This window comes from Paenibacillus sp. FSL R5-0908 (assembly GCF_038006245.1).
Lineage (GTDB): Bacteria > Bacillota > Bacilli > Paenibacillales > Paenibacillaceae > Paenibacillus_AQ > Paenibacillus_AQ odorifer.
The window spans coordinates 633,884-691,554 of sequence record NZ_JBBOUV010000001.1 but is presented as its reverse complement, the minus strand read 5'-3'; the positions used below and the strand labels follow the sequence as shown (position 1 = coordinate 691,554).

Here is a 57,671-nt window from a genome sequence, read left to right as displayed (position 1 = left end):
AACTTCATCGCGATGCCTCCCACCTGTTGATCCACCTTCGGCGACATCACTTCAAAGAATGCAGGACCTCCAAAATTCTGAAGTAAAACAGAGGGGTCTCCCGAGATACAATAGCCCATAGCACGCGCCCAAGTCTCTGGATCACTGTAAGTGGCGTAGAGTGGATGATCGGCAAATATAATCAGCCCGCAAGCTGGCGTCAGCAATACCATGTTCAGAAAAATAAACCCAATCTTCCCAAGCCCACTCGCCATACGATGTTCCGGCAGCGGATTAATCAGTGTCCACCACATTAAAGCAGAGGTCAGGAACAAAACAATGTAATAAATACGATGAACAGTAAAATGCAGCATCACATAATCATGAATAACAGGAATATGGTACAAGGAAAAAAGTCCATTAAACAATAGAGCAGCTACTACCGGATGAGCTAAAAAAGATAACCGCCGAAGCGGATTCACCTTTAGTATCCTGCGCCAGATAAAATCTGGAATTCCAAGCATAATCAGCGGCACCGCTACCAGATAAGACAAGGCCATACTGACCATGTGGAAGGAAAACATCATATGCCCTAAGAGGCTAATGGGTCCTCCTTGTGCCAGATAAAGGGCAAGCATCCCACAGACAAATAACGCTCTACGCCAAAATGGCACCGTTATTGAATCGGCATAACGCCCAGCAATCGGACCAATCCACACAAAATAACCTGCTGTCAGCAGCAGCATTACCGCTAGAAAAAGCGGACTCCATAGTTCAGCAAAGCTAAAGTATTCTAATCCCAGCATAATCCCAACCTCCTAGCGCAGGAATTCTTATATCTAAACATCAAAAAGAGGGGGCATCGCAGCCCACCTCTTTTATTATTGTCCGTTAGTTCCACCAAACCCAATACAGCGACATAACAATACAGGTCCCAGCGATAAAGAAGCCGCCCAGCATAAAGATAATCGGCAGAAGATGCCCTTTATCTTTTAGATGCATCCAGAAGCCCATCTGCACAATAACCTGAAGAACAGCCATTACCAGCAGCAAAATAATCGCAAAGGTTGCATTTACGCCCCCAGCCGCAACAGCAGCGAAAGCAATCAATGTTAAGACAATGGAGAAAATAAAGACAACAATATGTTTCTGTGGTCCTTCATGCCGATGACGTTGCTTATACCCGCCGCTATCTGGCATATGCTGATCCGTCGTCATAGTGCCTAGCCCACCTTTCCGAGTAGGTATACAACCGTAAAGATGAAGACCCATACCACATCGATAAAATGCCAGTACATGGCTGACACATACACTTTTGGTGCAGTAACTACCGTTAACCCCTTGCGGGCGAGCTGCCCAATCAAGATGGAGATCCAAGCGATCCCGAAGGCTACGTGTGCACCATGAAATCCTACCAGTGTGTAGAATGCCGAGCTGAATGCACTTGTGGTCATTCCGAATTCTTCGTGTCTTACATATTGAGTAAACTCATAGATCTCCAAAACCAGAAAACCTAAACCTAAAACTACAGTAACTAACAGCCAATTCCGTAGCAGTGCCGGCCGATTTCTGTGCATCGCCTGAATAGCGAATACACTCGTCAGACTGCTTACCAGCAGGATGAATGTTGCAGCGGCTACAAGCGGCAGGTGAAATAGTTCATTCGCCGAAGGCCCCTCATTCGTCTGATTACGCAGTGCGAGGAAAGTTGCGAACAACGTGCCGAACAATACCGCTTCGCCGCCTAGAAACAACCAAAAGGCAAGAACCTTGTTGCGTCCTTCGAGCGTAGCTTTTTCCGGCTCGTGCGGAAAGGTATCCTTAGAAGCTTCTGCATGTGCCGTTGTCATGTCCGCTCACTTCCTTCCAGCTCTTCAGGTTCAATATGCCATCCGTGATCATCATACAGCGAACGCATCAGCATGGATCCAAATGTAATAATAAGACCGATGGCTGTAACGATATAATTATTAAACAGGAAGCTCATAAAAGCATTGCCGAATTCATCACGGCTAAACATAAAGCCAAGCCCAGCGATAAAAATTCCGATAGACATCGTAAACGGTAAAATCGTTGCCGACGGCATATGAATTGAGCCCACAGGCTCTGCTGGTGTCATGCCTTTATTCCCTGCTACTTTTTCTTTCCAGAAGGCATCAATCCCCCGAATAAGAGGTGTTTGCTTGAAGTTATATTCTGGCGGCGGTGAAGGAATGGTCCATTCCAATGTACGTCCATCCTCCCACGGATCATTGCCTGCATCCGCCGGTTTTCTGGAAGTCAGGAAAATGTTCACCAAGAAAATAATCATACCGACGCCCATAAGTCCTGCACCAATGGTACTGACTAGATTTAGCAAATCAAATTGCTGATTTGGCAAATAAGTGAACACACGGCGCTGCATCCCCATAAGCCCAAGGAAATGCTGTACAAAGAAGGTCAGATGGAATCCGATGATAAACGTCCAGAAAGTCCACTTGCCCAGCGTCTCACTCAGCATCCGTCCGAACATTTTGGGCCACCAGTAGTGCAGACCTGCGAACAGGCCAAGCACCAATCCACCTACAATAACATAGTGGAAATGCGCTACAACAAAATACGTATCATGGAACTGAAAGTCAGCAGGTGCGGACGCCAGCATCACTCCAGTTACTCCCCCCATAGTAAATGTAGGAATAAATCCTACTGCGAACAGGTTAGGGGTTGTGAAACGTACTTGCCCGCCCCACATCGTAAACAACCAGTTAAAAATTTTAATCCCGGTCGGAACCGCAATTAACATCGTTGATACGGAGAACAACGCGTTAGCTACAGGTCCAAGTCCAGTTGTGAACATGTGGTGAGCCCAAACCATAAAGCCTAAAAAGGCGATCAAGATGGTTGCAAACACCATGGAGCTATATCCGAACAGTCTTTTACGCGAAAAGGTTGGGATGACCTCGGAAATAATCCCGAAGGCAGGCAGAATGAGAATGTAAACTTCCGGGTGACCAAATATCCAGAAGATATGTTGCCATAGCACTGGACTTCCTCCGGCTCCGACTTCGAAGAAATTGGCTCCTAGAATCCTGTCGAATGTCAGCAGTACTAAACCTACTGTTATTGCTGGAAAAGCAAACAAAATAATGGCGGAAGTGATAAATGTGGTCCAGGCGAACATCGGCATCCGCATATAGGTCATTCCCGGCGCACGCATCGTAATGATCGTGGCTAGAAAGTTAATCCCCCCGATGAGGGTCCCTAATCCGGCAATTTGCAAGCCGATCGTATAGAAGTCTACACCGTGTGTAGTGCTGTATGTACTCGTAGATAGTGGGGTGTAGGCGGTCCACCCGGCATCAGGAGCACCACCCATAACCCAGCTAAGATTCAGTAGAATCCCGCCGAACAGGAAGGTCCAGAAACCAAGTGCATTTAGAAAAGGAAAGGCTACGTCACGTGCACCGATCTGTAGCGGAATGACGGCATTCATGAGTGCGAAGATGACTGGCATGACGCCGAGGAAGATCATCGTCGTACCATGCATGGTTATGAGTTCATTAAACGTTTGTGCATCCAAAAAGTTATTCATCGGCTTGATGAGCTGCCAACGAATCAAAAGCGCTTCAATTCCCCCGATACCAAAAAATAATCCTCCGGCCCATAGGTACAAAATCGCGATTTTTTTGTGATCGACGGTTGTTAGCCAATCCATAAGTCCTGTATGGCGCTTCACACTGTGGCCGTGCCCCAGAGGCTTGGATGAATTCAAGGTATGCGCTGCTTGAGCCAAAGTTCGTCCCCCCTTTTCGAAAGTTCCGCCCGCCTTTAGGCTAAGGCATTAGTCCAGCTTATAGTTGGCCAGATACTCTGCAATGCCATCAATCTCAGCATCACTCAGGCCCAGATCTTTGGGGTTAGGCATCAGATTGCCTGGTTTTACAGATTGCGGATCGTGCAGCCAGGTTTTGAGATTCTCTTCAATCGGCGCACCATCTTCCCTCGTGTCGTCGTTGAGCAGAATTCCAGCAATCGATTCCCGAGAACCAATTCCAGTTAAGTTAGGCGCATTATTAATCCCTTGATCACCTACAGCGTGGCAAGTCAGACATGCCGCTTTGAACTTCTCAGCTAAAGCAGGATCCTCTGGCAGCACAGCTACAGGTGCTTTCATAGAATCAATCCACTTTTGAAACTCTTGTTCACTAACTGATTTCACCTTAAATTCCATCAATCCATGAGAAGGTCCACATAGCTCCGCACATTTCCCACGGTAAACGCCTTCATTAGGCGCACTAAAGCTAAAGCGGTTAATCGTTCCAGCTGGATTGGTATCGATTTTACCGGAAAGAGAAGGGACCCAGAAGGAGTGCAGCACATCTTTAGTTTCCAGTTCAAAGGCGATATCTTTGCCCACCGGAATAATCAGGTCCTGCGCTGTAGTTACCTTATAGTCGGTATACTCAAACTCCCACCAGTATTGGTGGCCGGTTACTTTAACCTTGATCGCATTCTTGTCATTGGAATGATCATCTCCAGCGGCAAACACTGCTTTCACCGTTGGCACGGCCAGTACTACAACAAGGATAAGCGGAATGACTGTCCAGAGAATCTCAAGTTTAATGCTGCCCTCAACCTGCTCAGGGATTTCATTCTGACCCGGTCTTCTGCGGAAGCGGATCAGTACATAAGCTGCAATCGTAAAGACAATCAGCAACACCACGATCATAATGCTGATCGACAGCTCCATTAATCCGTAAGATCTGTCTGCTGCAGGTCCCTGTGGTCTGAGCACTGACAAGTCCTCACGACCGCACCCGGCAAGAAAGAGTCCAAACATAGCGGTCATGGGAAGGAGTCGCTTTACAGCCTGCCACGTTTTCATCATTGATCTACCCCGCTTTTCCCGATTTCGTAGATTCCTGTTTTTTTCTGTCAATTATAACAATCACTATTAATATAAGTTTAAGGGAAAGTTTTGTCAATCGTTCACAACTAGTTCACATTGTAATTTTCGACACAATAAACCCTTGTCCCATCTGGATTTTCTAGCATTTTATGAAAACGCAAACAAATAAAAAATAATAAAGAAAGCGCATTCAATTTAAAATGTGTCTATTAATTCATTTGACTATTCTATGAGGAAGACTTTTCCTTATTCGTAAATGGGCATACAAAAAAAACCGATTCCAGCAACAAAAGTTGCTCGGGCACGGTTTATAAGAATCCTCGTGGATGTTATTACTCAAAATGATGTCTAAAGTTAAGCAAGTGACAAACGTATCTGTTAGCTAGGAGACGGATGAATTCATCCGTACCAACTCGTGTTCCACGACCATGGTCAGTTCTTCTTCATAGCCTCCTGTAATCCGATACTTTCGGACGTACTCCTTTACGAATTTCTTGGGATCTTTGGGCCGGAAAATGCGTGTCATTTCCCGTAGACTTTCCTTGACTTCGTTATGACCTTTACTTGCCATGATCAGTTCCCTCCCAAAACATTGAAAATGAATGCTCCGTTGTAGAGAATGCATGATGAAAAGTACGCCGTAACCTCGAATGCAAGTGAAGTATCCATTACACATACGTGGCTTGCACTATCCGTCAAAACGTGGAATCTAAAGCTAAATCTAGCCTTTGAAACACCGCCTTGCCGGTGAAGCAGGTTCGTCGTGATTTGGGCTGAGAGTAAGGACGCCTGATGAACGATAGCTCCTTGACACTTTTATTACCCGAAGAGCCACTTACTGAATCACTCCTTTCGGGCCTTATCGTTATATTGTATCATATTCCGGATTAACTTCCACCTTTCCTTGTAAAATGTACTATTTGGAAAATATTATTTTTCACCGCTGTCTTCGTATGTCAGATGTCTCAAAACTGGTTAAAATAAAATAACCTAAACAGCAAGGTAAACTGCATTTACCAACAAATGAGAAGGAGATCGTTATGGCCCAGCCTGTAATTCCCCTAATGACTACCGCAGCGCCAGAAGACACCGATACACGCCTGGAGGGTCTTGAACAAGCCCATCAAGCTATCCTAAAAGAATACCCCAAGATGCATAGCATGCTTATTGTGCGTCATGGAAAACTCATCTTCGAACGTTATTATAACGACCATCATGCTGGAGCATTAAATGATCTCCGTTCTGCCACCAAAAGTTTTGTCAGCGTTCTTACGGGAATCGCTATCGGCCGTGGAGAGATGCCTGATCTCCATATTTCTGTGTCCGAGGTTCTTCGCAAGTATATTCCATACCTTCACTCCCCACATCTCTCAAAGATCACACTCCGTCATCTTCTTACCATGACTTCCGGTTTTAGCTGGATCACAGGGAAGAAGCTCGGTGAACCGCTCGTTCGGAACCTCCATCGCAGCCGCCGCTGGGGCTCCTTTGGCCTTAGCTTGAACATTATTCCAGAACAAATCGGCCAGTTCCAATATCGAAGCATCGACTCACATCTAATCTCGATAATGATTAGTGAATCTACAGGTCTTGATGCATTTTCTTATGCAGCACAGCATTTATTCACTCCACTGCGAATGGCTAATACCGCTTGGTTACCTAGCCCCGAAGGACATAGCATGGGTCATATTGGTTTACATCTAACCTCTCGGGATATGGCTAAATTCGGAATCTGCCTGCTGAATAATGGAGTGTTTGCAGAGCAGCAAATCATCCCAGAACATTGGTTGCAGGATGCACTTACCGCTCAAACTAAGGGATATCCAGCGTTTGGTGATTACGGATATCAGTTTTGGATCGGTACGATGAGCGGTCAGCCCTACAAGCTCGCCCACGGTCATGGCGGGCAGCAGATTCTGCTCTTCCCCAATCTGGATACTGTCGTGGTCTTTACAGCAGAGAGCAAGACAAATAACTGGAAGAACCCACGCAAGCTGCTTGAAAAGTATGTTCTCCCTTCAATGAGCTAAACATACTTTTTCCTGACAAGTCATAGGCTTGTAAGGAAGAAGGATTAGAACAATCAAGCTCCTTCTTCTCCAAGCAGAAGGAGAGTGAGCCCATTGTCCCCTTTTAAATCATCCACCGGATTGCCCGATAATATAGCGGGCGCGTTGTGTTACTTTTTCCCTTTTCTCGGCGGCGTCATCTTTCTCGCATTGGAGAAACGCAGCCGCTTTGTGCTGTTCCATTCGCTGCAATCACTGATTACCTTCGGGGTACTGATGATCCTCCACGTTCTAACCGGATTGGTCCCATTCCTTGGTCCCTTGATGAGTGCCCTCGTCTCTCTTTGCAGCTTTGGGGTGTGGCTGCTAATGATTTACCATGCCTTAAGTGGCAGGTGGTACAAACTCCCTTGGGCGGGTGATATCGCAGAAAGTCAGATTCGCCATCTGTAATCCCCCAAAAAGCAGCCCCTCTCATCGCTGAAAAGTATTCCCTTTTGCCCATCCACTCCTTACAATGTAGAAAGGGCATCAATGGAATTCTACAGGCTGGAGGAAATCATATGTATCTATTTATCATAAACCCGCGTTCCGGCGGGGGAGCAGGCGGCCGGACCTGGCATACTGTAGAGGCGCTCATGAAGGAACGTTCGCTGCCTTTCATGTCCTTGTTTACGCACAGCGTAGAGGGTGCAGAAGCCCTTGTTTTAAATACACTAAAGCATCGCGAGGATTGGAAAGCCGTGATTGTAATCGGCGGTGACGGCACGCTCCACAGCATTTTGGGTGCACTTTGCGGCAAAGATATCCCCATGGGCGTAATTCCTGCCGGCTCCGGCAACGACACCGCCCGGGGGTTCGGCATTCCACTTTCAATAGAAGCCGCGCTGGAGGCTGCCCTTAGCGAGCGGTATATCGAAGCAGACCTGCTTTCAGGAGCAAACGGACTGACCGTAACAGCCGTTGCCAATGGCTTTGATGCTCAAGTGGCCGAGAATGTGAATGCCAGCCGTTACAAACGGCTGTGCAATGCCATTGGAGCAGGCCAGCTGGCGTATATCATCGGCATATTGCATACGCTGATGACGTTCAAGCCCTGCCGGGTAAGCGTAGTCTGCGACGGTACGGAGCACGCCTTCGAGAAGGCATGGCTGGTCTCGATCTGCAACCTGCCCAGCTACGGCGGCGGGCTTTTGATCTGCCCGCAGGCAAAGGCCGATGACGGCCAGCTTGACGTCTGCGTCGTGCATGGGTGCAGCCGCGGGCAGTTGCTGCGGTTGTTCCCCACGGTACTGAAGGGCAAGCATGTGGCGTTGCCCTTCGTGTCTATGCTGCGCGGACGTAGCGTAGCCGTAGGCTTTGCCGAGGCCCGGCCTGCGATCGGCGACGGCGAGAGCCTCGGCAAAGGGCCGCTGGCCGTTCGCTGCGAGCCGGGGGCGCTGCGGGTGCTATCGCCGCTGGCGGCGGACAGCGTACAGCTGCCCGTCGATACTGCAGCGGCTTGCGGCAGCAACGGGTAACCTGACCCGTGCATACCATACACACAAAAAACAGCAAGCGACTGGTTCATTACCAGTTCGCTTGCTGTTTTGTATATCCTATAGCTTTTGTTTGAGCATTCATTCCAAAAGCCTCAAACAAGAGGCTCTTCCTCGTCTTCCACGAAAGTGACTCTTCCGTCCTCCAGTGAAGCAATACGCACAAGTGATTCTACGCGATATCCCGCTTCCTGCAGCAGCCGATTCCCTGGCTGGAACGCTTTTTCAATCACAATGCCAATTCCAACCACACTTCCGCCCGCCTGCTCAACAATACGGGCAAGTCCGAAGGCGGCTTCACCATTCGCCAAGAAATCATCAACAATCAGCACCCGTTCTCCGGGAGCAATGAATTTCTTCGAAACGGTAATTTCATTCGTTTCTTTCTTCGTGAAGGAGTATACCTTCTCCACGTAAATGTCTTCTGTCAGCGTCAGCGATTTCTGCTTACGGGCAAAAATCAACGGAACCTCCAGCTCTAATGCTGTCATAATCCCCGGAGCGATTCCCGAGGATTCTATAGTCAGCACCTTCGTAATTTCTTCGCCAGCGAACCGGCGGATAAACTCACGGCCAACCTCGCGCATCAGGAAGGGGTCCATCTGATGATTCAGAAAAGAATCCACCTTGAGCACTCCTTGCCCGAGTACAATACCTTCTTTCAACACTTTTTGTCTCAACAGCTCCATAGTGCTCCTCCTTCTCCCATCATTGAATCCATTCTCCCCACATTACAGACCTGTCGGCTTCTGAGGCAATAAATTTCCAACGATCGATTTTAAATTATGATCATCCTTGCTCTTTTCCTGACCGTTATCATAACCCGTAATTCGAATCTCCAAGAAATCTCCCGGATTTACCGGTTTAAAAATCAATTTTTCGCGATCTTCCAGTCTCACGTTAAAATTCATGTCCTTAAACATTTCGACTAATTCTGCTTCTCCAGGAGATGCTCCCTTATCCAGAAACAACAGTCCACGCAATTTCTTAGGACCATCATTGTGCACCACTTCAAAATGAACGATACATTCCATGCTTCTCACCTCCCTATGATAATAACTACTGCGCCTGTTCTTCCCCATCATCGCCTTGATCATACATAACATATTTGCTATGAATTTTGCTGTAACGTTCTCCATAACGCTCTACTAATTCTGCGCCCATATCCTGCTCCAGCTCAAACAAGACCATTTCCTGTGTGAAATGATTCAACAGCAGCTCCACTAACACCGGGTGCTCGGTTACCACTGCTTGCGCGGATCCATCATCATAACGCATCCCCAGCATACACCAGCTCCGGTCAATCACAAATGAGAACTTCCGTCCATCCGCCCGCTGCGAATCTTTTCCGAATGACGGCCATACCGGGTAAGAGGCAGCAGCAGCATTTCCACCGTCAAAAGCCCATAAAAGCCTAACGCCACGCAGTTCGGCCTGTTCAAGTTCACTCCGTAGAAGCGAAGCTTCCTCGCGCCACATATCCACTACAATCTCCTGCTCTGCCATGTTAAGCTGGCGAATCAGCGCCCCCATTACATTGCGGTCGCCCTCTACATTATAAAAAGAAGGACTAACAGGCCCCCCGCGAGGCATCTCACTTTCCATATAAGCCAGCGAAGCTTGAACTCTTCCCGAGATCATCGTCGCAAGCTCCTCCGGATTGAGAACACTATACCGCGCAGGCTCTCCTTCACCACATCGTACATATCCCTGCTGTGTTAGGCGCTGAAGCGCCGCATACACATTTGATCTTGAAACTCCGAGCTGTTTGGCAACCTCATAGCCAGAAGCCTGACCTTTAGTCGCAAGCTCGACCATGATTTTGGACTCCATCTCCGTGAAGCCCAGATTGCGCAGATGCAGCAGCAGCTGTTCCATCTTGTTGTCCCCCTAAGCCCTAAGCTGACTGATATCTGTACTATATTTGCTCCGATCCACAACGCGGGCACCATAAGGAGCCCTTTGGCAATTCATTCCGACAGATTTGACACTTAATCATATCACGAACACCACTGTCCTGGGTGACTGCGGACTCCTCCTGATGTTCATTCGCATTCCAATCGCGGATGCGACGATCCAGCTCAAGCTGTCTTTGTCTTTCCCGTTCCAGCTGATCAGCATGTCTGCGATCCCGTTCAATGTCATGTTCGTTCACCGCATACTCCTCTAATGGCAGCTCATCATCCTCAGAAGGCAGGATCTCAGAATACACCACATTTTGCGGATGAAGCTTCATTGCAATCTCCTTCTCTTCATCCGTTAGCTCATCCGCACCATAGTATTGATCCTCATCCTCTTCGTCCTCATCCACAGTTTTGACGAATACCGGCGGTGACGGAATCTTTCTTGAAGTGGTTAGCTCCTCCAGCTTACTTCCACACTTTGGACAAAAGTTTGCATCGAGCGCCACAACATTGCCGCAAGAACATAACCGTTCATTTTTCAGTTCAGCAATTCTTGCGCGTTGGACTTCAATTTTTTCCTGAAGCTTGGAACAGGTCCGTGCCAGTTCTACCATTTTGCCTTCAGCTACAGACATATCCTTAGAGCGATACCCTTCATAAAAAAGCCTGCCCATTTTCGTGAATTCCACTTCCATCTCACGTTCAATATCGGAAATAAGCCCGTTCAGCTTGCCGATCTCAACAGAGCTTTGTGCTTTTTCGGTAACCCGGCTCGCACTATCTTTGATTCGTTTCATAAAACTCATTACAGTTCCTCCCTCTCCAGCGATACGTGTTTCTATCATACCAAATGTATCGAACAGATTCATTAATGTGCTTTAATACGCGATTTAGCGGAGAATGTTCCTATAAATTCTTATTTTCCCTGATTTCAGACGTTATTTTGCGTCAGGGGTTCTACATCGGTTAAAATAGAATTAATCACAAATAACGAAATTGGGAGAGTTTCAGTGGAAGAACATGACAGCACACAGCTTACGCTAAAACAGATGCAGGTACACGTTAAGGATCTGCAACATTGGCAGGATAACGAGGATTTCACAAATCTTATCAATGAGTTCAAGTCTCTGCCAGCACTCTATCGCCATGCACTAAATGATCTTGAGAATAAAATCGATGTGATCAAAACGGAATGGCAGGTCCGTGACGGCTTCAGTCCCATCGAGCATGTTAAATGCCGAATTAAAGAACCCAAGAGCATCCTTCAAAAGATGGAGCGCAAAGGTTTCGAGTTCAACTTGGAAAATATGGAGCAGCACATTCATGATATTGCAGGTATGCGGATTGTATGTGCTTTTGTTAAAGATATTTACCGTCTGGTTGATCACCTCAGCACACGCGAAGACATTCGCGTATTGGAGATCAAAGATTATATAGCCCATCCCAAGCCGAATGGGTATCAAAGCCTGCATCTTATCGTCGCCATTCCGCTCGTCCTGCTGGAAGGAACACGCTGGGTCAAAGCCGAAATACAGCTGCGAACCCTAGCTATGGACTTCTGGGCAAGTATGGAACATATTCTGTATTATAAATTCGATAAACAGCTTCCTTCGCATGTTGCGGAGGAATTGAAGGATGCCGCACGCGCCGCCGATGAACTGGATCAAAAAATGCTGCGCCTGCGCCGCGAGATTCTGGAACTTGCAGAAGGGGAATCCCCTGCCGGCGGGCAGGTTTAAGCTTTCATATTTCTACATTTCTCAAAAATTAAGGGGATGTCTCATAAGCCATGACAATGGCTGCTGGGACACCCCCTTCTTTTTAATCGATTAGGCCGGTTGATCGTTACCCTTCACCGCCGAAGCTAGGTGCTATCGGATCCAGCCGATCTTATTCGCAAAATAATCCTCCATTTTGCATACTATCGGACCCCAAAGTCGCTAACGGCATAAAAAACACCGGATCTGCACCCTACTATATAAAATAGCTGCACTGGAGTCCGAAAACTTGCTGGATAGGCGATAAATGTGTGAATAACGCCTCCTGAGTCCCTAAGCCGCAACCAACGGCTAATCATGACTCCGGCATTCCGCTGTATTCAGCCTCAAGGCTTACTAACCAAAGGCTTCCATGTAACGCCGCCATCTGTAGTGGTCTGTAGAAATCCTGGACCCGCCAGCCAGCCGTTTTTCGGCGTAACAAACTGAATGTTTTCTGCCTTCGCGAATAGCTGTGATGTCGCAATCAACCTCCAGCTTACACCCCCGTTGACAGTCCCCATCAGTTTGCCGCCCTCCTGCAAAGCCCAACCTTCACGAGCGTTCAGCCATGTTGTTCTCGCTGCCTCAGTACCGAGCAATTGAGGGCCAAGCTTCCATGTCCTGCCTCCGTTATCACTTGTGTAAAACACCATACTTCTAATCCCATCGTCAACAATCTCCAGGGGCAGGATGCCTTTCATATTGTCTTTGCCTGAGAATTTAGGCGGATAACTATTACTGTAAGTAAAGGCTGCCAGAGCAGCTGGCTTCTTTAATTGCTCCGGCTTCCAGCTCTTCCCGCCATCCGTAGTTCTGAACGTTAAAATGTATTCTTGCCCATGGTTGCTGGAGGTGATCCAGCCATTCTGGGAATCCTGAAAGGTTATCCCTGTTGGATAGGCTTTAATACTCCCCGTTAGATTTCCGATTCGCTTCCAGCTGTTCCCGCCATCAGCCGTGCGATACAAGGATTTCTCCATCATCCCGAGACCAGGTTCTGAATCCAGCAGCACATACCCGTTATTCACATCGATAAAATGAATAAATCCGCCACTGTATCCTTGCTCCCAATCCTCCGTGACGGGAAGTTTTGTCTCCTTCCAGGTCTGGCCCTGATCAGAGGTATGATAGATCAGGACAGGTTGCCCCATACCATGACTACTTATAATCCAGCCATTTGTGGCATTCAGGAAAAAGCTTGCTGCGGCAAAGATGCCTGTTTCTTGTGGAATAGGAACGATATTGCTGTCCGGATGGTACCAACTACTTCCTCCATCGTTCGTAGTCCATAATCCAGTCTCGTCTATTCCCCACCCATGCCTTATGTCATTCATGCTAAATTTAGCAGGATACCCCTGCAAAGAATTCATATCCGTCTTCAGCTCAGCGGTATTTGTCCCCATACTAGAATCTAAACCAAGATTATCGTTTACCATGTAGGATTGCAGAAATAACCCAGCAATGATTATCGGGGCAAAAACGGCATATAGTCTCAAATGAAATCCTCCTTTTTCCATTTCCTTCTATTCTATAATCATAGACAGAGTTTAATAGTAAAAGGTTACAGAAGCTTTACACAAAGAAGAAGCCGCCTCCTCAGATAGGATGCGGCTTCTCTAAACTCCACTGCTGTTTAATTACGCCTTACTTGCTCGACGGGCAGCAGCTTCTGCTACTCGATTCATAATCAAAGTTAAGCCTTCTAGTGCCTTAGGTGTCTGAGGCAGCAAAGCTCCCCAGTCTTCCGTTACCGCTGCTACTACCGGCGATGAAGGAAATGGCCTAGCCGTAATCTCATGGAACTGCGGTCCCGGCTGGTGAAGCGAACCTTCAGCAGCCGCTTCTGCAAGCCATTCCCCAGAAGAAATTGCGGGGCCCTTGCGCTCTAGCCGTGCTAATTCCGTTGCAAGCTCACTAACTGGGGCTGCCTCTGCCTCAGAATCATCAGCAGCTATATCACTTTCAGCCCAAAGGGCAAATATTCCATCCAGGAGTTCTCCCTTAGTAAATCCTCTCAGAGAAAGCGCCAGCAGCGGCTCTTCAGCAAGTCGTTCTTTTATAAGCTGTAGAGTCTCCGTCTGGTTCTCTAATCCTTCCCCCTCAAAGAGGGCTTGCTCCAGCTCTGTATCTGTAGGCAGAAGCTCCAGTTCCGCCAGCCCACCCGTCAATCTCCCTTGCAGCAAAGCAAATACCTCATCCGGACTTAGCGCCAGACGCCGCAATATTTCTTTTCTACGGGCAGCATGCCAGACTGGAACCTTCAGAGAGAGAGGTTGCTCCGGTCTTTGTCCCTGAGGAACAGCAGAAGTACCGACATTCCATTCACCTTTTGCCCGCGACCCTCCCGTCACTTTCCCGGGCGAAGCCGTCCATGCTGCTTTTACTAATCCAGGCACAACTTCCAGCCGCATCTCTAACAGTTCACTCATTGTTCGATCCCTCCGTATTGCTCATGTCTTTCCTTACATCCAATCCTGATCCTGCAGTTCAATAAGCTCCTTCAGTTCATGATTAGACATCTCGGTCAACCATGTTTCACCAGAACCAACAACCTGCTCTGAAAGGCTTTTCTTCCGCTCAATTAATTCGTCAATACGTTCCTCCAGCGTTCCTTGGCAAATCAGCTTATGAACTTGTACGTTCTTATCCTGCCCAATTCGGAAAGCCCGGTCTGTCGCCTGATTCTCCACTGCCGGATTCCACCAGCGATCGTAATGAATAACATGATTGGCCCGGGTTAGGTTCAATCCTACTCCGCCCGCTTTAAGAGATAACACGAAGAAGGATGGACCCTTGCCCTCCTGAAAATCATGCACCATCTCGTCCCGCTCCCGCTTTGGAATCCCTCCATGAAGGAACAACGGCGATGTACCATAACGTTTAGTAAGCTTGCTCACCAGCAGCTCACCCATCGCTACGTATTGAGTAAAGATCAACGCAGATTCGCCAACTTCAGCAATACTGTCCAGCACCTCGAACATAACCTCCATTTTACCGGAATGTTCATTACGCGGACTCCGACCTTCTTCTTTCCGGAATAGCTGAGGATGATCGCAAATCTGCTTCAGCTTCGTCAGAGAGGATAACACCAGTCCACGGCGGGCCATACCGCTACTCTCCCCGATCACGCCGAGCATTTCATCCACGACACCCTGATACAGGGCAGCTTGGGTCTCGGTCAGTGGACAATAAGACTTCAGCTCCAGCTTCTCCGGTAAATCCTTAGAAATATCCGGATCACTCTTCAGACGCCGCAACAGGAAGGGAGATACCAAGCGATGCAGCTCCCGCAGGCGTTCCCCACCCTCACCAGACACATAACGCTGCCGGAAAGAATGATAGGTTCCTAAATAGCCCGGGTTTAAAAAGTGGAAAATAGACCATAACTCACCAAGTCTGTTCTCTACCGGAGTACCTGTCATAGCTATGCGATGCGGCGCCGATAACTTCATCACACTCTGTGCCTGCTTCGTCCGGTGATTTTTAATATATTGAGCTTCATCCAGCACTACTGTTGACCACTGGACATTGGCTAAATCCTCGCTGTCACGCCCTGCCAAGTGATAGGTCGTCAGTACGATATCATGACTGGTTGCCAGTTCTAAAAAGCTATCTCCCCGAACACGGCGTCCACCATGATGTATGTGTACATTAAGCGAAGGTGCAAAGCGCTGCAGCTCCCGCTGCCAGTTGCCAAGAAGCGATGTTGGGCAGAGAATCAGCACAGGCTCCTGCTTCTCTTCAGGGGGAGCACTTAACGCCCGGTCCAGCAGGCAGGTGATAACCTGCACCGTTTTACCTAGACCCATATCATCGGCGAGACACACCCCAAAACCCAGACCACTGAGCTCGGCCAGCCACTGATAACCCCGCTCCTGATAAGGTCTTAAAGTTCCATGCAGACCCTCAGGTACAGGACGCACCGGAAGATTACGTAATACATCTCCGCGCATAAGCGATGCCAACAGCCCCGATGTCTCCATCCCAGTGACGGACATTCCTTTCCAAAGCCGATCTTCACCATCCTCGGCTTCTAGGCGCATCCAATCCGCGGCAGTCATTTCTCCGTTTTCATGGCGTTTCATATATCTAAGAACCTGGCGGATTTCTTTAGGATCTATCTCAATCCATTCCCCGCGGAAACGTACAAAAGGTACACCAGCTTCTACTAATGCATTTAATTCTTCCTCACTAATCGTACTATCTCCAAGCGAGGCCTCAATACGGAACGAGATCAGTTCTTCCATACCCAGAGCCGCGGGCGCAGGACTATCGCCCCCATTCACGCCCGGCTGCATTTTCATCTTCATGCCAATGCGGCGGCGTCCCTCACGGCTCCAGCGCGAAGGCATCTGCACCGTTATTCCCCGATCGCGCAGCTGCTGCACCGTCTCCTTCAAAAAGAAATAAAGACGCTCCGGTTCCAAATCTGCCCCCGTAGGTGCAGGCTTAGCAAGAGCACGCTGAATATCCGGCGATATCTTCGCAGCCCGGCCCAGCGCTATAAGCAGCTGCTGCTGGATATTCCGATAGCGTTTCCCCCATAACGTAAACTCTCGTTCCTTACTGCTCCAGATCGATTTGGCGGGAAACCAGAATTCCCCTTCTTCCTTGTTCTCCGCCCAGAAGGTTAACCGCCACACTTCATTATTGTCTTCTGGCGGCTCCAGCCGTAACCCAAGACCCAGCTGCCCGCTCCGTGCTTCCTCTGGCTCTGAATGTGGCACATCGCTGCCAGCGGTCTCGTTCACAGTGACTAATAGGTCTGTCACCTCTGCCGGAGTTCCTTGCACGGGTATATCTCGGCTTCCCGTGAGAAGGCTATTCCACCACAGTTCAGTTAAAGGGGAATACCCCCGGCGATAACTCGCTTTATAAGGGGTTAACTCACTTTCAATGCCCGCAATTACTTTTTTTATCTCAGCAGTCATTACAGCCTGCATAAAGGAGTAAAGCACATATGCTCCAGCCTCATCACGAGAGGATAAATCCCCCGCCTCTGCGATATGCGTTCCTAGTGCAAGAACAGGCATGGATGCTGCCAGCTGCAGAAAGATCTCTTTGTCCTCCTGCTTTCGGAAAGCTGGCGACCAGCAGACCGTCGCCGCCTGTTCGCCGCCGCGGCGACGTGAGCCCACAGGGCGTGGTGGCAAAGCTCCCGGGGTAATTCCGCCTGTACCCATCAGCTCCAGCGCAAAACGTGCCGCTGCTGCCCAGTAACGCAGTTCGCCACCTGGCTCCACTCCCTGATCTCGGCATAACGTCTCATCCCATGCCAGAAGCAGTTGAAATGCATCGCTAGGAACCAAGGCGAGCCCTTCGAACGTTCGTCCGGGCAATCCGCGCCGGGCAGGCTTCCCCTCTACAGGGGGAGCCGGATATTTCACTTCTGCCAGACGCAGAGCAGCAGTTGCAAAAGGACGCACTCCTCCCTGTAGCTCCATCCGCTTCACTACGCGAGTCCAAGCGTCAACCTTCGGCTCCGAAGTTTCGCCAGAGAAGCAAAATAAAACGTCCCCTAACCATATTGCATACAGATGCTTAGTCATCGGTGATCTCCTGTCTTTTAAGCAAGCAAAAAAAGAACCAGCCCCCCACCATCAGGAAGGGTAACTGCAACCTTTTCCGCGAGAAATAAATTTTGAAGCTATACAAGTAGAAACCGCTTCTTCCTCTTTTAGAGAGGGAATGCGCTCCTGCGGTAAATATAAGGATAAAGAACTAGGACAAAACTTATATTTTCTTGAATCTTCATCTCTTCATCTTATACGAAAAAGCGCTGATTTAAAAACATTTCTGCATATTTTCTGTAGATTTTTATGAAATAAAGTTGAAGGATATAGAAACACCCAGTAATTTGATTCATTTAAAATACCCCGCACTACTGCCCTGCTATCCAAGAATGTTATGACTCACTAGTCACTTTTTTTCTTTTTATAGTCTTAATTAGGCCAAAAAGGGGTATATTCTAAATAAGCAACACCCTATTAAAAAGCTAGGGAGTGAATTATTTGAGACGTTATAATCCTTATAAATGGTGGAACCTCGTATTCTTTGTGGGTGTAATTATCGTAAATGTGCTGGCGGTAACTTTGCCTTTGGGCGGAAACAGTACAGGAGAAATCTCTGACAAATACAAGACTTACATGACTCCTGCTGGCTACGCCTTCTCCATTTGGTCACTGATTTATCTCTTGTTAGCCGGTTTCGTTATTTATCAATTCCGCTCCTATACAAGCTCTAGGGATTCTGTACGAGCTATTTCGTTCTGGTTTATCCTGAGCTGTGTTTTTAATATGAGCTGGCTTTTCCTCTGGCAGTATCTATACATCGAGCTTTCTTTGATTGCCATGGTGTTAATGTTAATTTCCATCATTGTTATCTATCAACGAACGCGCCAGATCGCAAATCCTACTTCAGGCGAGAAATGGCTGATCAAGCTACCCTTTAGTATATACCTTGGCTGGATCTCTGTGGCGACTATCGTGAATGTTAGCGTTGTTCTGGAGAAAAATCATTGGGATGGGTTTGGACTTAGCGGGATAACCTGGGCTGTGATCATGCTCTGCGTGGGGACACTGCTTGCGGTGTTAGTCAGCTATCCTAACCGAGACAGCATCTATCCTCTGGTCTTCGTATGGGCTTTCATCGCGATCGCCCTGGAACATAGAGAGGCTAATGCAGTCTTTGTAACTGGCACAATAACGGCAGGTCTTCTGCTGCTCTACAGCATTTGGCTATTGCTCACACCACGCCGCAGAAGATACAGCAGATACTGATCCGTCCGCTCGATAATATAAAAAGGCAGGCTAAGAAGGTGATCCTCCTTAACCTGCCTTTTTTGTAGAATAATCTAGAAGTGCGAAATCATATTTATTTCTTACGGGCTACCGCTTCGATCTCAACCAGTCCGTCTTTGGGCAGACGAGCAACCTCAATGGCACTGCGGGCAGGATAAGGTTCTTTAAAGAAAGTGCTGTAAACCTCGTTAACTGCTGCAAAATCATTCATATCTTTTAGGAATACGGTGGTCTTCACTACATGATCCAGTGATGCACCAGCTTCCTCAAGAATAGCTTGTACATTGCTAAGTGCTTGACGAGCTTGTTCCTGAACGCCTTCAGCCAAATTCCCTGTCTCTGGATTAAGGCCCAGTTGTCCTGAAGTGTATACCCAACTACCGGTAGTAATGGCTTGACTATAAGGACCAATGGCTCCTGGTGCTTTTGTAGTAGCTACTTGTTTTTTACTCATCTTGTTACCCCTCTCCATTAAACGCTGATCATTTATTGTCCATTGTAAGTCCTGTTCTCACCGTAATGCAAATTTATTAGCAGCCCGAAAAACTTAACGTTTTCCAATCACATGTATTACTTCATTCGTGTAGATATGCAAACCATGCGTGTCAGCAGAGGCAATGTTAACCATAGCTCTCGCCACAGTTACACCAGGAATGGCACGATATTTAGCTGCTTTGCCAACCATTACAAACTCCAGCGCTTTCATCAATCTAGCCGCGAAGCGTTCTCCCAGTCTGAATTCCTCACGATGACCCAGCAGCAAGGATGGCCGAAACAAATGCAGCCCTTGAAAACCGATTTTGCTTAACGCTTCCTCTGCTCTACCCTTAGTCCGACTGTAGAAATTGCGCGATTTGGCATCTGCCCCCATGGATGAAACAACCAAAAACTGTTTAACACCGTGATCTCTCGCAATAGCAGCAGCTGCAAGCGGATAATCCAGATCGACACGTTCGAACTTTTCTTGTGAACCTGCCTTCTTGATCGTAGTCCCGAGGCAACAGAAGATGGAATGAACGCCTTCGAACGAATCGCTATACTCCGCCAGGTTCTCCCAATCCACAACGATTTGCTTAAGCTTAGGATGTTCTAAAGCTAATGGAGTCCGTACAAGCACTCTCACCTCACCCCATCCTTCACGATTCAGCAATTCCTCCGTAACCGCTTTCCCTACTAACCCAGTAGCTCCTAATACCAACGCAATCCTTAACATGGAATAGTCCCCTTTACTTCTATTCGTCCTTTAGAATACGACGGCCCAGCAGGAAGGCAAGAGCGATCATAAGCGTTCCCACTACCAACTGCATACCGTAGACTTGGGTCCATTGCGGCCAATGGGCAATTTTTTCATACAACTGTCCCCCAATAAGCGGGCCAAAAAAGGATGATAAACCCGTAAGCGCCGCATAGGTCGCCATATACATAGGCCGTTCTTTTTTCGGCGTGTCCCCAATAATAAAATTAAAGGCCAGCTGGTTGAAACCGCCTACACCTACACCAAAAACAATATGAGCGGCAAACAACACCAACAGCATCGGCAACACAGATAAGAGCCCCCACATCAACGAGGATAAGGCAATAATCGGCAACGTAAAGAACAAAAGACGTTTATTGCTATATTTTGCATTTAGATTGCCCCAAACGTAGAAACTAGCCATCATAAAAAGAGTCTGGGACACATTAAGCAGCGATAACGTTTCATAATTTATATGAAGTAACTGCAACATGACATACGAGTATAGCGGAACAGTTAAATTCTGCAGCAGCAACCAGGCGGCCAGAAACAAAGTAGACTTCATAAATAAAGTATCTTTAAGCGGTTTCTTAAACATCGGCAAAAATTTATGTTCTTCCGATTTCTCGAAAGGCACGTCGGGATAAAAAAAGAATACAACGACGTTAGAGATCGCGAAGATCCACACAACAATATAAAGAATCAGAAAGCCATGGCTCCCGGGATAACGATCCAATACGATACCCCCACCATACATCACCAGACTACCAAGTGCATTCAGGAACGTATTACGAATCCCAAAATAACGTCCACGCACACGTGCTGGAACAAGATCGCTGATCACAGAGCTCCACAGCACACCACCCGCCGTATTGGCAATAAAAGCAGTAGTATATAAGGCTATAAAAGCCATGACCCAATACTCTTTAGGAAAAATAAACGGAATTAGCCCCGTAGAACTCCAAAGTATCCTATGCAGGCCGATAAAAGTAACCATAGCCCATTTGCGGCTTGGCAGCTTCTGGATCAAAAAAGCTACCCCGATCTGCATCACGTTAACCAAAGTGGTAAGCGCTAGCACAAATCCAATTTGACTTGAAGTGGCTCCTAAATATAGTAAGAATCCTGTTAGAAACTGCCCTTGTAGCAGGACCTGGAAAATGGTCGATGGCACACCTTCCCAGGTAGCAATGTGCAAATTTCTGCGATGTACTGAGGTTTTACGGACACGCTTTGAACTAGTAACTGTGTGCTTAGTTTCCATGTTGTTCATAGAGAGGGGTAACACTCCTTTGATGCGGCATTTGCTTCATTCTACTCCGCATCAATCTACTGTCAATACGCCAAATTAACAAATAATATTGGAGCTTACTCTTCTATGAATTCGAGGGGTAAATAAAGTGAAAAACGACTCCCTTTCCCCTCCTTACTTTCTAAAGTAATGAACCCTCCGAGCAGTCTGGCCAAATCATTACTAATTGAAAGTCCTAATCCGGTTCCGCCATATTTTCGACTAATTGTTCTATCCGCCTGTTGGAAGGCTTCAAAGATCATCGCATGCTTCTCTGGTGCAATACCTATCCCACTATCTTCTACATCAAATACAATCCAATGCTTCACAATAGCTCTTTCCCCACGTTCCTCTTGACGAATACGGAGTGCGACATGGCCAGACTTTGTAAATTTAAAAGCATTAGAGAGCAAATTACGCAGGATCTGCTGAATCCGCTGTGGATCGGAATGAATCATTTGCGGGATATTTTCTTCCATAGCAATAGTAAATTCCAGTTCCTTTTGTTTAGCCGTGACAGCGAATTGCATAGCCAGGATCTCTGGGATCTCAATAACACTTAAATCTTCATTTATGATATCCAATCGACCTGCTTCCACTTTGGAAAGATCTAATATATCGCCAATTATCATCAATAATTCTTCACCGGAACGGCGGATAATGGCCGCATACTCACTCATTTCTGCTTCCGTAAGAGAATTATCATTGTCTTCAATGAATTGCGATAAATTAATGATGCTATTCAGTGGTGTTCGAAGCTCATGAGACATATTGGCCAGAAATTCGGATTTAAATTGCGAAGCCATCATTAACTGATCGGCACGTTCTTCAAGCGCGATCTTATTCTTATGCAGCTCCTCCGTCTGGGCGGACAGTTGTTCATTAGCACGCTGAATCTGCACATTCCGTAAGAGTCCTAATTGAAAGTCACGAATAATTAAGGAGAATAGAACACTTAGAATCAACCCCGCAGGGAAAGTAATCGGCATAATCTCTCTTATGTACTCTGGGGCGGGAATCACACCAAACACCATAATGTTGATTGCATTCATTACATTTACGACTAGAATCACGATCAAACCTTTGTTCACTATACATAAGCTAGATCGTCTGACCCAGTAGCTAAGCGCAGCACAAACAAATCCTAGAATGGACAAATTAATTGTACCGGCCATTGCTGCCTCATTTACTCCAAAAGTTAACCGTGTAAGGCCTGTTCCTATACCAATCAAAACAAGAATAAAAGGATGCGGATAAGCCAGCGTTGAAATAATAAGTGGCACAAAACGTAAATCAAAAATCACATGCTCATCCAGCCTATACCCAAAAAGAGTACTAATCCACCCGGCAAAGATGGCCAGTAATACCCAGCTTACTTTCTTTATTCTTACACTTGCATTTGAAATGGTGCTTTTATATATAAGATTAGCCAAATAGGCTACAGCTATTAGCATCGCGGTGTTTCCAAAAAATATTTTAAGATAACCCATAGATTCACTCCCACCTTGGCAAAATAAATTACAACTTTCATCTCATAATACTACCATACTAAAGCCCTATTCGATAACTAACCGTCCACAGACGCAGAAGAAGAGCGCAAATCAGATGCGATTTGCGCTCTTCTTCTGGAATATTATTATAAACGTCTTTAGTAACGAATTAATCGCGGTAGGAACGTCCCCAGGTTTGGTACTCTTTCTCCGCGTCTTCTTTCGTGTGTCCATAACGTTCTTGTAGTTTACCTACTAATTTATCCTTTTCACCATCAATTACGTCAAGATCATCATCTGTAAGCTTGCCCCATTGCTTCTTGGCCTCGCCTTTGAGCTGTTTCCATTTTCCTTTAAATACATTGTTGTCCATTATAAGCTCATCTCCTTAGCTGAATTAATTAGGGTAGGATCGTTATCCCGTGTTACCTTTACTTACCCTTCCCCATTCGCTATGAATCTTTCCACCATTCATGGCATTAGCAAATTAAGTCATATTCTGTCACATATATTTTTTAATTTATGTATTCAAATCTTTTAAAATTTGATATAATCCAGATATAAATTAAATATTTAATTTTTTAAGTGATTTATTTCACAATTGTTTTCCTAGTCCATGTGCTAGAATGCCATCGGAGATAAAACAACATCATTAAATTTTTTCCTAATGTATGCCGATATAAGTCATGATACTGTTACAAACGGGTAATAAGGTATGAGATTAAAGTGACAAATATCATTTATAAAGTGATTTTTATCACTTCGCTCGACTATTAAAATGTTTTACATTTTAATATATATATTTTAAACTATATTTTTGGAGGTCATTTGAAATGAAAAAAGCTTCTGTTATCTTGTCGAGCGCACTTATCCTTGGATTGCTCGCAGGTTGTGGTAACAACACAGACAACGCCGCAGCCCCTACTAACGCACCAGCTGAAACAACTGCTCCTGCAACAAATTCCGGTAACGCTGGAACTGAAGCTGGACAGTACAAAGACGGAGTTTACTACGGTACTGCTGACGTTGATGCTAAAACTGGCTGGCAATATTTCGCACTCTTAACTGTAGAAGGTGGAAAGATCACTAAAGCTGACTGGGATGCCTTTAACGTTAACACTGCAGGCGACCTGAAGAAAAAAGTTTCTGAAGATGGTAAATATGGTATGAAAGCTGGCGGTGCTTCTTCTGAATGGCACGAGCAAGCAGCTAAAGCTGAAGAATTCCTGATCGAAAAACAAGATCCAGCAGCTATAACTTTTGATGCTGAGGGGAAAACTGATGCCATCTCTGGTGTGTCCGTACACGTATCTGACTTTGTAAAAGCTGCTCAAGCTGCTCTTGCTGCTGGTCCAGTAGAAGCTGGTCAATATAAAGACGGAGGCTACCATGCTGAAGGCGAAATGGACGCTGAATCCGGTTGGAAATCCACTGTTGACCTGACTGTTGCTAACGGTAATGTTGTAGCTGTTAAGTTCAGTGGTTTGAATGCTGCTGGCGATGACAAGAAGCAATTCTCCGTTGATGGTAAATATGGTATGAAAGCTGGCGGCGCTTCTGCTGAATGGCATGAAGAAATCGCTTTGGCTGAAAAATACTTCCTTGAAAACAAAGGTACTGCTCCAACGCTTGATGCTGAAGGCAAAACTGATGCAATTTCCGGCGTGAGTATTCATGTTGGTGAATATTTTACACTTGCAGAAAAAGCACTCGAAGGCGCGAAATAATTTCGCAGGACCTTCTGCAGCTAATCAGACGAATGAGGTGAATTTCTCTTGAAGAAAATAGTCATTTTGGGCGGCGGCTACGGCGGCGTACTCACGGCTAAGAAACTGGCAAAGAAATTTAAGAAAAACAAAGATGTTGAAATTACACTGATCGACCGGAATCCATATCACACTCTATTGACTGAGCTGCATGAGGTTGCCGCGAACCGTGCTCCAGAGGATTCAATCAAGATCGATCTTAAGAAAATTTTTGCGGGCCTTAAAGTAGATGTTGTTCTTGATGAGATCAGCAATATCGATTTCAAAAGCAGAAAACTTAAGTCCGATAAAGCTACCTACGCTTACGATTACCTTGTAATCGGCACAGGTAGCAAACCAACCTTCTTCGGCATTCCAGGCGCAGAAGAAAACACCTTCTCCTTCTGGTCTTACGATGATGCGGTAGCATTGAAACGCCAAATCCGCGATATGTATACCAAAGCGGCTATGGAGAAAAATCCAGCTGTACGCCGTGCTATGCTGACCTTCGTTATTATCGGTGCCGGCTTTACTGGTGTCGAGCTGGTTGGTGAAATGGCTGAACAACGCGAGGAATTATGCAAGGAGTTCTTTATCGACCCATCCGAAGTAAGACTGATTGTGGCTGATATGGCTCCGAAGATTCTGCCTATCCTTCCAGATAAGCTGATTCAAAAAGCTGAAGCTCGCCTTCGTAAGCTGAACGTGGAAATCGTTACTGGCGCTAAAATCACCGAAGTAGGCAATGGTAGTGTTGCCCTTGGTGAGAAAAACGTCGTCGATTCGCAAACAATTGTTTGGACTGCTGGTGTTGAAGGCTCCGAAATCGTTGGTGGACTTGAAGTTCAACAACAAGGCCGCAAACGGATTGTTACGAATGAGAACCTGGAAAGTGTAGATCATAAGAACGTCTACGTAGTAGGGGACAACATTTTCTACATTCCTGAAGGTGAAACTCGTCCTGTACCACAAATGGTTGAGAACGCTGAACAAGCCGCTCCGATTGTTGCTGGCAACATTGCCGCCGACATTCAGAACACTGCTAAAAAAGCTTACAAACCAGGTTTCCACGGTACAATGGTCTCCATTGGTAGCCGCTACGGTGTAGCAAACGTTGGTCTGCCAGGTAAGTTCTTTATGCTTACCGGATTCATGGCAATGCTATCTAAACACTTTATTAATATGTTCTACCTGTCTCAGGTTGTCGGATTCAATAAAGTATGGACATATATGATGCATGAATTCTTCCATGTTGAGAACCGCAAGAGCTTCTTGGGTGGTCACTTCTCCAAACGTTCACCTAATTTCTGGCTCGTTCCACTTCGTGTTCTACTTGGTGGTATGTGGTTATACGAAGGTATTGAGAAGATCCAAAAGATTTGGAAAGATCCAGATAAGATTTTCTTGATTCCAGCTGCTCCTTTTGCAACGGATGCTTCATCAGCAGCCAGTGTTGCAGTAGATGCAGTTAAAGACACCGTAGATGCACAATCTGCAGCTTCAGCAGTATCCACTGCAAAAGAAGCAGTTGAAGCGTTGCCTGTACCTAACTTCGTATACAACATTACAAACTGGTTCATGGATTTGATGTTCTACAACAACGACGGAAGTTATACTTTCCTCGCGAAATGGTTCCAAATCGGTATGGTATGTGCAGAAATCGTCTTCGGTATTATGCTCATCGTTGGTCTCTTCACAGCACTTGCTTCTATAGCGACCGTAGGCATGTCGGTCATGATTTGGTCAACCAAAATGGCCTCGACAGAAATGTTATGGTACGTTGCTGCTGGTATTGCCTGCATCGGCGGATCGGGAAGCACACTTGGTCTAGACTACTATGTACTTCCTTGGCTTAAGAAACAGTGGAAGAGAATTCCGCTCGTCAGACGATGGTATCTATACACCGACTGATAATAAAACCCTGAATTTGTGTAATTTATCATATAGAACATATGTGCAAATTGTATTTTATTAGGGTTAAATATGGATATACTTCAGAGTAATGTGTCCCTAGGACACATTACTCTCCTTATTTACAAGAAGAAAATAACCTTCCTAATCCTAGGAAATGGTGGTTTTTTCTTGAATGAATGGTTTTGTAGGGATGATCGGGTATGGTTTCTTCCGGCAAAACCGACAAGAAGGAGAGAATCTTGTGAACAAACAACTCATAGAAGATACCCTCCGGTTGTTGCATACTGAAATGTCACCTATTGCCGGAATTGAGCTTCAGCCCTCTCCGGCTGCATGTGAACAGCTAATCTCGGTACTGGAACGCCATGATCTGGAATACAGCCGCAAAGTCAATTTGCTGGGTATTTACACTATTCTCACTTTGGCAGCAGAGCGCCATATGGAATGTATCCCACATCATCCCGACCTTACACGCAACATTTTGGATGGAGATTATTTGTATAGCTTTTACCTGCAGTTTGCGGTGAAATGCCGTGAGCTCGACTTAGTTGCTTATCTAGCTCCTTCGATCAAAAAAATGCAGATTAGACGGTCAAATGGAGACTTCGCGGAACATGATCCAGCTACTGGAATCGAAGAGTTCTTGATTCAAGAGTGCAGACAGCGTAGTCGCACAAGCAAAGCCATTTGACAGGTGGGATCCATAAATGAAGCTGCATGAGGCCTTAAATATAGACATAAATGAAATCAACCGCGAAATCGTAAACCTTGTGGCGCGTGATAAAGATGTACCTAAGAAATCTCAGCTCGCGCAAAGTGTTCTAGAGCTTATAAATTCCGGTGGTAAACGCCTTCGTCCCCTCATGGTCATTGTTGGCAGTCGGTTTGGCCGTAAGGATACCGGTCGCAGAGCGCTTCAATTAGCTGCTGCTGCTGAATTTATTCATGCCGCCTCATTAATTCATGATGATATCATTGACCGTTCAGAGTTACGGCGGGGCGTACCCGCCTTACATATTAAGACGGGTACATTGTCAGCAGTACATGTTGGTAATTACATGTCCGCTCGGGTCATCGAGCTGCTGAGCAAATATACAGGAGATAAAAACAGATACGTTCATGACTTATCCTCTGTAGCCACCGCTCAGCTGTGTCTAGGTGAATATCAGCAAATGGAACATGCTTTTGATTATGAAATTACAATGGATCAGTATTTGGAGAAATCCTTAAACAAAACCGCTCTTCTTATGGCAACCTGCTTACGGGTTGGTGCATTGTCCACTGAAAGCACCGAAGAAGTTGCCAATCTCCTTTATAATTTTGGAGAAGCCTTAGGGATGTCCTTTCAGATACAAGATGACTTGCTAGATTTCACACAGTCCGCCGATGTCCTAGGCAAACCTGCCGGTAGCGACCTGCGACATGGTCAGGTCACCCTGCCAGTGCTGTACGCCTTGCAGGACCCTAAGCTCTCGCCTGTGATCCGTGCAATCGGCCCGGATTCTTCCGACGCCGAGGTAGCATATGTGCTCACCCTAATTAACAATAGCGATGCCCTCGCTCGCGCTGAAAGGGTCAGCCAGAACTATCTGGATAAAGCTGCAGCTATTGTGCAGCAGCTCTCCTCCTACCCGGCGCATGCTGATCTGGAAACGTTGCTGCAATATTTTGCGGACCGTGATCGCTAAAGCGTACGTTCTAATACAAATAAAAACGGATACCTCCCATTCACTTGGGGGTATCCGTTTTTTTTGATTTAGACACATCATTTTATTGATCTTGTCGCAAATTCAACTGCTATTTTTCCGCTTCAACAGGACAAGCTAAACACGCAAACACAGCGTAGCGCACATGAGCTAGTCTAGTCATTCTACTCCATCGGATATAATTAGGTAAAACCTCCCTAAAATTAGTTAATAATCGTTCGAAAACCACGATATTAGGGAATTCCTCCCTAATATCGTCCACTTTAGCATGCTTTTAAGAGTAACTAGCTATATTTCAGGGACAAATTCCCTAAACCAGAGTCAAAAGATAAAAAACTCAATAAGATTAGGGAGGTTTTCCCTAATCTTTGCATTCAACTCCTGGCTTCCCCCTTACAGAGCCGGGACCGAGTCAACACAAAAAAGGAAAGCTAGCGTAGCCAGCTCTCCAATTCCCTTGCTTACCCCTTTTGGGTAGGCTATTGTCTTTTGTTGTTAGTTGAGGGCAATGCGCCAATGCTCAGCCAGCTCCCTAACTAACATAGAAAAAATCAATCAGCGTGCACAATAATATCACTATGCTGATCACCTGATTTAGATTATAAGAAGCCACCTTCATCAGCTTACGATTCGAGGGTTTTATAATCTTATGCTCGGTCATCAGTAGCAATGTAGCGATGCCAATCCCAACTAAATACATCCAGCCGAGATCCTGCCATACGTATAGAAATAATAGCAGCATAATCATAATGAAATGTAGACCTTTGGCGATACGCAGCGCATTCTCTAATCCAAAGAAGCTCGGAATAGACCATAACCCATGCCGCCGGTCAAATTCAATGTCCTGAGTGCCGTAGATAATATCAAATCCGGCAATCCAGAGCATAACTACCGTCCCGATCACAAACGGTGTAAATGCGATATTTCCGGTTACGGCAAACCATGCACCAATCGGTGCGGAAGCAATAACAAAGCCTAAATATAAATGGCTGAGAAAGGTAAAACGTTTTGTATAAGAATAAGTCGATATTAACACGATTGCTACCGGCGATAAGAGCAGGCAGAGCAAGTTCAGCATGCCTGAAGCCACAATAAAGATGGCATAATTGACAATAACAAAGACAACCACTTCTTTTTCTGCCAATAACCGTTGTGGCAAATGCCGATGTGCCGTACGAGGATTCTGTTCATCAAACGTACGGTCTGCCAGCCGATTGAATGCATTAGCGCCATTACGGGCACCGATCAATGCAATCAGACCCCAGATCATCACATGCCCTGATGGCCAGCCCCCAGCGGCCCACACCATCGAGATAATGGCAAACGGCAGCGAAAAAAGCGTATGAGAGAACATCACCAGTTCACTGAACATTTTAAGCTTTAGGCCTGCAGTTTTAAAAATGTTTAGAATAGCCATTCGTTTTCCTCTTTCTTCGCTACTTGAAATTCATTGTATTAGTCATTAAGCTCCGCAAGGACTTCCTTCAGGTTGTTAAGCAGCCCGTCGATATCCTCTTCCGTAATAATCATCGGCGGTTGAAAGGCTAGTACGTTGCGTCCTATGCCATTTTTACCGATCAGGTATCCTCTGTCTTTCATCGCTTCCAGCACTTGATCTGTAAGCGCCGCAGAGCCTTCAGCATCCTCACCAGCAAGCTCCGCTCCCAACATAAGCCCAATTCCCCGTACATCCACAATAAGCGAAGGATAGATGTCTTGAAGGGTCTTTAGCCCTGCCTTCAATCGTTCTCCGAGCAGCACTGAGCGTTCAGGAAGCCGTTCATCGCGAATATAATCAAGCACAGCCAGCGCCGTTGCAGCAGATACCGGATTTCCTCCAAAGGTGGAAGCCGACGGACGGTTCAGCGCGAGGGCAATTTCATCCGTTGTCGCAAAGGCTGCCACCGGAATTCCATTCCCCAGTGCCTTGGCCATACTTATAATATCGGGCACTACGTCAAAATGCTCCATAGCAAATATTTTGCCTGTACGACCAAATCCAGTTTGAATTTCATCAGCGATCAGAAGTACGCCGTATCTCTCCAGCAACATTTTGACCTCGCTGAAATAGGTTGGCGTTGGCATAATCATACCACCATTGCCTTGGATTGGCTCTACGATCATTGCGGCGATACTATTCCCCTTCTCCTCAAGCACTCGCTCCAGAGATTCCAGGGATAGTGCAGCGGCTTCCTCCAGAGATAGTTCTGGATGATATGGGCGAGGAATAAACTCAACGTCATGATCCAAGTATTTATCGGTACGCCACATCGGCAGACCTGTCACACTCATAGTTAGATTGGTACGGCCGTGTAAACCACTCTCCAGTGCAATGAACCCTTTGCGTCCTGTATACATCCGGGCAAGCAGCAGTGCGCCTTCATTAGCCTCTGAGCCGCTGTTCACGAAAAAGGTTCGGCGTAGACCGCCTGGCATAACCTCTTCCAGACGTTCAGCCAAATCCACATTTGGCTGAGTTAAATAGATCGTAGACGTATGCTGCAGCTGCTGCAGTTGCTCAATCGTACGTCCAGTTATGGCTGGATTGCAGTGCCCACAGGCGACTACAGATACACCTGCGAAGAAATCTGTATATTGTTTGCCATTTTCATCATACACAAACTGCATCGAACCTCGCACAAGCTGAGGCGCATCGCGGTAAAAATGCTGTGTACACGGATAGAAATATTGCTTACGCTTTGCCGCTACGGCTTCTCTTCCGATGAATTCTTGTTGTTCCATGATTGATTCCCTCTCTTCTTGTGAAAATAGTAACTTATTCATAGAGTACTGTGCATTCTTCTTACTAGCAGACGGTATTTTCCCCCAAAAAATAGAATTAGTTAAATTGCAGCGAACCTAGAGTATAACCCGCATAAATGGGCTCAAGACCACCTAGCATATCATCTTTCACTTCATTACGATTCATAGCTTGTTGATAAGATATTATAATTTCACGCAACTGCTGAGCACTATATGTCGCTCCTTCAATACGGAAACTAGATATGCCTAGATCAATCATCTCACCAAGCAACGGTAAATAGCAGAGCTCTTTCGCAAACAAAAGATGGCAACGGCCGTGCTGATCACGATATACCGGATTTTCACCTTTGTCTGTTTTTAGAACCAATACATTATTGTGCACATATTGATTATCCTCTTCAGCGATAGGCTCCATTACTTCAGTATTCTCATAAAGATCGTGCTCCATATACATTAGTGCAGGTGTACCATGTACAACAACTTCCAAAGGCGTGTCACAACGCGAGGCAAAGGTAGCAAAGTGCTCCAGCGTCATTTCCGGTGAAACCGAAAGCTGAGTCAAACCTAATTTTGCATATAATTGGGCGGAAAGATGATTGTAGACATTTAAACTACCATCTCCAATTAACGGATAACCTGTAGAGCTGTATCTGCGAATCGCTCCCAAATTAGTAACGATTATACCGTCGATCGGCAAGCGTTCTCCACCAAGCAATTGATCATATTGATCGAAATGCAGCTCGGTCATCATGCGTGGCAACCCTAAATAGATTTTGCTATCGCCTTTTAGCTCACCAAGTTCCTTAATATCACGTTTTGTAAAAGGTCTGTCCGGTTCAAATACATCGCCCGGCAAGTATAAACTATCCACACCCAGCTCCAATACTACGCGCGCCTGTTCCATATTATTCACACGTACAGCCAGCTTCGCTTTTGTTGTCTTTGGTTTCTTTTCTTGCGCCAAACGTTCCCGCAATTCCTCTACACGTTTTTCAGATAGCTCACGTTCTGCGGTTGGGGTGCTAAATACTTTTCCAGTGCTATAGAATTTGCCCGTACCTTCATAACGACGGTTAATGTTAGCTAACCCTGGTTTACCAAAAGCATAAGCTGTCGAAAAGTCACGCTTGCGGTTGTTGTACAGCTCTTTAGTATCAACCGTACGATCAAAACCAATCGGATCATCGATATATCGGTCAATGGCTTCGCCGTAGCTATTCGCCAGCATCACCATAAAATCCTTATCACGCATACGGCCTTCTATTTTGAAGGAAGTAATGCCTGATTCAATCAATTCCGGAAGATGCTCATACATAAACATATCTTTGACAGCCAGTGGATATTCAGCAGGATATACATATCCGTCTTTTTTAACCCGATAATCCCAGCGGCAAGGCTTCATACATTTTCCCCGGTTGCTGCTCATACCAAAAACATGGGAACTGAAGTAACAATTTGCACCATGCACAGAGCACATATCCCCGTGAATAAAATATTCAAGCTCCATACCACTCCGCTGACCAAGCAGCTTAGCTGTCTGCAGGTCCATTTCCCTCGAGGTAACTACACGAGTTACACCCAGATCACGCAGCGCATAGATCATCTCCAGGTTGTGAACATTCATCATTACGGAAGAGTGAATAGGAAGGTTAAGCTCCATCTCCCGAATAAGCTCCAACACTGCCATATCCTGAACAATCAAGGCATCTGGCCGAGCACCATCAAGGAAACGCAGGTATTCTCTAGCTTCTTCCACATCTTCTTCACTAAAAAGATTATTCACAGTGATATACACTTTTTTGTCTAGACGGTGTGCGATATCAAGTGCCTCTACGATCTCTTCATGAGTAAGATTATAACCTTTGCGCATCATTCTCATATTCAATACAGGTCCACCAAAATAAACTGCATCACACCGTGATTGGATCACTTCCTTGAAAATCTCAAACGTTCCTGCGGGTGCGAGTAATTCAACTTCTCTACCGTTAAAATAACGTGCCATTCAAGTTCCCTCCCAAGTTGATACTACTAATAGGGAATGCGTATTATAACAAAGCTACTGCAATTCCCATGACTACAAACATCCCAATAAAAACAGTATCGAATTTGCCCCACCTTAGGCGGTGATACCGACTGCGGGGAGCATCCATGCGAAAACCGCGGGCTTCCATGGAATACACCAGATCCTGAGCACGCCTAAAGGCACTGGCGATAATCGGGACCAGCAGGGAGACTAACATCCGTCCCTTTTCCTTCAAAGGCAGCTCTTTTAGATCGGCTCCCCTTGAGGCCTGCGCTTTCATTATGATCTGCGATTCATCTAGAATCGTAGGAATGAAACGAAGTGAAATGCTGATCATCAGCGTGATACGGTCAGGGGATAAGCCAAGCTTTTTGAAGGGTGTCAAGATTCCCTCCAGCCCTTGATTCAGCTTCCCCGGCGTTGTTGTGAAGGTCAGAAGCGCTGTAAAGGTGATAAGAAAGAACATGCGGATGACCGAAAATGCCCCTAATCTTAGCCCTCCCTCATAGATAGACCAGGAGCCAAGAGTCAGCATTACCTCCCCTGTCTTTACAGACACCACCTGCACAATAAAGATAAACAACATTAAATAACGTAAAGGCTTAGCTGCTTTCAGGAAGTATTTAAGCGGAATCTTCGTTGAAGCCATAACGGCTATCGAAAAAATAGCCAGCACAGCCATGGCCATCCACGAACGTGAGAGCAGGATAACAGCTACGTATAATAGCATGCCAGTGATTTTGGCACGAGCATCCAGCTTGTGCACCCACGAACCGGTCTCAATACTCCGACCTAAGATCAGTTTCTCATTCATGGTCATCCCTCTTTCCATCGGGCTTACCAGTGCTTATGGATTCCGCTGGCAGCGAAGCTATAAGCTCTGCCAGACTCTCAGCCGTCAAGCGGGGGGCTTCATCCACAAGACCTAAATGATCAGCAACTGCACGCCAGTAACGAAGGGACTGCGGAACCGTCAAACCACACTGTTCCAGAATCGAAGGATCATCTGCAAGTGCCTTTACACTGCCCTGAAACGCCGTGCTGCCCTCTTTAAGTACAACCCAGCTGTCCGCATAGGGCAATAACTCATCCATCCGATGCGTAACGATAATGATCGTTCTGCCCTGCTCACGACATAATCGATCCAGCAAGCTGATTAGCTCTGCACGGCTAATGGGATCAAGCGTTGCCGTGGGCTCATCCAGAACGATGACCTCAGGGTCCATAGCTAGCACGGAAGCGATAGCCGCCTTACGCATTTGTCCACCGCTCAATTGAAAAGGATTCCGCTCTAGCAACGCGAGATCCAGCCCCATATCTGACATGGCCTGACGTGCACGCGACTTTGCCTCTTCGAGACTCATACCGAAGTTAAGGGGACCGAAAATGAGATCCTTCTCGACCGTATCCTCGAACATCTGCTGCTCCGGAAATTGAAATACCAATCCGACTCGGCGGCGCAGTGGCATTAGCTTAGGTGACTTCTCACCAGCCTGAATGGTTACATCAAGCACTTTTACCATACCCTCGGTTGGTTTCAGTATCCCGTTAAACAATTGCAGCAGCGTCGATTTACCTGAGCCCGTCGCCCCCGCAATACCAACCATCGAGCCAATGGGGACACTGAGATTAATGTCCCGGAGCGCCGTCAGCTTCCAGAGGCTTCGGTCAGCGTAGGTGTAACTTACTTGCTGTAATTCTATGGCCATAACGTGTCTATAAGCTCCTTTTCACTGGTCGGAACATCCACATGAATGCCCTGGTTCTGCAGCTCGCGTGCAAGGCGCCAAGGATAAGGTTCACGCAGATGGCATTTTTCCAGAAGCTCCTTGTTCCGGAACAACTCCGCCGGTGTAACATCTGCAGCCAAACTACCTCCATGCAGCGCAAGCACCCGATCCGATGCCAAAATCTCATCTGCATCATGCGTAATCATGAGGATCGTGTACTTCCCTTCTGCCCGCATATCCTGCAGAATGCCGAGAAGGTCATTTCTGCTTCCTTCATCCAACATAGAAGAGGCCTCGTCAAAAATGACGATGCCTGGTTCCATAGCAAGAATGGAAGCGATAGCAACACGCTGCTTTTGGCCTCCTGACAGCTCACCCGGATGCTTGGACAACAGATGATTTATTCCTAGTCTCGTCGTATAGGAGTGCAAACGTTCAGCCATCTCTTCGTACGGCAAACAAAGCCCTTCCAGGCCGAATAGGATATCTTCCTCTACAGTGGCTCCAATAAACTGATTATCCGGATTTTGGAACACCATTCCGATACATTGCCGAATACTGCCGATCGTTTCCTCACTAAGCAGCATGCCACTAACCACAATCTCACCAGCCCCCTTAGGCAGCAGAGCATTGAGCAGCTTGACCAACGTAGACTTCCCGCAGCCATTAGGACCAACCAAGCTGACCCATTGTCCTTGAGAGATAGATAACGTTATATTTTGAAGAATCGGATGCTCCGGATTATAGCCAAACGATACCCCATCCAGAGAGATGACTGCTTGTCCTTCTCCCTCTAAGTCTTGACCTTCGTATGATTCATTCATGTTAGTCATCCTTCCGCTGATGTGACTAATCAGTCCAAAAATTCTTCAAACAGCGATATTTTTGACAATGACGCCACCAAATAACGGACTGCATAGCCCACGGCAATTCCTGTTACTACCCCAGTGATCAGCAGCATGGGAAGATAATAAAAAATACTAAGTGATGCAAATACCATAGAAGCTGCCAGCAGCTGACCGATATTATGCGCAATCCCACCGGCTATACTAATTCCGATCAAGCTTATACTCTTACCTTTGCCACTAATCAGCATCAGCACAAACATAACAACAAAGCTAAAAAGTGAACCAAATAAACTAAACAGCAAGCTTGAGAAGGTACCTAGCAGAAATGCAGTAAGCAGTGTTTTGAGGATGACAAGCAGCAAAGCATCCCGTCCACGTAAAAAATAAATACAAGTCAAAATCATAATGTTGGCCAGCCCGAGCTTAGCACCCGGCACCAGTCCCATCCCGGATAACGGAATCTGTGCCTCTATTAAACTTAACACTACTGCCACTGCGGCGAAAATCGCAATAATCACTGTTCTTTTTAAAGCTGTTGCAGATTCACTACTGGACATAGGCATCTATATCATCCTCCCCCGACGCACTGGTGATTTCGACTAATACTCTATGCGGTAGACAGACAATCGTCTGTTTGGGCAGGGTAATAAAACCAAAACCTAGGCAAACTTTATCAGCGCAATCGGCATCGTACATTTCAATCCCGTAATCATGCACCTTCAAAATGTTATAGCCGCGTTCCGTGCGGACCTCAATGGTTTGTTCTTCTTTTGTAAGCTTTACCGTTTTAAATAACTCACCGTCCACCGTTACATTGGCTATGAGATTTTTACCGGCCCCACCTTTGTCATCATTGTCCGAAAACCATCTCGGTACGAGAAAAGCGAGCGCAGCAATCAATACGATGGAAATCAGCCACACATCTGCGCGTTTCATAAAAATCTCCCTTATTTTTTAATTAAAATCCAGACTTATTAATTATAACGGTCTACCCTCAATCCTTCAATCAATGTTGGAGTTTATTGTCAGTTTTAGAGAGCTGTTCACAAAATAGGCACGCAAAATAACCCCAGCAGACACAACCCATTCGTCTCTGGTATTTTCAGTTGTAGTTTGTAGCGTTTGCAAAAATACCCAACTTACATTTTAGCCCATTTGCACCGAGATCGCCCATCTCCTCTGGTTTACTAGCTTTTCCGGAATAATTCACAATTAACCCAATTTAAGTTACTTTCAAAATCTAAGCGCTCCTTATCGAGGTTTGTTTCTCTCTAGAATCAAATAAACCTTATCTTGGAATTGATTATTATATTTGCCTTTTAAACAATAGTGTGTTATATTTATATGGTATTTGTTTTTCGATATATTGAATATCCCCACCAAGAAGATGTCAGGCCGACTATTATACACATCGGCATTTTGGACAAAGAGGCTTTATGTTTTCTTGCAGTACTCTTCCTTTTTATGAGATTAAATTCGAAATATAGCATTCCGATTCACACTGGCGCGGTCAATGGAGCCGCAAGGGCAAAAGAGAGGTAGGGCTTTTGTCGTATTGGAAGGATTATTCTCGCCACACGGCTGCTGGAAATAACAAGGAATCAAGACACCCGTTACTCACGAACGGCGGGGGATGAATATAACGAGAAAGCATGACGGTACGTTCCTTATTCAAGGACTACGTCATGTGTGGAAAAATATAGGCGCCCGATAACCGCTACCTAGCGGATATCGGGCGCTGTCTACGTTCAGGACTTATTTTACATATCGACTTACAAAAGCTGTTACTACATCTATATACCCCGCCTTATCCGTATCATAAGACAATCCATGCCCCGCTTGCGGTACTATGAGCCTCTCTTTTGGACTCTGACATGCCTCATACAATTCATTCATCATAGCAAAAGGTACAAAGTTATCCGCATCCCCATGAATAAAAAGAATCGGAACCTTCGCTTTCCGCACTTGTTTTAATGCAGAGGCTTCACCAAAACCATACCCCGCCTTCAAGCGGGTAATTAGACTTGCACTTTGTACGAAAGGGAAACTTGGTAAGCGATACATGCGTCGTAGTTGGTAAGATAATTGTGCTTTTACTGAGGTATAAGCGCAGTCCGCAACAATAGCTTTTACCTGCGGCGGAAGATCTTCCCCTGAGGTCATTAGCACTGTAGCGCCGCCCATAGAAACACCGTGAAGCACAATTTGAGCACTGGGTCCAGTCTTTTTAATCATGTATTCAATCCATTGCAAATAATCTTTTCGTTCCGGCCAACCAAAACCAATGTAATCCCCTGCGCTATCTCCATGCCCTCTTGCATCGGGAATTAGGATGTTAAAGCCTAAGTTCTCGTAGTAGATTTTGGCGTACGCCCCCATATCCTTTGCTTTACCTGAATAACCGTGGGCTAGAATGGCTGTGCGTCCCGCAGCACGATTAGATTGGAGTAAGTAACCTCTTAGTTTAAGTCCATCTGCAGATACGATCTCAATATTCTCAAAGCTCTGGCGAGAGACCCAATCCTTCCCCTCCCCCCAAGAAGCTCCGGCAACCGGAGGATCAGCCTTCAGATTAGGATTATTACTTAGAAATACCTTTGGCGCTCGTTTAATAGCAATACCATAGAAGAAAAATCCCACATAGATTAGAATCCCTATGATGATTACAGCGCTAATAATGAACCATATCAATTCGCCTTCGCCATCCCCTCTTCATTTCTTTTGCAACAAGAGTATACCATCTACTTAGAATGCACCAAACTATCGCAATCATGACATACAAATAGAGCCGCCATCGGGACACCCCCCGAAAGCGACTCTATGTTGCTCTACCGTTTATTATTTATTCTTTTTGGAGAACTTGGTTCTCATTAATAATCCGATAAGTGCAAAACCTAAACCTGCTACATAGTAAGGTGCAGGACTTGATTCACCCGTCTTTGGCAATTCCTTCACAGGTGGCTTACCTAATGGGATCGTATCGTCTACTACGATGATTTCATCAGGTGTTGGTGTTGGTGTCACTGCCGGTACCGGACCTAATGGGATCTCATCATCATCAACAAGTACTTCTGTGCTATTCGACGGTGTTGGTGTTGGTGTTGGTGTTGGTACTGGCGCTGGTGTCGGCGAAGCTACAGGCCCAAGCGGCACAGGATCTTCTGCAAGAACTATAGTGCCAATTACGGATGATGGCGTTGGTGTCGGGAACACCGAAGTCTCTGGTGTCGACGTTGGTGTTGCCTCAGGCGTTACCGTTGGTGTTGGTGTTGGTGTTACCTCTGGCGTTACCGTCGGTGTCGGTGTTGCTTCTGGTGTTACCGTCGGTGTTGGCGTTGCTTCAGGCGTTACCGTCGGTGTCGGTGTTGCCTCAGGCGGCGTCACTGTTGGTGTCGGCGTCACTGTCGGCGTTGGCGTTGGTGTCGGCGTCGGCGTTGGTGTCACTGTTGGCGTTGGCGTCGGCGTTGGTGTTACTGTCGGTGTCGGTGTCACTGTCGGCGTTGGTGTCACTGTCGGCGTTGGTGTCGGCGTCGGTGTTGGTGTTGGTGTCACTGTCGGCGTCGGTGTTGGCGTCGGCGTCGGTGTTGGCGTTGGTGTCGGCGTTGGTGTCACTGTCGGCGTTGGTGTTGGCGTTGGTGTCACTGTTGGCGTCGGCGTTGGTGTCGGCGTCGGCGTCACTGTCGGTGTTGGTGTCGGCGTCACTGTCGGCGTCGGTGTTGGCGTCGGCGTCGGTGTCGGCGTTGGTGTCACTGTCGGCGTTGGTGTCGGCGTCGGTGTCGGTGTCGACGTTGGTGTCACTGTCGGCGTCGGTGTTGGTGTCACTGTCGGCGTTGGTGTCACTGTCGGCGTTGGTGTCACTGTCGGCGTCGGCGTTGGTGTTGGCGTCACTGTCGGCGTCGGTGTTGGTGTTGGTGTCGGCGTTGGTGTTGGTGTCACTGTCGGCGTCGGTGTCGGTGTTGGTGTCACTGTCGGCGTCGGTGTTGGTGTCGGTGTTGGTGTCACTGTCGGCGTCGGCGTCGGTGTTGGCGTTGGTGTTGGTGTCACTGTCGGCGTTGGTGTTGGTGTCACTGTCGGCGTTGGTGTCGGCGTTGGTGTCACTGTCGGCGTTGGTGTCGGCGTTGGTGTCACTGTCGGCGTGGGACATGGTGTTGGCGTCGGTGTCACTGTCGGCGTTGGCGTTGGCGTCACTGTCGGCGTCGGCGTCGGTGTTGGCGTTGGTGTTGGTGTCACTGTCGGCGTTGGTGTTGGTGTCACTGTCGGCGTTGGTGTCACTGTCGGCGTCGGTGTCGGTGTTGGTGTCGGCGTTGGTGTCACTGTTGGCGTTGGTGTCGGCGTTGGTGTCGGCGTTGGTCCAGGTTCATCACCATCGTATGGATAGTGGTGAAATTCACCACCACCAGTACCTTTGAGTGAAGCCGCCACTAAAGTACCGTTAATCTGACCATTAATAAAATCAACATGAGCATAGGGGGCAAGTATGCTTCCCATTACACCTATGCCTGCCATATCAAGATACGCAGCTTGGCTAAAGTTAAGCAAAATTTTCTTGCTGTTCAACACGTTATTAGGTAGAAATCCGAAGTTTTTCATTTTTACGTTAGAACCATCAATATTAATAATTGCAGTAGATCCTGAAGGAACATTTATTGTAATTCCGTAGGTATTAGAGACGTTATCTCCTGGAACATTAAAAACATTGACCGCAGGATCTGTACCTGTCAGGGTAAGGCTGCCATATTGGTACACTGTTGTTCCATTCGCCGGCAATGCTGCAAGTTCTGCTGATTTGTCCTTCAAAGACTGACCTACGGCTGAAAAGTCAATCGTACTCCCCTGTCTTTTTGTACCACCCTTGAGGAGCGTTACATTCCCTGAAAAATCTCCCCCGTACACGATATTCCCATAAACAGTACCTCCGTTGAAAGTAAGATTCCCTCCAACAACAAGTGTGTCAGTCAGGGAAACCTCTGCAGCGTTCAACCTATCTCCAACACTATAGTTGGTTAAGTTAACGTTACCTCCAGCAGCAAACCTTCCTTCCGTATCCGAAACTGTTGTTATATCCCCTAGAATAAACACGTTGTAGACCGCTGCAATTCCCAATGTAGAAGAACTACTAGCTCCAGCAACTCCAGCTCCCAATGAGGAAAGCCCACTACCTACCGTCAAAATCCCAGCTAATACAAGCGAGAGTAACGGTTTTATTCTTCTTTTCAAATGGCACACCTCCTAAAACTATGATTTATATTAATCAGAATAATTACCAGAAACTCTAAAGGACCTAACAACAAAAAAGACCGCCAAAAAGAAGTGGAATTCCCTTCTCATGGCAGTCGGACGGTCATTGTGCCTTTAAGACACTTTAGACTCCTGGACTTTGCGTCCCGCCCTTTCAGACGGTTTGCTATTATCATGACTATATATATGTATTACACTGCAAGTCCAGAACTGGTAGCTGAAGCATTCTATCCAATAACAGTCTATGACTTTTAATACTTTTGAATTAATAACAGTTTAGCGCCCGACACCCACAATTGTCAATCAATTCCTTTCGATAATCCCCCCGCATTAGTACCACACAAAAAAAGCGCCTAAAGGCGCTTCGCATAAGGTTTTTCATTAAATTTTAAAGTAACTGTATATAGCCCAATATGGATATCCATAAGGGAACACTCAGAATTAAACCAAAAAACAATCCACGCTGGAGGCTGCCCTCTTTTTCCATCATAATTCTCCTTTATGTGCGTCCGATATATTAATTTTTATTATTACAATTTTTAATATAATTTATTCTTCGTTATTTAGTTGTGAATTTAATCACATTGGATAAGCTGTTTAGAAATACCATTGATTATTTTTGGAATATCGGGGTAGAATACGAATATACGTTCCTATTAGAGGTGATGAGATTCATGCATAGAGCAGAAAGCAGGGACAACATGCTGGTGAAATCTTATTTATTGCTTCCGATGATTTTATCAGCTTTCGAACGGGACTCCGCCATTTTATCTACACACTTACGAACACCCGCCCCTTATCTGGAGGTGCTTGGAACAGCTGCTGCAGTAGCTACAACAGATCTAAGGGATGTTCGTGCAGAAATGAGAAGACGGGGAATCAAGGTGTATGAGCAAAACAGACTTAATACGGGAATTGAAGCCAAGTATATATGTCGTGGCTATCACGAACGAATGCTGCTGTTGAATGACATTGTTGCGGCTCAGGCTGCCATCCATATGCGCAGATACCTAGGGCTGGATATTTCATCTTTTAAGAGTTACGAAGAACAGTACCAGATTAAGTAAAGCTGTATAGAAGCCGCTGCGCTCTCTCCCCCCAATCAATTAGTGAACAAAAAAATAGGCCTTACCATGGGAGTTGGCAAGACCTGAGAGAGATATACCACAAAACACTGGGGGGTGTTTGGTGTCTCTAATATATACCTCGAACCTGAAAAAAAGCTGATAGGCACATAAAAATTACATTAAAAATATTGTTCGCCGTTCAGAAGTGATTAGAGTGCTCCCACAAGCTTAGCCGACCTTTAGCTGGAATCGGATGGCTTAATGGATGAACCCCTTCAAGCTTCCAAGCAAACCGTCCTTCGCTATAGTCGCCAAAATCATATTCGTTCCCATTGATCCATTCCCTTAAATCCACCTCTGGAGTAACCACATAACATCCCGCGAGCTGACCTGTAGCAATAATAGCTCCTGTCGGCAAATTATTCGCTGTATAGCCATGTCTCGCCAATACTGATTTGTACGGTTCCTGTTCACAAATCTTTTTGTCGATCCGCATCCCGGCATGAATGCCTAACTCGCCGCGGTAGGCTGTTCTCCATGAACGAGTTTCAAACTCTTTTTCACCAAGAGCAATTAAGGTCGCCCAAGGCTGCCGTATTGTTATACACCGCATGATAATTATCCTCTCCTACGAATGACCCTGAAACGATCACCTTAGGCTTGCATATTCAGAGTATGGTCACAGTAATTCATAAGTATAATTTATGGTCTCAAAAAATTCATGCTAGTAATCAAAATATGGGTAATTCCAAAAATAGCACATGGAACGAGGAGGAGATAGTTTTTCATCCAAAGTCCAACGAAAAAGAAATACAAAGGCGGCATGCTTGCAATTCCTAGTATCAGTAACCACGGAGCAACCACCCCATTATAATAGAGCATCCAAGAAATATAATAGGCTGCCAAAAACAAAACTGCTAGTCCAATGTAAAGGTTGCTGTTACTTCCTTCGCCTTTGTTTATCAGAACAACCATAAGAATAACCGTCAACACTCCAAACAATCCTTCTATAATATTCAATGTTTTATGGGTGGAACTGTTTCCAGTAAGCACATTATTTGCAGGAGGCACTAACATCCAGATTATATTAGGAAGTAGCTGTAAAGTGTATAATAAAAGGCCTTTCAACGAAAACTGAAATCCATATTTTATCATAATATTCCCCTCCCAAAACTTAATGTATGCTATAAGAACATTCATTTTTATTATATACAAACAAAAGTTCTAAATATCAATATTATAGACATTCACCTGTAACTCCCCCCAATTTAAACAAATAAAATAATTAAAATTGATAAAGGAGAATATAGTTTGTATACTAATCAAATAGTTAGTGTACAAACTATGTAAAGAGGGGAATTAATTTATGGACAACCCAGGACAGTTATTAATAAGAGTAAGTCTTGAAATGAAAAAAAGCTTAACAAAAAAACTTTTACTTTATAATGTAACAGCTCCTCAATGGGCCGTATTAAAAGATATATCTATTCATTTAGAAGGAACAACTCCAGCTATGATTGCAGAGCGAACTTACTCGGATCGCCCTACAATAACGGGTATACTCGAGCGACTTAAAGCAAAAGGGCTTCTGGACATTAGAGATAATCCAAATGATAAACGATCAAATCTTGTATTCATTACAGATTCGGGAATGATAATTAAGAATCAAATAGAAGTTCTTAGTGACGAAATCATGGATAACGCACTTAAAAATATTTCTGAACAAGAAATGTCCACGTTTATGAACGTGCTTAAAACGATCTATTTAAATATTAGTTAGGGAAGTGAAACTTATGATTCTAATCACAGGGGCAACCGGTAATGTAGGACGTGAAGTGGTTAACGAACTAAGGAAAAGTGAAACACCTTTTAAAATTGCCTCCCATCGAAAGGACAGTGAGTATGTTTATTTAGATTTTGAAAATGCTGATTCTTTTCGTCCAGCGTTAACAGGAGTGAAAAAATTATTTTTACTGCGCCCTCCTCATATAGCTGACTCAAAAAAATATTTCCAACCTCTCATAGATATCGCAAAGGAAGTCGGAGTTGAACACATTGTGTTTCTATCCCTATTGGGCGTAGAGAAAAACCCAATTGTTCCACACCATAAAATAGAAAAAATCATTAAAAAATCAGGAATTCCATATACTTTTTTACGCCCAAGTTTCTTCATGCAAAACTTAATTGCTCAACATGGGGAAGAGCTACGTAAAGAAAAGGAGATCTATGTACCCGCAGGAAAAGGCAAGACTAGCTTTATCGATGTTCGTGATATCGGTACTGTAACAGCTAGAGTCCTAACTGAGAATGGTCATGAAAATAAAGGTTACTCGTTAACGGGGACTGAAGCGCTAGATTACTATGAAGTAGCTGAAATTTTATCTGAAGAGCTAGGAGAAACAATCAAATATGTTAATCCATCCGTTCTTCAGTTTAGAGATAAAATGTTAACAAAAGGAATCCAAAAAGAATTTGTTACTGTTATGATTGGAATTTACTTCACAGCAAAAATTGGATTAGCCAAAAAAACCACGCCTGATTTAGAAATATTACTTGGTAAAAGACCCATTACATTCAAAGAATTTGCACATGACTATAAGTACGAATTAGTTTAATCATGGAGGTTTTTGGGCTAAACCATCAGGAAAGTTGCACCTTCTAAATATAAAAAAGGCGATGAGATTAAAGTGTTTTTTGAAGTAAGTGATGATTCATTCCCTGCACAAGTTACCGCCAAAAAAATCACCAAAATCAAGAATTGAGCAAAAGAATAGAATCTACTATAAAGAAGCGGCGTCTCCAAAAGGGGCGGCGCTTCTTTGTATAGATTTAAGGAGAAATCCATATTTATAAATTTACTCTGTGCAAAAAAGTGACCCCACCAACTTCCGGCAGGGTCTAGATCTATTTTATAAGGGGGTTATGTATTTACTATAATCCTCATAGCTTAAATAAGTATGAAGCCCGTCTAAAGATTTGCTGAAATATTATTTTTTTATCGAAACCGATCAAATATAGTAACGTATCAATCTTAATTTTCAAATTACTACATATACAAAATGGAGGTGTGTATAAAGATGAAAATATTCAGTCTATTGCTTGTAGCATTGTCTTCCATTGGTGTAGTTGCCACATTCGGATTTTCAACATTCAGCTTAATCACAGGAATTATAGGGGGGCTTATTTCAGCATTTGCAATTTCAGGCTACTTGCAGTCTGTCAGACGTGATTACCCCAATGAGAGCTATGAGAACAAACATGTTAAGTATCAGTCGAACTATAATACTTGGTAAGCAAAAGTCCCACCTTAAACTGATGGTAGAAGAAACAAACGAGGGATAACGGCTAGCTGTAGAAGTGCTTTCACCGAAAATTCATTCCTTAGTTCATAGATTACATGAGCTTTGTCTTGTTTGGTGATTTCCCCTTGTTTTGAACCTCTAGTTCAATCTGTGCAGGATATGATGTATAACCCTTTTTAAAAGCTTCTTTCCCATGATGTTCATATTAACTAATCCAATTACTGTATGACAATTAAATAGAAGAGAGCTGCTAAAACAAACCGGTATAGAGCAAACCACTCCAATCGAAGTCGCTTAATCAGTTTGATGAACGTCACTACTGCAATCATTGCCACAAGAAAGGATGTCGCAAAGCCAATTAACATTAGAAGCAAATCGTCAGAACTCAGCAAATCACGACTATCGTACAAATCCAACAAGCTTGCACCAAACATAACTGGCACGGAAATAAGGAATGTAAAATCTGCAGCGGCTTTTTGGCTAGTGCCAAGCAACAGGCCACCTGAAATCGTCGAACCTGATCTCGAAAATCCCGGCCATAACGCCAAGCATTGGAACAGACCAATTCCGAAAGCCTGTTTATAATTAATCTCATCGATAGTACCAGCGGTTTCAGTCCGCCTATTCCGCGCTGCAATGATCATCAACACACCACCAACAACTAGACCGATCAAAACAGGGGTTGGGCCAAATAATTGGCTTTTTATTGTGTCCTTGAAGAGAAGATATAGGATTAATGCTGGTAACATAGCCAAAATCATATGAATGACATTTAATCCTTTGCTTTTGGAAAAATCCATTCTAATCATATTAACCCCAATCTCCAAATACCTTTTCCAATAAAGAATTAGAACTGCCATCACTGCACCCAACTGAATAACAATTTTAAAAGTTATTGCAGCATCACCCTCAAAGCTAAGCAAATCGCCTGCTAAAATAAGATGTCCAGTAGATGATACTGGTAAAAATTCAGTTAAGCCCTCTATTATGCCAAGTATTATTGCCTTAATTACGTCAGTCATCATTGGATTGTCCCCTTACGGAAATAAAATCATTTAATTTCCAGTATAAGGGAGACACGTAAACTTCCCCATCGATTAACCTAACAATATTCAATTCAGAATGACATAATTGTCACATTGCTCATTATTCCAGTCTTAAGTAACTCCTTTATTAAACTACCATTTCCCGTTAGCATAACAACAGAATCAAACATTAAACCTTGATCAATAAAAAATCCGTTAATCTTCTGAACTTGCTGCCCGTTATTTTGGATAATCAATTTCGGAGCATGCAGCAGATATGAATACCGAAACGTAACTTCCATCTGATCATTCTGCGGCCGCGTGCGTGGAGCCTCAATCACCATCATGATTCCAAAGCGCTGAGAAACCACACAGAACCGCCACCCCGACCAAGGATATGGGGGTCTTTGGTTTGCAAAACACAAAATATTAAGTATAATATTATTGTCGAAACGCTAAGGCGTCTGTACAGGATGGCTACCTGGCACTGATGATGGCAGGCCAAGCGCTTTATAAAGTTTTCTTTATGTGTATTTATACTTTAGGAGCGTGGTTATCTATGAAAATTAATATTACCGCACATTTTAACATTGATATTACTTTATCTCTTCATCTGTTAGCCGTAGCCAGTCTTGCTTATGAACTCAGTTCACTGACGAGCTCGTGAAATTCGAGCGAAAAGTATCTGTACTAAGACACCTTGTGGTGTCTTTTTTATTTTTATAGTAATTACCATCTAACCGATCTGCCCCCGCAAGAGAAAAGCAGCTTATGCTGCTCCTCCTCCACATCCTTCATTCTGATTGCTGTCAGCTTGCGACACGCCTTCCATCTGCTCGACAGTGACCACTAGTCATACCGTTTTCATTAGGGCCATTCATCAATAACCGAAGACCTCACTTTACTTGAGTAAAGGTAGAAGAATGGTAGAAGACAGGTAATTTCAAGACAAATGGCACGGTCCCGGAATCCCGGAAAACCGCGCCATTGCGCCATTCTTAGATATGCTGGTGAAGGGAATTGAACCCCCGGCCTACGCATTACGAGTGCGACCCAGCATATATTTATTAGGTTTTCCTGGGGTCTGTTGGGCAATAAATCGCGTGTTTTAAGCATATAGTTACTTCTAAAGTTTTGTTGATATTTGGTTGTTGTTAGAAGATTGGTTAGAAGTTTTGTTAGAAGAAAAACCGCAACGTAATGCTACCTTAACACCACGTTCCCGCTGGAGTAATAATGAGTATATGGCCAGCATATCACTTCTTCCTAAACCTCCTTGTACATGGGTGTCCTTGTGTTTACACGTTTATTATAGACGTCTTTAACCTTCCATTGAAACGAATGACGAAGCTAATCTTATGCCTGGCCTCCTTAGGCTCCAGCCCATTTTTGCAGGTTTTGCACTCCTTTACATAGGCAGATGCATATGACTAAAGTACACACAAAATCGTAAGAGGAGAATGAGTATGTACCATAATTCATGCCATCAGTATCAATTGCATTACCCTATGCATAACAATTGGATTAACAACTATCAGACATATCTGCCTCAACATTATTATAATTGCTACCCCTATGGAAAAATAAACTTAAGAGATTATGGACAATGTCCACTTGTAGTGAATATTGACCAGGTAGCAAAGCAAAACCAAACTTACCGTACCGCTTTATGGACAGGGAAATATTTTCAAGTGACTTTGATGAGTATCAATGTTGGCGATGATATCGGTTTAGAGGTCCATCCGACAACAGATCAATTTATACGTATTGAAGAAGGTCAGGGACTTGTTCAAATGGGGGATAGGAAAGACAATTTAGATTTTCAAGTGATGGCCTACGATGACTATGCAATTATGGTACCTGCTGGAAAATGGCACAATTTAACGAATACAGGAAACAAACCCCTTAAACTATATGTTATCTATGCACCGCCTGAACATCCATATGGTACAGTTCATGAAACAAAAGCAAATGCCATATCTGCAGAAGGTAAGCACGTTCAGATATAAAAACAATCTTATTTTGTCCCGGCCAGAGCCCGCGGCCAATTTATTCATCTTATCACAGCATAAGTTTAGTTTAGTATGCCTTAACTTCATATCTGTACCGCAAGCTGACCGCTCTAACCAACTGATATAGAGGAAAGGGATAACCCCTAAAACTCTATTAGTGAATCGTTGATTTTATTGGGGTTCGGGACTATAAGGTAAATTGGATTATAAAGAGTTCGCGACCAAATTTGTGACCAAAGTGATCACTGTATTTCTTCGGTTCTATTTAAACTGAAGTAATTATGTGGTCACTTTTATAAAGTCATTTGGAGACCAGCCTTAATCATACCTTTGCTCAAATCACTCCCAGATAAGTAGCACATCTCTACTCCGCAGAATCCACTGTCACTTCAAGTCAGTTCAATACATTTACATTCTGTCTTACTAAAAATCCGCATATGCTTTCAATACATCTTGACTAAGTATTTTTGCTGTAGTTAGGTAAATGAATTGTTTAGGCTGAGTAGTTAAGAATTCTCCCATTAGCCACTGTTCTTTAGCAGAAAAAATTTCATCAAAAAGATATGGATAGTATCTTGTAATTGATCCCAAGTAGAACATTACATTGTAAATAATAAATTCTGGAGAGTATCTTGAAATATTACTAGCTGATAGGTAATTAACATATCCATTAGTACCAATATAATACCATATACCTTTGTCTCTTAAGATCCGTGCTAGTTCGTAATAACATTTCCTAGTAACTCTACTAGAGGGCATAATATAGCTTTCAATAACTTTGGTTTTTCCTTCTTCCGTTCTCAATGTATAACCTTGAGACTCAAGAGTAACAATATCTTCTCTACTACACTTCACTTCAGCCTTAAAAATCAGTTCTCTACCATATTTGATTAACTCCTCATTCATAATTCTATAGAATACTTCTTTTTGATTATATATCTCTGAATATGTTCTATGTATTCCAACACAATGATTTAATAATTGTTTTACATTTAACGATAAGTTACTCGATATATCCTTCTCGTTTAACACCTTTTCCAATTCTGCTGATACATTTTTTGTGTCTAGCTTAAGTTTCATTATTGAAATCTCAGCATTTGAAAATTTATTATTCCCCCTCGCTTGTGTAATTCCATGATTATAGATACATTTTCCATATTTCATTTTAAGATTAATTACTATTTTGGCGAAATTAAGAAAGGAATAATAATATAACAGAGGTTGAGATTTAATAGGACTTTTTTCTGCTGCTTCATAGAAAAACTTTGCTTGTTCCAAAAGTGAACTCATAAATATTTTTTCAACGCCATTTTTCTTTATAACATAGTCCCAAAATCCCCATATATCTGATATTATCAATTTGTTGCTATCACATAAATTTATACAACTTGAATCACTTGTAAAATTCGGAAAACCGTATTTAATTGGTTGTAATATTTCCTTTTTTACTGCCATACGCTCTTACTCCTCTTTTATAGACTGTTAATGAAGTTTTAAAACTCACTCATTCTTATTTTTAAAGAAGGCCACACCTGCTATAATGCTACATAATGTTAGGATACTGAATTGGATTGTGCTGAAGCTAGTAAGACTAAGCAGGTATGACTGGCCCCTTTGAATGACCAGCAGAGGGATGTGTAGAAATCTACATTGCTTGATATTGCTACCGCTAAAAACCTTTTTAATTCACTTCTTCTGCTGCTGTGGCAGCAAATATTGCACTTTGTTCCTCCGATATAATTAATTTTTTCACACACACATAAAGATCTTTTAAGTGATGTTCAGTTAAATCCAGTATAGGTTCAAACATAAATGAGTTTAAGTGTATATTTTCAGGTGTCATAAGATTTACTTTTTCAAGTATTTTTATAGCCTCTACCTCATTAGAATAATCACGTTTGAATCGACCAAATAATTTACCTGTCTGGTTACTTTTTATTTTCGAAACAAATGTAGGATCGTTTATTTTTGAAATCATATACACTTCTGCATTAATTCTTGTTGCTATCGATAACACAATTTTATTTTCCAAATTCAAAGCTGTTTCTGTTGACTCGGCACAAAGTTGTTCAGCTACTTCAAAAATCACATCTAATACATACTTATCCTGATCGTTCAGTACCAAATGATCCATGTCTTTAAAAATTTCTTTATAGGAACTTTCAATATCTTTTATTAAAAGCATTCCAGAATCATCTTTCTTATGTAGAATTGAAGTGAGTTTGTTAAAATTCACTGTATCCCCTACATATTCAGCTATATTTCTAGCAAATGAAATAGAAGCAATTAATTTAACTTTGTCATTCAAGTCTTTTTTCCAGTTCACGAAAGGATTACTTATATATTTATATCCAGGATTTATTAAGTTTATAGAATCAACGTTCCTCACTGCCATATATGATTGAGTAAATTTATTCGTGTTTATTCTGTCTTGTACTGTTCGGTAGAAATCGAAATTATGTGTTAATATCACTAAACTGAAATTTTCCGAATCAGAGATTTCTTTTAGATACTCAATAATAGCGTACTTATTTTTATAATCGAAGGAATCAGCAATATCATCAATAATTAGTAATGTCTGTAGACCTTGCTTTCTCCTGCACTCAATTTCAAAAATAATGTTTAACAAATAAAGAGCTCTTGTTTCACCCTGACTCAATATCGATAGCAATATTTCCTCACTTACAGTTTCGGAATTTTCATCTCGATCTTTAAAAACGTACTCAACACTAGGCGCTTCGTCTCGTAATACGCTATCTGATTTATTACTCATTCTAAGGGTATATGGCACATAAAATCTTCTATTAAAAATATCAATTACATTTTCCCAATCCGTTTTTTCTTCATTCGCCTGCTTAATTATCTTTTTTAACTCAACTTGTCCGTCCTTGTATTCCTTAATTAAATTGAGATATAAAATGGAATGTTGCTGAAGATAAGAAAGCCAAACTTTCTTCTTTAGATTTTGAATATTCTCTAGTTCAATCAATAAATTTTGGTTCTCGAATAAATAATCTCTAAACTCTCTTAATTGAGCATTTGAAATTTTTTTATCAATAGTTTCAAATATTTTTTGAAGTTGGATATCCGATAAAATTTTATTTTTCTCTTCATCTATTAGCTTTGACAGCTCGGATGCTGAAGTTATCTCTGTTTTAACACCTTTCATATTCATATTAATTGTATGCTCAGCCTTGAAAAACCCATTATCCAATAAATTTTTCTGAACAGTAGTGGCATGGTAATGGTTAAACTCTTTCCGTAAAAAATTCGAGTTTTTTATTAGATCATTGTACTTCTCTATGTATTGCTTGATTTGATACTTAAAATCTCCAGTAGATAGAAACTCAACAACCTTCTCATCAAATACCACCTTATAAGAAATACTTGAAAACGGATAAATCAAACTATCAGCTGAAACTGAATCCTCAAGTTGATACAATATTTCTATAATTTTTGATTTCCCCGCATTAAAAGCACTAGTAATTTCATCTTCAACTTTATTTAGTTTAGTCTTTTTCTTCAACTCTTTCATGAGTAAGTCTTTAGCGCTATCTATCTTTTCATGAATTTCTGAGTACCTTTTTTTCAATTCTTCTTTTACGAGCAAAGTGGAAACACGATTTGATTTGAATTTTTTCTCATAGGGTCTAATTACGAAAATTGAATCTCTATTAACATCATCACCTGATGCATCGATTATTTTTCGCAATGATATACGGTCTCTAAAAACTAAATCGCTTGAGTCTTTGTCCTTACTGTAGTCATCAAATACATTAGCAAAAGAAGACTTCATAACCCCATTTGGCGCATAAATTACATAAGAATTTGTTTCAGTAAAGTCAAATTCGTGTTCTAATTTACTTATACCATAACAATTCTCTATCGTAACTTTGATGTTCTTCATACATTCAGCCACCTTTAGAATTAAGATTATCTGACGACAATTGTTCCAGACTTAGGCAACCTTCTTATCAACTTAAACAATCAGACCAAAAATAATTAATTAACTAACCAAAAATCGCCCTGCCAGCCTAAGCTAACAGGGCGATTGCGCCGATTCTTTCGGACTACACGCCGGTGCTTCCGATCAGTGTAGTTTCACATTAACATGATTGTAACAATCTGTAAATCGACAATTTAAAGTCATAAAGCGACAACAATTCCTAGTAGGCCTAAAGTCAGAAATGGTGCCAGCGGCACAGCGAGTTGGGCCTCCAGTGACAACAGCTTTCTTCCTCCCTGATACAGAAAAACAAAAATACACATCAACAACAAAGCTACCACCTCTCTTTCCAAGCCGATACATAATCCAACCAACACAACCAGTTTCACATCACCAGCCCCCAGGGATCGGGGGCTGATCATGAAGATCAGGAAGAACACTACACCTGGGACCAGCCCCCACAAGTATTCCTGACTACACAGAATCCGGAACATCAGTAATATCATAATGGCTGGGTACGTTAGCTTATTGGAAATTCGCCGCTCCGTGATATCCGTGTAGCTGAACCAGCAGCAAAGCATGATTAGACTCATTATCAGCAGCATATTAACTATGGCCATCACTTTATACTCCTAGATCCGGGAATAACAGTTGCAGGCCACAGATCACGATTACCTTCAGCAATGTAAATAAGTTAGATATCATAATTCCCTCCTTTTAGTGAGCCCTCTCGGTGCTCACAAGTAATACCCCACCGAGAACGATGGGGTTAGCTACTTTCTGTTTATTTTGTCCGTCTTACATTCTGCACATCGTCATACATTCCACCATAGATCTCAACTTGCTTCGTGATACATGTCACTAACCCATTCATTCCTGCAGGATCAGTTGATATCTTGATCCGGTAATAACCATCTGTAGCATTCATAGAGGTCATGTATTTGCGGCTCTGATAGACTTTGCCAGAGTCGGAGGTGATCTTGGTCAATGGTAACTCCCAGGTCGCATTATTGCGGTCCCCACCGGTCTTCTCCAGTTTGACCTGACGCTCGTACTTCCAGTTCGGGTCATAGAAGGTAGCGTACACCGCATCCGGGCCGTAGTAAGTTCCCCCTAACGGATATGCTGTTTCTTCTAGGCCTGTCGGTATCTTCGTCTCCCAATTTGTGTTGTACGTTGTATTCACTTTTAGCTCAATGCCGTAACCGGCTCTGGTAATTGCATTGGCATCCTTTCCGCTTTTCTTGGCGTAGGGGATAATCTCCCAGGAACCACGACTCTCCCTATCCGTCTCTTTGGGGTGGTTGAGATCTGTTGCTATGCCTTGCTTGGTGTTTACTTCTGCTGAGATCTTCAGATGCTCCTGGTACGTTACAGGAGTATTGCTCCAGTTAGGGTCACCGTAGTCTGTGTAATACTCAGTGAAGTAGTGAGTCTTACCATCCGCCGTTGTGTAGCTCGAAGTGTAATACTTCGTAGGATAACCAGTAATTACTGGGTAAGACACTGACCATTCACCAGCAGCCCCCGGCTGATTACATTCGCTCCCACTCCCTGAAGCACCTGAGACAACACTACAGCCTGTCGTGACTATATTATTGCTCCGATTCTGATCTACTTTTTCTTTCTCAGGATCTACGGAGAGCGTAAGATTGTGAACCCCTGTCGAGGTGCCTGTCCAATTAAAAGGACCCACGGTTAGCGTCTGACCCGCAGCAAAAGATTTTCGCGTCTCATAGATTGTGCTGGCGTTATCATAGAAACGAATGAGTACATCATTCTGCGCTGTCGCACTGTCGTTCTTAACCTTGCCGATGATGCTGGACTGACTACCCTTGGTTATGGAATTCGGCGAAGCCGTGATCGATACTGCAATCAAATCAGCCTTCGGAGCTACACGCTCAATCATCCATTCCCCATGTAGCCTATTGTTGTTGTAAGCCAACGCTGGTGACTCCAGCGCCCGATCCTGATGGACAGGGTTATTGATCGTAGCATCTACTTTGATATAGTACTTCCCCGGATCATCACCAATCTCTATTTTACCGAGCATGTAATTGAATTCTTGTCCATTCGTTATTGTCGCTGGAAGAGAGTTATACATCGAGGCCAGCGAAAACTCAGCGGTAAGCACGCCCCCAATCTTGACTGCCGCATTCATCGGCATCCCCCGCGTATTCACATAATCGGAGGCCATTATATCATCACCGTTGTACTGGAATTTCACCCAAAGTTGACCACCATCCGTGAGCGTCAGCTTTGTAGGTACAAAATCCAGCGCCTGCTCATCCGGGAGGGAAATGCTCTTAATAGCTGTCCGGCCATACCCATCATCCACGATGATATCAACATCTTTACCAAGGACTTTGGAGATGTCCCTTGCATTCACGCTTACATTGCCGTTATGGATCGCTTCACTAGCATGGATCAGTTTACCATCCGTTAGACTAACCACTTTGGATAAATCCGGAAATGCCCCCTTAGGGGCTGCGATGACCCGAATGTCCCGTTCGGAGTAGCCATAGGAAGAAAAGGCCACATTCAGTGCATTTCCCTGGGATACTGTCAATTTAGGCCAAGGAGAAACATCATAGAGCGCTCGGTAGGAGTCAGCGCTGATCTTTTGAGTGCTGTTGAACTTAATGCCCATGCGCGGGACAATGCCGGATGTGCGGAGGAACGGAAAAGCATACTGAATAATATAGTAATATTCATGTCCTGATTTAAATATAGGATCACTTGCCGTCTGAACAAACCGATCCCGGAAATACAATCGCCGTTTTGAATCAATCGATTGTCCAGACCAAATAGAGTCAAATAAGTCTCCCAGCGCTGCTTCACTTTTATAAACTAGACCAAACCCATTCTCCTTGCTGAAGTTCTCATCATCTGGTGTCTTCTTAACGTTAAAGACATCGTAATTAGGGACTATTCGAGTCTGCCCATCCGCAAAAGTGAACAGTCCCGCCCATCGATATAGCTGCCAAGGATTATTCACAACCTGCTTCTCAAGAGCCGGGATGTATCCGGCAAAACCAAAACCCTCCTCTTTTTCATAATCCCATTGGACATATTTGTGTAGCATCGGGGTTCCCGCCGCCGAAACTCCTTGAGCAAGCAATAACACGCTGATCATAACTAACAGAAAAACCTTGCTTATCCTGAGCGTTTTCAATTCGCTTTCCCCTCCAGAAAAAAATATGAGACTCTGCATAAAAAAGAGCCTGTCGCAATACGCGATCAGACTCTCAAGACTTGAATTAAAACTACAAATCCAATTCGATACTACTTCAAGGCTTTTGACAATTGAATTACCTCTGTTAATGTGGAACCACTATTTCCTTCACCAAACACGATTACATCATTTTTAATACTACCAAATAACTTACTCATATCTTCATTAATACTGGTGTCCAGAAAAATACCATAACCTTCCCAGCCGTTTCCACTAGTCTCAGGTTTAGAGATCGTAATGAATCCTGCCCCCTTACCGATGGTATACGAGTATGTTTGTCCAGGAGTTAACTTTACAGAAGTGCCATCTGCAGCGTATTTACTTGCACCTTCCGAAATCTTTGGCAAAGTAAAAGTCAGTTTTCCATTCGCAATCTTCATGTTATCGAGAAACAAAGCCTTACCCAGTTCGGTCTCTCCTCCCCACTTAAGTCCTACAGAAAACATATTATTCCCACCGCCAGCAGGCGTGGCCGAAGGAGACGGACTCGCTACCGGTGTTGCAGTTGCTCCTGTCGTAATCGTCACCAGACGTTTTTCTTGATTCCAGCCCACACCCGCACCGAGAGCCTCAGAAACAAACCGTAAGGGTACATAAGTACGGTTCTGTTGCAGACGCGCAGGTACATCCAGCTTCTGAATGACCGAGTTAACCGTAACAGTATCGCTGTTGATCTTCATCAGGATTTTCTTCGTACCTAACTCAATCGTTACGGATCGATCCAGGCCATAGCCCACCTTCGCCCCCAGCGCTTCACTGACGAACCGGATCGGTATCATGACCCGGTTATTCTCATAGTACGGCTTCGCGTCCGGGAACTTGAGCGCTGTTCCATTAACCTGTACCGAGACCGTGACCTGAGCTGCAGAGGCGGCACTCGCTACCAAACCTAACAACATAATCATGGCTAGAATCGCACTGCCAAATCTTAACCGAATGGATCTCATTCCTCTTCACTCCCTGTTTTTGTTTTCATATCCCGTATCAACGAAAGAAGCAAGCTAAGCGTGTGCTGTAGATCCTCTGTCCCTTTTAATAAAGTGCTCTCGTTGTCTTCAAGCAATTGCTTCCACTCCGGACTCCAAAAATACCGTGTTTCCTCTTCATTAAGTCGGGAGATGGCTTCACGCACGGCTGCAGGCCTTTTGACATTATGTTTAAGGCAGTAGTTGTCCAATATCGTCTCAGTGGTTTTATCCATCTTTACAGATAGTTGTTCATTTTTTGGATTGACAGAAGGCGGTCTACCCATTTTTTTAGCAGCCATTGAGATTCACATCCTATTTTTGAGTTTCTTTTACAGTAACATAATGATTCCATTATGTAAACCCAATTTTATCCTAATAATCTATATTTTTATAATGAATCCCCTCCCTCCTCTCCCCCACCGCACCTTAGCGCTGTAAAAAGGCAAAATAAAAAGCCCCTCTACGGTGCTTGTGTCGTGATGCTATTCCTATCCCCTTCCTTCATTCTCCTACAGAACAAGCTTACAGCATTTATTCAAGACAAACGTATGCAAAAAGTATGGAATTATCCGTTCTTGTACGAGTTCCTCTCTAACCATGCTGCTAAGGGATGAATTCCTATCTTTTTAGTTGCGACCTGGATCGCAACGTTGAAGAGTTCCTCGGGGTCTACATCCAGTTCAACGCCATTCACCCCGAGAAAGACATACGTCACCAGGACTCCCGTCCTTTTGTTGGCATCATAGAAGCAATGGGATGATATTAAACCGTCCATCAAAACCGCTGCTTTCAAAAACAAACCGGGATACTGCTCCTCACCGAAGACCACACTAAATGGCTTCTCGGATATGAAGTCAAGATATCCCGGTTCTCTGATTCCGGCCAGTCCGTTCGATTCGGCCAGTTCTGCATCATGAATTTCGATAATCTGTCGAGGTGTCAGTTGGATATACATCAGTTCTTAGCCAACTTATCCAAGGTTTTTCTGTATTTCTTCATGCCCTTTTTGGCAAGCTTCAGAACCTCAGCATCGGAGGCCGCTGATTGTTTACCCTCTTGCTTCTGTTCGATCATCTGTCCATCCTCCTTCTTCTCATCCATCAGCGTTCCTCCCAGGTTAGACTTGGTAAAGTATATACCCCTATCCTTCTATATATACTTGAGGATCACAGGATGATATCACAGGTTTGAGTTGATTATAGCATGTTCAGTCGAATCGGCAACCGGCCCCACGCTTCGTTCGTTATCTTTCATGA

At 44.3% G+C, this 57,671-nt stretch carries 54 protein-coding genes and 1 riboswitch (1 of these 55 cut by a window edge); of the genes, 14 read left to right on the top strand and 40 right to left on the bottom strand.

The window, feature by feature from the left end; genetic code table 11:
* The 6 genes from ctaG to MKZ09_RS03180 all read right to left on the bottom strand — a co-directional run.
* Positions 1-785 carry the 5' portion of a cytochrome c oxidase assembly factor CtaG gene (ctaG, locus tag MKZ09_RS03205; RefSeq protein WP_076138229.1) on the bottom strand. The gene continues 136 nt to the left of window position 1, outside the view, so 785 of the gene's 921 nt are visible here — the first part of the coding sequence; its start codon is at positions 783-785; its stop codon lies off the left edge, out of view.
* 85 nt (positions 786-870) lie between these two features.
* Positions 871-1,197 carry a cytochrome C oxidase subunit IV family protein gene (locus MKZ09_RS03200; protein WP_076138228.1) on the bottom strand — a complete coding sequence of 109 codons (327 nt, stop codon included), beginning with the start codon at positions 1,195-1,197 and terminating at the stop codon, positions 871-873.
* Between the two features lie 5 nt (positions 1,198-1,202).
* Entirely contained in the window at positions 1,203-1,829 is a 627-nt protein-coding gene (locus MKZ09_RS03195; RefSeq protein WP_076101357.1) for a cytochrome (ubi)quinol oxidase subunit III, read from the bottom strand.
* Positions 1,826-3,673, bottom strand: coding sequence for a cytochrome c oxidase subunit I (gene ctaD, locus MKZ09_RS03190; RefSeq protein ID WP_076124740.1), 1,848 nt, complete (start codon positions 3,671-3,673; stop codon positions 1,826-1,828). The genes MKZ09_RS03195 and ctaD overlap by 4 nt, the downstream gene beginning before the upstream one ends.
* Before the next feature lie 126 nt (positions 3,674-3,799).
* On the bottom strand, positions 3,800-4,846 hold the full coding sequence (gene coxB / locus MKZ09_RS03185) for a cytochrome c oxidase subunit II (protein ID WP_076101356.1): 1,047 nt from the start codon (positions 4,844-4,846) through the stop codon (positions 3,800-3,802).
* 403 nt (positions 4,847-5,249) lie between these two features.
* Complete coding sequence (locus tag MKZ09_RS03180) at positions 5,250-5,438, bottom strand: hypothetical protein (RefSeq protein WP_019913840.1); 189 nt, start codon at positions 5,436-5,438, stop codon at positions 5,250-5,252.
* Between the two features lie 469 nt (positions 5,439-5,907).
* Between MKZ09_RS03180 and MKZ09_RS03175 the strand changes: the two genes are divergently transcribed.
* The 3 genes from MKZ09_RS03175 (at position 5,908) to MKZ09_RS03165 (ending at position 8,396) form a co-directional block, all read left to right on the top strand.
* Positions 5,908-6,897, top strand: a complete 990-nt coding sequence (locus tag MKZ09_RS03175; protein WP_076207435.1) for a serine hydrolase domain-containing protein — start codon at positions 5,908-5,910, stop codon at positions 6,895-6,897.
* A gap of 93 nt (positions 6,898-6,990) precedes the next feature.
* Entirely contained in the window at positions 6,991-7,329 is a 339-nt protein-coding gene (locus tag MKZ09_RS03170; RefSeq protein WP_076207437.1) for a DUF4870 domain-containing protein, read from the top strand.
* A gap of 110 nt (positions 7,330-7,439) precedes the next feature.
* Entirely contained in the window at positions 7,440-8,396 is a 957-nt protein-coding gene (locus MKZ09_RS03165) for a diacylglycerol/lipid kinase family protein (protein WP_052096739.1), read from the top strand.
* A gap of 113 nt (positions 8,397-8,509) precedes the next feature.
* Here MKZ09_RS03165 and MKZ09_RS03160 read toward each other — a convergent pair whose 3' ends face one another.
* Genes MKZ09_RS03160 through MKZ09_RS03145 form a run of 4 tightly spaced genes read right to left on the bottom strand, consistent with a single transcriptional unit; the run spans position 8,510 to position 11,124 of the window.
* Positions 8,510-9,103, bottom strand: coding sequence for a xanthine phosphoribosyltransferase (locus MKZ09_RS03160; protein ID WP_076101352.1), 594 nt, complete (start codon positions 9,101-9,103; stop codon positions 8,510-8,512).
* 42 nt (positions 9,104-9,145) lie between these two features.
* Positions 9,146-9,448 (bottom strand): hypothetical protein, encoded by a 303-nt coding sequence (locus MKZ09_RS03155; protein ID WP_038568522.1) that lies wholly within the window; start codon positions 9,446-9,448, stop codon positions 9,146-9,148.
* A 25-nt stretch (positions 9,449-9,473) separates the two neighbouring features.
* The gene (locus MKZ09_RS03150) at positions 9,474-10,292 is read right to left on the bottom strand and encodes a TrmB family transcriptional regulator (RefSeq protein WP_036682516.1); all 819 of its coding nucleotides are present in this window, start codon (positions 10,290-10,292) and stop codon (positions 9,474-9,476) included.
* Between the two features lie 40 nt (positions 10,293-10,332).
* Entirely contained in the window at positions 10,333-11,124 is a 792-nt protein-coding gene (locus MKZ09_RS03145; protein WP_076207439.1) for a zinc ribbon domain-containing protein, read from the bottom strand.
* Between the two features lie 243 nt (positions 11,125-11,367).
* On the opposite strand from MKZ09_RS03145, the gene MKZ09_RS03140 reads away from it, so the two are divergent.
* Complete coding sequence (locus MKZ09_RS03140; RefSeq protein ID WP_051491247.1) at positions 11,368-12,057, top strand: GTP pyrophosphokinase; 690 nt, start codon at positions 11,368-11,370, stop codon at positions 12,055-12,057.
* Positions 12,058-12,422: 365 nt separating this feature from the next.
* On the opposite strand, the gene MKZ09_RS03135 is transcribed toward MKZ09_RS03140, so the two are convergent.
* The 3 genes from MKZ09_RS03135 to MKZ09_RS03125 all read right to left on the bottom strand — a co-directional run bounded on the left by MKZ09_RS03135 (position 12,423) and on the right by MKZ09_RS03125 (position 17,627).
* Entirely contained in the window at positions 12,423-13,574 is a 1,152-nt protein-coding gene (locus MKZ09_RS03135; protein ID WP_076207441.1) for a WD40/YVTN/BNR-like repeat-containing protein, read from the bottom strand.
* Positions 13,575-13,715: 141 nt separating this feature from the next.
* Positions 13,716-14,507 carry a hypothetical protein gene (locus tag MKZ09_RS03130; RefSeq protein WP_076207443.1) on the bottom strand — a complete coding sequence of 264 codons (792 nt, stop codon included), beginning with the start codon at positions 14,505-14,507 and terminating at the stop codon, positions 13,716-13,718.
* 33 nt (positions 14,508-14,540) lie between these two features.
* Positions 14,541-17,627 carry a DEAD/DEAH box helicase gene (locus MKZ09_RS03125; RefSeq protein WP_076207445.1) on the bottom strand — a complete coding sequence of 1,029 codons (3,087 nt, stop codon included), beginning with the start codon at positions 17,625-17,627 and terminating at the stop codon, positions 14,541-14,543.
* Between the two features lie 462 nt (positions 17,628-18,089).
* Here MKZ09_RS03125 and MKZ09_RS03120 point away from each other — a divergent pair, with 462 nt between their 5' ends.
* The gene (locus MKZ09_RS03120; protein ID WP_076138216.1) at positions 18,090-18,857 is read left to right on the top strand and encodes a TspO/MBR family protein; all 768 of its coding nucleotides are present in this window, start codon (positions 18,090-18,092) and stop codon (positions 18,855-18,857) included.
* A gap of 94 nt (positions 18,858-18,951) precedes the next feature.
* On the opposite strand, the gene MKZ09_RS03115 is transcribed toward MKZ09_RS03120, so the two are convergent.
* The 5 genes from MKZ09_RS03115 to MKZ09_RS03095 form a co-directional block, all read right to left on the bottom strand.
* On the bottom strand, positions 18,952-19,332 hold the full coding sequence (locus MKZ09_RS03115) for a RidA family protein (protein ID WP_036682524.1): 381 nt from the start codon (positions 19,330-19,332) through the stop codon (positions 18,952-18,954).
* A gap of 93 nt (positions 19,333-19,425) precedes the next feature.
* Positions 19,426-20,091 carry an oxidoreductase gene (locus tag MKZ09_RS03110; protein ID WP_076138212.1) on the bottom strand — a complete coding sequence of 222 codons (666 nt, stop codon included), beginning with the start codon at positions 20,089-20,091 and terminating at the stop codon, positions 19,426-19,428.
* Between the two features lie 19 nt (positions 20,092-20,110).
* Positions 20,111-21,385 (bottom strand): MFS transporter, encoded by a 1,275-nt coding sequence (locus MKZ09_RS03105; protein ID WP_076207448.1) that lies wholly within the window; start codon positions 21,383-21,385, stop codon positions 20,111-20,113.
* A gap of 95 nt (positions 21,386-21,480) precedes the next feature.
* A complete protein-coding gene (locus MKZ09_RS03100; RefSeq protein WP_076207450.1) occupies positions 21,481-22,893 on the bottom strand; it encodes an ATP-binding protein in 1,413 nt (470 codons plus the stop codon).
* 169 nt (positions 22,894-23,062) lie between these two features.
* Positions 23,063-23,266 carry a CsbD family protein gene (locus MKZ09_RS03095; RefSeq protein WP_036682530.1) on the bottom strand — a complete coding sequence of 68 codons (204 nt, stop codon included), beginning with the start codon at positions 23,264-23,266 and terminating at the stop codon, positions 23,063-23,065.
* 460 nt (positions 23,267-23,726) lie between these two features.
* On the opposite strand from MKZ09_RS03095, the gene MKZ09_RS03090 reads away from it, so the two are divergent.
* The 4 genes from MKZ09_RS03090 (at position 23,727) to MKZ09_RS03075 (ending at position 28,240) form a co-directional block, all read left to right on the top strand.
* A complete protein-coding gene (locus tag MKZ09_RS03090) occupies positions 23,727-24,620 on the top strand; it encodes an FMN-binding protein (protein ID WP_076124505.1) in 894 nt (297 codons plus the stop codon).
* Positions 24,621-24,668: 48 nt separating this feature from the next.
* The gene (locus MKZ09_RS03085) at positions 24,669-26,549 is read left to right on the top strand and encodes an FAD-dependent oxidoreductase (protein WP_076124507.1); all 1,881 of its coding nucleotides are present in this window, start codon (positions 24,669-24,671) and stop codon (positions 26,547-26,549) included.
* 175 nt (positions 26,550-26,724) lie between these two features.
* Positions 26,725-27,243, top strand: a complete 519-nt coding sequence (locus tag MKZ09_RS03080) for a hypothetical protein (RefSeq protein ID WP_081389156.1) — start codon at positions 26,725-26,727, stop codon at positions 27,241-27,243.
* A gap of 16 nt (positions 27,244-27,259) precedes the next feature.
* Positions 27,260-28,240, top strand: coding sequence for a polyprenyl synthetase family protein (locus MKZ09_RS03075; RefSeq protein WP_076138208.1), 981 nt, complete (start codon positions 27,260-27,262; stop codon positions 28,238-28,240).
* A 550-nt stretch (positions 28,241-28,790) separates the two neighbouring features.
* On the opposite strand, the gene MKZ09_RS03070 is transcribed toward MKZ09_RS03075, so the two are convergent.
* The 10 genes from MKZ09_RS03070 to MKZ09_RS03025 all read right to left on the bottom strand — a co-directional run bounded on the left by MKZ09_RS03070 (position 28,791) and on the right by MKZ09_RS03025 (position 40,839).
* On the bottom strand, positions 28,791-29,675 hold the full coding sequence (locus MKZ09_RS03070) for a UbiA-like polyprenyltransferase (RefSeq protein ID WP_036681005.1): 885 nt from the start codon (positions 29,673-29,675) through the stop codon (positions 28,791-28,793).
* Positions 29,676-29,713: 38 nt separating this feature from the next.
* Positions 29,714-31,000 carry an aspartate aminotransferase family protein gene (locus tag MKZ09_RS03065; RefSeq protein WP_076207453.1) on the bottom strand — a complete coding sequence of 429 codons (1,287 nt, stop codon included), beginning with the start codon at positions 30,998-31,000 and terminating at the stop codon, positions 29,714-29,716.
* A 97-nt stretch (positions 31,001-31,097) separates the two neighbouring features.
* Positions 31,098-33,023, bottom strand: a complete 1,926-nt coding sequence (locus MKZ09_RS03060) for a peptidase U32 family protein (RefSeq protein ID WP_076138203.1) — start codon at positions 33,021-33,023, stop codon at positions 31,098-31,100.
* Positions 33,024-33,066: 43 nt separating this feature from the next.
* Entirely contained in the window at positions 33,067-33,858 is a 792-nt protein-coding gene (locus MKZ09_RS03055; RefSeq protein ID WP_076138201.1) for an energy-coupling factor transporter transmembrane component T family protein, read from the bottom strand.
* Positions 33,851-34,753 (bottom strand): ATP-binding cassette domain-containing protein, encoded by a 903-nt coding sequence (locus tag MKZ09_RS03050; protein ID WP_076207455.1) that lies wholly within the window; start codon positions 34,751-34,753, stop codon positions 33,851-33,853. Before MKZ09_RS03050 ends, MKZ09_RS03055 begins: the two co-directional genes overlap by 8 nt.
* Positions 34,744-35,598: an ATP-binding cassette domain-containing protein gene (locus MKZ09_RS03045; protein WP_076207458.1), complete on the bottom strand. Its 855-nt coding sequence runs from the start codon at positions 35,596-35,598 to the stop codon at positions 34,744-34,746. The genes MKZ09_RS03050 and MKZ09_RS03045 overlap by 10 nt, the downstream gene beginning before the upstream one ends.
* Before the next feature lie 29 nt (positions 35,599-35,627).
* A complete protein-coding gene (locus tag MKZ09_RS03040; protein WP_076124520.1) occupies positions 35,628-36,185 on the bottom strand; it encodes a Gx transporter family protein in 558 nt (185 codons plus the stop codon).
* Positions 36,169-36,558, bottom strand: coding sequence for a NusG domain II-containing protein (locus MKZ09_RS03035; protein ID WP_036681022.1), 390 nt, complete (start codon positions 36,556-36,558; stop codon positions 36,169-36,171). Before MKZ09_RS03035 ends, MKZ09_RS03040 begins: the two co-directional genes overlap by 17 nt.
* An 819-nt stretch (positions 36,559-37,377) precedes the next feature.
* Complete coding sequence (locus MKZ09_RS03030; RefSeq protein WP_305953786.1) at positions 37,378-38,313, bottom strand: alpha/beta hydrolase; 936 nt, start codon at positions 38,311-38,313, stop codon at positions 37,378-37,380.
* A gap of 147 nt (positions 38,314-38,460) precedes the next feature.
* Positions 38,461-40,839, bottom strand: coding sequence for a choice-of-anchor A family protein (locus MKZ09_RS03025; protein ID WP_341040595.1), 2,379 nt, complete (start codon positions 40,837-40,839; stop codon positions 38,461-38,463).
* A 108-nt stretch (positions 40,840-40,947) separates the two neighbouring features.
* A riboswitch (cyclic di-GMP riboswitch) is annotated at positions 40,948-41,038 on the bottom strand.
* A gap of 496 nt (positions 41,039-41,534) precedes the next feature.
* On the opposite strand from MKZ09_RS03025, the gene MKZ09_RS03020 reads away from it, so the two are divergent.
* Complete coding sequence (locus MKZ09_RS03020; protein ID WP_051491249.1) at positions 41,535-41,927, top strand: hypothetical protein; 393 nt, start codon at positions 41,535-41,537, stop codon at positions 41,925-41,927.
* 199 nt (positions 41,928-42,126) lie between these two features.
* Here the strand turns inward: MKZ09_RS03020 and MKZ09_RS03015 are convergent, their stop codons facing one another.
* Positions 42,127-42,540 (bottom strand): ASCH domain-containing protein, encoded by a 414-nt coding sequence (locus MKZ09_RS03015; RefSeq protein ID WP_076138195.1) that lies wholly within the window; start codon positions 42,538-42,540, stop codon positions 42,127-42,129.
* An 89-nt stretch (positions 42,541-42,629) separates the two neighbouring features.
* On the bottom strand, positions 42,630-43,082 hold the full coding sequence (locus tag MKZ09_RS03010; RefSeq protein ID WP_076138193.1) for a hypothetical protein: 453 nt from the start codon (positions 43,080-43,082) through the stop codon (positions 42,630-42,632).
* 211 nt (positions 43,083-43,293) lie between these two features.
* On the opposite strand from MKZ09_RS03010, the gene MKZ09_RS03005 reads away from it, so the two are divergent.
* The 3 genes from MKZ09_RS03005 (at position 43,294) to MKZ09_RS02995 (ending at position 45,220) form a co-directional block, all read left to right on the top strand.
* The gene (locus tag MKZ09_RS03005; protein WP_076207460.1) at positions 43,294-43,707 is read left to right on the top strand and encodes a MarR family winged helix-turn-helix transcriptional regulator; all 414 of its coding nucleotides are present in this window, start codon (positions 43,294-43,296) and stop codon (positions 43,705-43,707) included.
* A gap of 13 nt (positions 43,708-43,720) precedes the next feature.
* Positions 43,721-44,542, top strand: a complete 822-nt coding sequence (locus MKZ09_RS03000; RefSeq protein ID WP_076207463.1) for an SDR family oxidoreductase — start codon at positions 43,721-43,723, stop codon at positions 44,540-44,542.
* Positions 44,543-45,004: 462 nt separating this feature from the next.
* Complete coding sequence (locus tag MKZ09_RS02995; RefSeq protein WP_076207465.1) at positions 45,005-45,220, top strand: hypothetical protein; 216 nt, start codon at positions 45,005-45,007, stop codon at positions 45,218-45,220.
* A 227-nt stretch (positions 45,221-45,447) separates the two neighbouring features.
* Here MKZ09_RS02995 and MKZ09_RS02990 read toward each other — a convergent pair whose 3' ends face one another.
* Together MKZ09_RS02990 and MKZ09_RS02985 are read right to left on the bottom strand one after the other, a co-directional pair.
* Positions 45,448-46,251, bottom strand: coding sequence for an undecaprenyl-diphosphate phosphatase (locus MKZ09_RS02990; protein WP_076207471.1), 804 nt, complete (start codon positions 46,249-46,251; stop codon positions 45,448-45,450).
* Between the two features lie 95 nt (positions 46,252-46,346).
* Positions 46,347-46,625 (bottom strand): hypothetical protein, encoded by a 279-nt coding sequence (locus tag MKZ09_RS02985; protein ID WP_076138190.1) that lies wholly within the window; start codon positions 46,623-46,625, stop codon positions 46,347-46,349.
* 1,095 nt (positions 46,626-47,720) lie between these two features.
* Between MKZ09_RS02985 and MKZ09_RS02980 the strand changes: the two genes are divergently transcribed.
* Positions 47,721-48,263: a cupin domain-containing protein gene (locus tag MKZ09_RS02980; RefSeq protein ID WP_076162413.1), complete on the top strand. Its 543-nt coding sequence runs from the start codon at positions 47,721-47,723 to the stop codon at positions 48,261-48,263.
* Between the two features lie 426 nt (positions 48,264-48,689).
* Here the strand turns inward: MKZ09_RS02980 and MKZ09_RS02975 are convergent, their stop codons facing one another.
* The 8 genes from MKZ09_RS02975 to MKZ09_RS02940 form a co-directional block, all read right to left on the bottom strand.
* On the bottom strand, positions 48,690-49,721 hold the full coding sequence (locus MKZ09_RS02975; RefSeq protein ID WP_076162411.1) for a YaaC family protein: 1,032 nt from the start codon (positions 49,719-49,721) through the stop codon (positions 48,690-48,692).
* Positions 49,722-49,947: 226 nt separating this feature from the next.
* Entirely contained in the window at positions 49,948-52,173 is a 2,226-nt protein-coding gene (locus MKZ09_RS02970; RefSeq protein ID WP_076162409.1) for a hypothetical protein, read from the bottom strand.
* Positions 52,174-52,412: 239 nt separating this feature from the next.
* Positions 52,413-52,832 carry a prepilin peptidase gene (locus MKZ09_RS02965; protein ID WP_076162407.1) on the bottom strand — a complete coding sequence of 140 codons (420 nt, stop codon included), beginning with the start codon at positions 52,830-52,832 and terminating at the stop codon, positions 52,413-52,415.
* Between the two features lie 164 nt (positions 52,833-52,996).
* Positions 52,997-55,387, bottom strand: coding sequence for a CARDB domain-containing protein (locus tag MKZ09_RS02960; RefSeq protein ID WP_076207468.1), 2,391 nt, complete (start codon positions 55,385-55,387; stop codon positions 52,997-52,999).
* A gap of 110 nt (positions 55,388-55,497) precedes the next feature.
* Complete coding sequence (locus tag MKZ09_RS02955; RefSeq protein ID WP_076162403.1) at positions 55,498-56,394, bottom strand: copper amine oxidase N-terminal domain-containing protein; 897 nt, start codon at positions 56,392-56,394, stop codon at positions 55,498-55,500.
* Positions 56,391-56,714, bottom strand: coding sequence for a hypothetical protein (locus MKZ09_RS02950; RefSeq protein WP_076162401.1), 324 nt, complete (start codon positions 56,712-56,714; stop codon positions 56,391-56,393). The genes MKZ09_RS02955 and MKZ09_RS02950 overlap by 4 nt, the downstream gene beginning before the upstream one ends.
* A gap of 266 nt (positions 56,715-56,980) precedes the next feature.
* Positions 56,981-57,370: a type II toxin-antitoxin system death-on-curing family toxin gene (locus tag MKZ09_RS02945; protein WP_076162341.1), complete on the bottom strand. Its 390-nt coding sequence runs from the start codon at positions 57,368-57,370 to the stop codon at positions 56,981-56,983.
* The gene (locus MKZ09_RS02940) at positions 57,370-57,516 is read right to left on the bottom strand and encodes a hypothetical protein (RefSeq protein ID WP_179089665.1); all 147 of its coding nucleotides are present in this window, start codon (positions 57,514-57,516) and stop codon (positions 57,370-57,372) included. Before MKZ09_RS02940 ends, MKZ09_RS02945 begins: the two co-directional genes overlap by 1 nt.
* Between the last annotated feature and the right edge of the window lie 155 nt (positions 57,517-57,671).

Bases quoted from the DNA above. Each gene is read 5' to 3' on its own strand.
- MKZ09_RS03200 (WP_076138228.1), bottom strand. From the start codon at position 1,197: ATGACGACGGATCAGCATATGCCAGATAGCGGCGGGTATAAGCAACGT.
- MKZ09_RS03195 (WP_076101357.1), bottom strand. From the start codon at position 1,829: ATGACAACGGCACATGCAGAAGCTTCTAAGGATACCTTTCCGCACGAG.
- ctaD (WP_076124740.1), bottom strand. From the start codon at position 3,673: ATGGATTGGCTAACAACCGTCGATCACAAAAAAATCGCGATTTTGTAC.
- coxB (WP_076101356.1), bottom strand. From the start codon at position 4,846: ATGATGAAAACGTGGCAGGCTGTAAAGCGACTCCTTCCCATGACCGCT.
- MKZ09_RS03180 (WP_019913840.1), bottom strand. From the start codon at position 5,438: ATGGCAAGTAAAGGTCATAACGAAGTCAAGGAAAGTCTACGGGAAATG.
- MKZ09_RS03175 (WP_076207435.1), top strand. From the start codon at position 5,908: ATGGCCCAGCCTGTAATTCCCCTAATGACTACCGCAGCGCCAGAAGAC.
- MKZ09_RS03165 (WP_052096739.1), top strand. From the start codon at position 7,440: ATGTATCTATTTATCATAAACCCGCGTTCCGGCGGGGGAGCAGGCGGC.
- MKZ09_RS03160 (WP_076101352.1), bottom strand. From the start codon at position 9,103: ATGGAGCTGTTGAGACAAAAAGTGTTGAAAGAAGGTATTGTACTCGGG.
- MKZ09_RS03155 (WP_038568522.1), bottom strand. From the start codon at position 9,448: ATGGAATGTATCGTTCATTTTGAAGTGGTGCACAATGATGGTCCTAAG.
- MKZ09_RS03150 (WP_036682516.1), bottom strand. From the start codon at position 10,292: ATGGAACAGCTGCTGCTGCATCTGCGCAATCTGGGCTTCACGGAGATG.
- MKZ09_RS03145 (WP_076207439.1), bottom strand. From the start codon at position 11,124: ATGAGTTTTATGAAACGAATCAAAGATAGTGCGAGCCGGGTTACCGAA.
- MKZ09_RS03140 (WP_051491247.1), top strand. From the start codon at position 11,368: ATGCAGGTACACGTTAAGGATCTGCAACATTGGCAGGATAACGAGGAT.
- MKZ09_RS03130 (WP_076207443.1), bottom strand. From the start codon at position 14,507: ATGAGTGAACTGTTAGAGATGCGGCTGGAAGTTGTGCCTGGATTAGTA.
- MKZ09_RS03125 (WP_076207445.1), bottom strand. From the start codon at position 17,627: ATGACTAAGCATCTGTATGCAATATGGTTAGGGGACGTTTTATTTTGC.
- MKZ09_RS03115 (WP_036682524.1), bottom strand. From the start codon at position 19,332: ATGAGTAAAAAACAAGTAGCTACTACAAAAGCACCAGGAGCCATTGGT.
- MKZ09_RS03110 (WP_076138212.1), bottom strand. From the start codon at position 20,091: ATGTTAAGGATTGCGTTGGTATTAGGAGCTACTGGGTTAGTAGGGAAA.
- MKZ09_RS03105 (WP_076207448.1), bottom strand. From the start codon at position 21,385: ATGAACAACATGGAAACTAAGCACACAGTTACTAGTTCAAAGCGTGTC.
- MKZ09_RS03100 (WP_076207450.1), bottom strand. From the start codon at position 22,893: ATGGGTTATCTTAAAATATTTTTTGGAAACACCGCGATGCTAATAGCT.
- MKZ09_RS03095 (WP_036682530.1), bottom strand. From the start codon at position 23,266: ATGGACAACAATGTATTTAAAGGAAAATGGAAACAGCTCAAAGGCGAG.
- MKZ09_RS03090 (WP_076124505.1), top strand. From the start codon at position 23,727: ATGAAAAAAGCTTCTGTTATCTTGTCGAGCGCACTTATCCTTGGATTG.
- MKZ09_RS03080 (WP_081389156.1), top strand. From the start codon at position 26,725: ATGAATGGTTTTGTAGGGATGATCGGGTATGGTTTCTTCCGGCAAAAC.
- MKZ09_RS03075 (WP_076138208.1), top strand. From the start codon at position 27,260: ATGAAGCTGCATGAGGCCTTAAATATAGACATAAATGAAATCAACCGC.
- MKZ09_RS03070 (WP_036681005.1), bottom strand. From the start codon at position 29,675: ATGGCTATTCTAAACATTTTTAAAACTGCAGGCCTAAAGCTTAAAATG.
- MKZ09_RS03065 (WP_076207453.1), bottom strand. From the start codon at position 31,000: ATGGAACAACAAGAATTCATCGGAAGAGAAGCCGTAGCGGCAAAGCGT.
- MKZ09_RS03060 (WP_076138203.1), bottom strand. From the start codon at position 33,023: ATGGCACGTTATTTTAACGGTAGAGAAGTTGAATTACTCGCACCCGCA.
- MKZ09_RS03055 (WP_076138201.1), bottom strand. From the start codon at position 33,858: ATGAATGAGAAACTGATCTTAGGTCGGAGTATTGAGACCGGTTCGTGG.
- MKZ09_RS03050 (WP_076207455.1), bottom strand. From the start codon at position 34,753: ATGGCCATAGAATTACAGCAAGTAAGTTACACCTACGCTGACCGAAGC.
- MKZ09_RS03045 (WP_076207458.1), bottom strand. From the start codon at position 35,598: ATGAATGAATCATACGAAGGTCAAGACTTAGAGGGAGAAGGACAAGCA.
- MKZ09_RS03040 (WP_076124520.1), bottom strand. From the start codon at position 36,185: ATGCCTATGTCCAGTAGTGAATCTGCAACAGCTTTAAAAAGAACAGTG.
- MKZ09_RS03035 (WP_036681022.1), bottom strand. From the start codon at position 36,558: ATGAAACGCGCAGATGTGTGGCTGATTTCCATCGTATTGATTGCTGCG.
- MKZ09_RS03020 (WP_051491249.1), top strand. From the start codon at position 41,535: ATGCATAGAGCAGAAAGCAGGGACAACATGCTGGTGAAATCTTATTTA.
- MKZ09_RS03015 (WP_076138195.1), bottom strand. From the start codon at position 42,540: ATGCGGTGTATAACAATACGGCAGCCTTGGGCGACCTTAATTGCTCTT.
- MKZ09_RS03010 (WP_076138193.1), bottom strand. From the start codon at position 43,082: ATGATAAAATATGGATTTCAGTTTTCGTTGAAAGGCCTTTTATTATAC.
- MKZ09_RS03005 (WP_076207460.1), top strand. From the start codon at position 43,294: ATGGACAACCCAGGACAGTTATTAATAAGAGTAAGTCTTGAAATGAAA.
- MKZ09_RS03000 (WP_076207463.1), top strand. From the start codon at position 43,721: ATGATTCTAATCACAGGGGCAACCGGTAATGTAGGACGTGAAGTGGTT.
- MKZ09_RS02995 (WP_076207465.1), top strand. From the start codon at position 45,005: ATGAAAATATTCAGTCTATTGCTTGTAGCATTGTCTTCCATTGGTGTA.
- MKZ09_RS02990 (WP_076207471.1), bottom strand. From the start codon at position 46,251: ATGACTGACGTAATTAAGGCAATAATACTTGGCATAATAGAGGGCTTA.
- MKZ09_RS02980 (WP_076162413.1), top strand. From the start codon at position 47,721: ATGTACCATAATTCATGCCATCAGTATCAATTGCATTACCCTATGCAT.
- MKZ09_RS02975 (WP_076162411.1), bottom strand. From the start codon at position 49,721: ATGGCAGTAAAAAAGGAAATATTACAACCAATTAAATACGGTTTTCCG.
- MKZ09_RS02970 (WP_076162409.1), bottom strand. From the start codon at position 52,173: ATGAAGAACATCAAAGTTACGATAGAGAATTGTTATGGTATAAGTAAA.
- MKZ09_RS02965 (WP_076162407.1), bottom strand. From the start codon at position 52,832: ATGGCCATAGTTAATATGCTGCTGATAATGAGTCTAATCATGCTTTGC.
- MKZ09_RS02955 (WP_076162403.1), bottom strand. From the start codon at position 56,394: ATGAGATCCATTCGGTTAAGATTTGGCAGTGCGATTCTAGCCATGATT.
- MKZ09_RS02950 (WP_076162401.1), bottom strand. From the start codon at position 56,714: ATGGCTGCTAAAAAAATGGGTAGACCGCCTTCTGTCAATCCAAAAAAT.
- MKZ09_RS02945 (WP_076162341.1), bottom strand. From the start codon at position 57,370: ATGTATATCCAACTGACACCTCGACAGATTATCGAAATTCATGATGCA.
- MKZ09_RS02940 (WP_179089665.1), bottom strand. From the start codon at position 57,516: ATGGATGAGAAGAAGGAGGATGGACAGATGATCGAACAGAAGCAAGAG.